This window comes from Nisaea sp., from assembly GCF_040217065.1.
In the GTDB taxonomy this organism is placed as follows: Bacteria; Pseudomonadota; Alphaproteobacteria; order Thalassobaculales; family Thalassobaculaceae; genus Nisaea.
On sequence record NZ_JAVJNX010000006.1, the window covers coordinates 1 to 57,082 of the forward strand.

Consider the following 57,082-nt stretch of genomic DNA (forward strand, 5'->3'; position numbering starts at 1 on the left):
CCCCGAACCAAAATCCCAAACAAAACCAGAGACTTCGATCCCCGCCGCCGCGCCCCACTCAGTGGTCCGCTCCGCGACGGGAGGCGCCTTATACGACCCACCCACACAAACCGTCAAACACTTATTTGCAAAAAAATGACAGGACGGCGAAATTATCGCTGCCCGCCGCAATGTCCGGCCCTGTCCCCTATAGAGTGTCGGCACAGCGGACTGCCGGCAGGCTGCGCCGGCGGCCGGCAGAAGCACCGGGCAGGCTGCGGCGGCCTCACCTGCAGGAGACGGAAGAAGGGCCGCATGCCGGTGACGCCCAATCCGGCGAAAACCAGCCTGGAGATACATTCACGCTCTAACCCATCACCTCAGGATTGAAACGGCAGGACACTGATTCAATTGCCATCCTCCTTGACTTCAACGCCGGATCGAATCAGAATCTTCCGAAATACCTTACATTTCGGGATCGCTCACATGACACAACGGGTTCGTTCCCGCTCTGCCCTCACCGCCGGCATTCTCGGTTCCGTTCTGCTGGCCGGTATCGGCGGGTTCGCCATGTTCGGCACCGTCGGCGGCCCGGACAGCGACCCGACCACCGCCGAGGCATCTGGAAAGCTTCCCGGCGCCGGCAGTTTCGCCATCCCCTCCCCCGCAGGCAGCACCCCGACGCTCGAGACCCGCGCGGTCACGGTCGCGCGCGGCGATACCCTGATGAAACTGCTGACCAAGAACGCGGTCGACACGCGCGAGGCGCATGCCGCTATCGAGGCCCTGAGCGCAGTCTACAATCCCCGCCGCATGCAGATCGGCCAGCTGTTCGAACTGTCCCTGGAGAAACCCGCGGACAATGCCGACACGCCCAGCCTGGTCGCCCTCTCCTTCAAGGCAGACCCGGTCCGCACCATCCAGGTGCGCTACACCGACGACGGCGCCTATACGGCGGACGTCAAGGAGAAGGCGCTGCAGGGCGGCGATGCCTTCGGCGCCGGCACGATTGTCTCCAGCCTCTACGAAGCGGCCGTCGATGCCGACATCCCCGTCGCCGTGCTGCATGACATGATCCGGATCTTCAGCTTCGATGTCGACTTCCAGCGCGACATCCAGCCCGGCGACCGGTTCGAGGTGCTGTATGACGAGCAACGCACCGGCGACGGCACCGTGGTGCTGACCGGCGACATCACCTATGCCGCGATGACCCTGTCCGGCAAGGAGCTCGCCTATTACCGCTACACGCCGAAAAGCGGCGTGACGGATTATTTCGACCGCAAGGGCCAGTCCGTGCGCAAGACACTGATGCGCACCCCGGTCAACGGCGCCCGGCTGTCCTCCGGCTACGGCAAGCGCAAGCACCCGATCCTCGGCTTCACCAAGATGCACCGCGGCACCGATTTCGCCGCCCCCACCGGCACCCCGATCATGGCCGCCGGCGACGGCGTGATCGACTATATCGGGCGCAACGGCGCGTACGGCAAATATGTCCGGATCCGGCACAACAGCACCTACAAGACGGCCTATGCCCACATGTCCGGCTTCAAGCGCGGCCTGACCAAGGGATCCCGGGTGAAACAGGGCGAGACCATCGGCTATATCGGCACCACCGGGCGGTCCACCGGCCCGCACCTGCATTACGAAGTGCTGGAGAACGGCCGCCAGCGCAACCCGATGAGCGTGAAACTGCCGGCGGGCGAAAAACTGCGGGGCCAGGAGCTGAAACGCTTCGCCGCGGTGCTGCCGGGACTGGAGCAGCGCATCGCCGTTGCCCGGGACGACACCACACTGGTCGCCACCACCAGCGACTGATCCCGGCCGGGGCCGGTCGCCACACACTGTTTCGACATCATGGTGAACCTGAGACGCGCCGTTCCCGCTATTCGGCGGGAATGCCGAATATGGCGACGGCGGCGCAGGTCAGGGCGAGCAGCACACGCCACGCCACAGCCCCCACAGGGCCGCCGGCCTTCACCGTGGCCAGGGCGGCGATTGCGGCCTGCAGCATATAGTAGAGGGCGAAGGCCCGGCTGGCGAGGGCGATGACGCCGTAGATGTCGGTCTCCCACAGTACCAGCGCCGAGACGAAGACCAGCACCGGATAGACCTGGTGCCCGTTCAGCCGCCGTGTGGCGCCATGGGCCAACCCCGCACCGCCGATGGCATCTGCCACGGCGGCGCTGAACTGGCTGGCGACGGCCCCGAATGTCAGCGCCAGCGGCAGCAGGGGCGAGACCAGCAGGGCCGCATCCATCACCGCCGTCTCGCCCGCACCCTCCACCGCCGCATTCATCAGCGGCGACAGCAGGGCGAAGAAGGCGACATAGATTGCTGTCGCGGCGAGCTGGGCGTAGCGCATGGTCCGGACCCGCATTTCCCGGCCGAACTCCTCGCCGAGAAAGCGCGAGGTCTCGAAGCCCTGCACCATGATCAGCATGCCGAGCAGCACCGGCACGCTGCCCCAGCTCCCGCGCGGCTCCGGCGGCGAGACCGGCGCACCGTCCCACAGCAAACCGCCGGCATAGACGGCAAGCGTCACCAGGAAGCCGCCGATGATGGCCAGCTTCAGGACGACCACACCGGATTCGACCCGGATCACCTTGCGGATACCGCCCGACCAGCCGAGCCAGCCGATCAGGGCGAGCAGCGCCGTGGCGATCGCCTTCGCCAGCACCGGATCGGCGGTGCCGGTCAGGGCCTTCATGGCGAAGGCGCCGAGCAGCGCCAGGTAATAGGCGACGGAAATCACATAGGCGAAGAACAGGATGAATGCGCTCAGCCGCTCCAGCACCGCGATGTTGCGGGGCGGCACGGCCTGTTCCAGCAGCGGCTCGACATGCAGGATGTTGTAGCGGACGGCCCCGCCGATGGCCCAGGCAAAGGCGCAGAGCCCGGCGATCCCGAAGATGGCGCCGCCACCGAGCTCGCGCCCGAGCAGCGGGGCCGAGACCAGGAAACCGCTGCCGATGATCGAGGCCAAGGGCGCCACCATGGCCCGCCAGGTCTCGGACCGGCCGATCCGGGTAAACAGGATGGCCGCGAACAGGGCCAGGGCAGCAACGACAAAACTGGTTTCGATCATGGTGGAACAGCGTACCGGTCTGTGGAATGCCCCCGAAGGATAGGCGTCAAAAGCGACCGGCGCCATGGACACAAAGGCCGCACCGGCCGGGCGCATCCTGCCTGCAGAAATGACGCCGGGACGACAGATTCGTGAAGCGTGTCGCAAATGGAAGAAGTTGTGACGCCAGACAGCCATTGAAATCGCACAGCTGCTCTTAAATCCGGGGAAACCGCGTGATCGGGCGTGGATCGGATCCAGGGAGAGGTGCGATGGCTGCAGGCATGATGGATATCCAGGCTCTGGTGCGGGGTTTCTCTGTCGAGACCACGCCCGGCTCCGCCGCGAAAGTGGACGATTTCGGCGCCTTGCTGCCGGCCGGGACCGTTGTGAACGTGACCCAGCTGCCCGGCACCGCCCTGACAGACACCATCGCCGTCTGCAAACGGCTCCGGGCCGAAGGCATGGAGCCGGTGCCCCATATCGCCGCCCGCAGCCTGTCCGGCGAGGCCGAGCTTGCCAGCTATCTTGAAGGCCTCGTCGCGGAAGCCGGCGTGCGCGAAGTGCTGGTGGTCGGCGGCGGTGTGGACCGGCCGGCCGGCGCCTATGCCGAGACCATGGATGTGCTGCGCAGCGGCCGGCTTGAAGCGGCCGGTATCCGCAAGGTCGGCGTCGCCGGCCATCCCGAAGGCTCCCCCGACATCTCCGCCGACGGCCTCGCCACCGCCCTCCGCGCCAAGAACGACTGGGCCGCGAAGACCGGGATCGAGACCTATATCGAGACCCAGTTCTGCTTCGACGCGGGCGCCATCCTGGCATGGGAGAAGAGCATCCGCACCGCCGGCAACACCTTGCCGATCCATATCGGCGTGCCCGGCCTGGCCTCGCTCAAGACCCTGCTGAAATTCGCCCAGGTCTCCGGCATCGGCCCGTCCATGCGGGTGCTGACCCGGCAGACAAGGAACATCGCCCGGCTGCTCACCGTGCAGGCCCCGGACAGGCTGCTGGTCGGCCTGACCGACGGCATCCTGGCCGACCCGGACTGCCTGATCCGGCACCTGCATTTCTATCCGTTCGGCGGCCTTGCCAAGACCGTCTCCTGGATCGATCAGGTCGCGGCCGGCCAGTTCAGCCTCAACAGCAAGGGCGGCTTCGACACCGCCCCTTTGGCCGCACAGGCGGCAGCGGCTTCCTGACCCGCCTCGTCAGCCGCCTCAAGGGAGAAACACCGGAATGACCGATACCGTCATCAGCTCGGCGACGAAGGAAATCGTCATCGGCTTCGAGCGCCCCTTCTGCGTCATCGGCGAGCGCATCAACCCGACCGGCCGCAAGCTGCTGGCCGCCGAGATGGCCGCCGGCGACTACAGCCGGGTGCGGGCGGACGCCCTGGCCCAGGTCGAGGCCGGCGCCACCATGCTGGACGTCAATGCCGGTATCCCGATGGCGGACGAGCCGGCGATCCTGGCCGAGTCCATCAAGCTGGTGCAGTCCCTGACCGACCTGCCGCTCTCCATCGACAGCTCCATCGTCGCGGCGCTGGAAGCCGGTCTCGCCGTCTATCAGGGCAAGCCGCTGGTGAATTCGGTGACCGGCGAGGAAGAGCGGCTCGAATCCGTGCTGCCGCTGGTGAAGAAATACGGCGCCGCCGTGGTCGCCATCTCGAATGACGAGACCGGCATCTCCGAGGACCCGAACGTGCGCTACGAGGTGGCCAGGAAGATCGTCGAGCATGCCGCCGATTACGGCATTCCGCGCGAGGATATCGTGGTCGATCCGCTGATCATGCCGGTCGGCGCCATCAACCTCGCCGGCCGCTCCGCCTTCGACCTGATCACCCGGCTGCGCACCGAGCTGAAGGTGAACACCACCTGCGGCGCCTCCAACGTCTCCTTCGGGCTGCCGAACCGGCACGCCATGAATGCCGCCTTCCTCTCCATGGCGATCCATGCCGGCATGACCTCGGCCATCATGAACCCGCTGCATGCCGAGGAAATGGGCGCGGTGCTCGGGGCGGACGTGATGATGGGGCATGACCCGGAATGCCGCCGCTGGATCCGGCGCTTCCGCGAGCAGCCGGCGGAAGGCGAATCTGCCGGTGCCCGCGGCAACCGCGAACGCCGCCGCAGGCGGGCCTAGAGAATACAGGGAACTGGCAACAGCACAGAAACCGCACCATGAACGCACCCGCCGAGCCTGCCCCGACCCCGGAATTCCGGCAGGACGACGTCTATGTCGTCTTCACCCCGTCCGGACGGCGCGGTTTCGTGCCGCCCGGCACCTCCGTGCTCGACGCCGCCCGCGCCCTCGGCGTCGATCTCGACTCGGTCTGCGGCGGCCGATCGATGTGCGGGCGCTGCCAGGTGCAGCTCTCCGAGGGCGAGTTCGCCAAGTTCCAGATCACCTCGCGGGCCAGCAGCATCAGCCCCAGCACCAGGTCCGAGCAGCGCTATGCCGAGAAACGCGGCCTGAAGCCGGGCCGCCGGCTCGGCTGCAACGCCCAGGTGCTGGCCAATTGCGTCATCGACATTCCGGCGGAAAGCCAGGTGCACCGGCAGGTCGTGCGCAAGCGGGCCGAGGTCCGGGACATCGAGATCCGTCCGGTCACCCATCTGCATTATGTCGAGGTGCGCGAGCCCGACCTGCACGACCAGTCGAGCGATTTCCGCCGGCTCTGCGAGAGCCTGCGCGCGCAATGGCCGAACTGGGGCATCGCCGACGATATCAGCTGCGACCATGCGGTCATGACCATGCTGCAGAAGGCCCTGCGCGCCGGCCAGTGGAAGGTCACCGTTGCCCTGCGCGAGGGCAACCGGGTGGTCGGCGTCTGGCCGGGCCTGCGGGAGAAGATCTACGGCCTCGCCGTGGATATCGGCTCCACCACCATGTCCGGCCATCTCTGCGACCTGGCCACCGGTACGGTGCTGGCCTCGGCCGGCACCATGAACCCGCAGATCCGCTTCGGCGAGGATCTGATGAGCCGGGTCTCCTATGTCATGATGAATCCCGGCGGCGACGAGGAAATGACCCGCGTCGTGCGCGAGGCGGTGAACTATCTCGCCACCCAGACAGCGGCCGAGATCGCCGCCGGCTCGGACGAGATCGTCGAGATGGTGTTCGTCGGCAACCCGATCATGCATCACCTGATGCTCGGCATCGACCCGACGGAGCTGGGCGGCGCCCCCTTCGCGCTCACCGTCGATACCGCCGTCGAGCTGACCGCGGCCGAGCTGGACCTCTATCTGCATCCCGGCGCCCGGGTCTATGCCCTGCCCTGCATCGCCGGCCATGTCGGCGCCGACACCGCCGCCGTGGTGCTGTCGGAGACCCCCTACAAGCGGGACGAGATCAGCCTGATCGTCGATGTCGGCACCAATGCGGAGATCGTGCTCGGCAACCGGGACCGGCTGCTCGCCTGCTCCAGCCCGACCGGGCCCGCCTTCGAGGGCGCCCAGATCTCCAGCGGCCAGCGCGCCGCCCCCGGCGCCATCGAGCGGGTGCGGATCGATCCCGAGACCCTGGAGCCGCGCTTCCAGATCATCGGCAGCGATCTCTGGTCGGACGCGGAGGGTTTCTCGGGCGCGGTGGAAGAGCTCGGCATCAACGGCATCTGCGGCTCCGGCATCATCGAGGCCATCGGCGAGATGTTCCTGGCCGGCATGATCACCACCGACGGCATGATCGACGGCGCGCTGGCGGAAAGAACCGGCCGCCTGTTCCAGGACGGCCGCACCTTCTCCTACCGGATCAGCGACACGGTTTCGGTGACCCAGGGCGACGTCCGCGCCATCCAGCTGGCCAAGGCGGCGCTCTATGCCGGCGCCCGGCTGCTGATGGACCGGCTCGGCGTGGAGTCCGTCGACCGGGTGGTGCTGGCCGGCGCCTTCGGCAGCCATATCGACCCGAAATACGCCATGGTCCTCGGCATGATTCCGGACTGCGCGCTGGAAAACGTCGTCTCGGTCGGCAACGCGGCCGGCACCGGCGCCCGCATCGCCCTGCTGAACGGTCAGGCGCGGAAAGAGATCGAGTGGGTGGTGCGCACCATCGAAAAGGTCGAGACCGCCGTCGAGCCGCGCTTCCAGGAACATTTCGTCGGCGCCATGGCCCTGCCGCACAAGACGGACCCGTATCCGAAACTCTCAGCGGCGGTGAAGATGCCGGTGCCGCGGGTGGCGGCGCCGGGCGAAGATGGCGGGCGGCGGAGACGGCGGCGGGGGTAGGTCCGCGCCCGGCGCCTCCCCCACACACGGTCGTCATCCCGGCCGGAGAGCCGGGACCCAGCTTTTCATAGGGCAGTGACAGCGGCGATATGGATCCCGGATCACTAATTCCTGTCAGCGAATTATGTGGTGTAACCATTAATTCTAGTTGCCCCTTTGCTTCCAGTAAAAATTTTGACATTAATTACTGATGGTTGTCATATTAAATTACCGATAGTTGTCATATTAAGCGATGGACGCTTAACTAATAACGCTGGATTATTTTTGATAATTCGGTACAGGGAGGAAGTAATGGGAGTCACAAGTGAAGGAAATATATTGTCCGTTAACGGAGAATTAGATCATGATTCTTGCCTGAGGCTTCTCGCGGCAATGCACAATACTGTAGAAAGTAAAGGCTATAGAGATATTACTCTAGATTTTTCAAACTGTACTAAATCACTTGCCTCTGAGATGTTACCTATTTGTTGTCGTTCGCAATTATTTTGGAAAAATGGTGTTGATATAACTTTAATTCTTCCGTTGGAGAAAAGAATTAAATCCATATTTCTAAATGCAAATTGGGCTCATTTTATTGATTTTCGCTCATTTGAACCTAGTAGATACCGCGGTTATACACATGCACCGGCAATCAGATTTCAAAACGGAAAGGAACAAGCCAAAGCCGTTGATAAGGTTCTCGATGTTTTGATGGCAGCGCTCTCTCATTTCAATAGAAATGAAATACGATACATAGAATGGGCGTTAAATGAAGTTTCAGATAATGTAATAAATCATGCTGAATCCGAAATTGGCGGCCTTCTTCAGGTAGTAAATTATCGACAAAGAAAGCAAATAGAAGTATCTGTTTGTGACGGAGGCTTAGGTATCCCCGCAACTCTTAGGAGAACAAATCCAGAATACCGTACGGATGTTGAAGCTTTAGATGCGGCAATTAGAGAAGGCGTTACCCGAGACCCTCAGATTGGGCAGGGAAACGGACTCTATGGTACTTGGCGTATAGCTCAGAAGAGCGGCGGATCTATGCAGATAATTTCGAAATACGCACAATTAACCTCATCAGAAAGCAAGGGACTTCATACAAAAATAAACAGTGTCCCTATAAATGGAACTTTATTATCTGCAAGAATTGGGTATGGTGATGTAATAGATTTATCTGATGCTTTAGAATTTTCTGGAGATACACATATTCCTACTGATTATATTGATTTACACTATTTGCAAGATGATAATGGCAATATAACTTTTAATATAAACGAAGAATCTGATGGATTTGGGTCTCGGTCAGCTGGGGAACCAGTTCGAAGAAAGTTAATTAATTTAGTAAATATATTGGAATCAGGCTATGTAACGGTGGATTTTTCAGAGGTTCTATTGATTTCAAGTAGTTATGCCGATGAGGTTATAGGAAAACTATTTATTGAACTTGGGCCTCTTGATTTTATGAATAAAATTCAATTAAAAAATGTCGACAGCCTTGTAAAAAATCTTATTGATAGAGCAATAAGCCAAAGAATTAAGCAGTAATATTGAACTAAAATAACTAAAAGGATACGTTATTTTACCTACCCTCACCTCTCGACTCTCGACCGTCCCGCACCTGATGTGGGTTCTCATGATGAGGATTTTTCCCAAGAATCTTTAGTGTGGAATTAAGTGACGTGCCCCCTTAATTCGGCACACGGTCGCGGGCAAGAACTTCACCGCGCCCGTCCACGACGCACAACTCGGTCTCTTTCAGGGACACGTCCAATCCGACATACTGTTCCATGGTCACGCGCCTCTCATGGCCTATTGGGGCTGCTCAAACACAGACCCCGCACTATAGACCCGGAGCGTAACCAGCCGCGATTACGGCCATGTCCCCTTAATTTCCTTAATTCCAGGGGGAAGGCTTTCCCCTTCAGATCAATCTAATTAATGTCACCTAATGTGCCAAACTCGCCGGGGGGACACATGCCTGATACACAAGACGATCAGCCGGACCGGGACGCGCCATATATGGATCCCCGTGAGTATCTGACAACTCGGCATATCGTTGAGGCTGAGTTCGAAACGCTGCCACAAATCCCTAAAGCCAATCGCGAAGGCGCTATTCACAGGATTGAAGTGGCTGTCGAAATTTTAGTGTACCAATGCAGTTTCACAGACGCGGATCTTTACCAGCTCATCAGTGACTGGAAAAAAGAAAGTGATCTTCGGAGATCCGTAAATTTAATTACCCTCAAGAACCGTCTTAGAGAGAAGTATCTGAAGGGCTTTGTCGAATACTCTACTGATCAGGACGGTTCATTCGAACCGAGCGCCGCTAATTTTGAGAGAGCCCGAGAAGCACTCGCGGAGCTGGGCAAGGGTCTAAACAGGCTTCCGCCGCTGCAGACAGAGCATCAGTTCAGTTACTTCGTCGACCGGGTCCGGGAGTTGTCCAAGCATCAAGAACGCGGACTGGAAATCCATTTTAGGTACGAGACCGGAAGAATTGATGATGCACTCTTAGATATTCTCGAAGCTTTCACGCAGTTGGAGGGCCGCGAACCATCGCACCTGGATCTCGAAAATGATCGAGGTGTGGCGAACAAAGAGAGTGTGCAGCGATCCGACAACGCCGATAAGGGTGCGTATACGCACCCTAATAAGCCAGCTCGGAGTGCCGTAGTTTCGAACGTCATGGAACGCGGTGATGAAATAGCCAAATCGGCGGCGGAATCCGTGCAAGCAATGCGGATCGTGCTGTCCGTTCTCGAGGAGCGTCGCTCGAACGACCCGGCAGAGAGCGAGCTCAAAGAGCAGCTGACACTGCTGATCGAAAAGATCGAGGAAACCCGCGCTGCAACTGAGAAAGCGGCCGAGACGGGAGCCATCGAGGATGCGGTAGTCGCGGCAGAAACGATCGAGAAGAGCAAGACAGTCTGGGATGCCGCCGTTCGTCGCATTGTGGACATCGGTCTGAACTCCGCCGGCGCGATCTCGTGTTTCGCTGTCGCCCTCGGCGCGACGGCAACGTTCGCCGCGGCCGGGTTTGCTATTCCGCCATTGGCTGCGTTGACGGTATCGGCCGGTTTCTTCGGCGTATCCGCATTGATGGATAATCTGCCAGGGCAAAAGGAATGATCTAGAGAACGAAATCGTTGCCGTATTAAAGGATTTACAGGGACAAGCGAATCAACTCGCCGGTTATTTTCGTAGCCACGCACCCCTAGCCGAGTTGAAGAGTGCCATTGCTCATTTCCCTCCCCGACCGTCACCCCGGGGCAATTAAAGGGACACCCGACTCATTCTCCCTGTGAACTCCGCAGCCACATGATCCTGAAAAAATTCGGGCGTGCGCCGCCAATTTCCTCAATTTCCTCCTCGACCCTCATCCCGGCCGAAGAGCCGGGATCCAGCTTTTAATATGAGCGTGACAGTGGTCATATGGATCCCGGATCACGTCCGGGATGACGGATTGCGGTCTGCGATTTGAGTATCCTGTCCCTTCTTTCTGCCTTCTCACTCCCCGACCCACGGAGAACCCCCATGGATTTCAACGCCCTGCCCTTCGACTCAGATGCCATGTGCGAAGGCCTCCGCCCGTGGATCGAATGCGAGAGCCCGACCCATGACGCGGCGGCGGTGGACCGGATGATTGATCTTGCGAGCTATGACCTCGCGGCCATGGGCGCCAGGATCGAGCGCATTCCCGGGCGCATGGGCCTGGGCGGCTGCGTCCGCGCCAGCTTCCCGCATCCGAAGGCGGGCGCGCCGGGCATCCTGATCGCCGGTCACATGGATACGGTGCACCCTGTCGGCACACTTGCCACACTCCCCTACCGGCGCGAGGGCGGGAGGTGCTGGGGGCCCGGCATTCAGGACATGAAGGGCGGCAACTACCTGTCGCTCGAAGCGATCCGGCAACTGGCCGCGGCGCAGATCGAGACGCCGCTGCCCGTGACCGTGCTGTTCACCCCGGACGAGGAGATCGGCACGCCCGCGACCCGGGAGCTGATCGAGGCCACGGCGCGGGCCCAGAAATACGTGCTCGTCCCCGAGCCGGCCCGGCCCGACGGCGGCGTCGTCTGGGGCCGCTATGCCATTGCGCGCTTCAACCTCCGGACCACCGGCACCCCGATCCATGCCGGCGTCGACCCGCGCCTCGGGCGCTCGGCGGTGCGGGAAATGGCCCGGCGCATCCTCGAGATCGAGGAGATGAGCACCGACAGCTGCACCTTTTCGGTGGGCTGCGTGACCTCGGACCAGCTGCACGTCAATTGCGTGCCCTCGGGCTGCGCGGCCGAGGCCCTGTCCATGGCCAAGCGGCAGCAGGATCTGGATGCGGGCGTGGAGAAGATGCTGGCGCTGAACACTCCCGACGGAGACGTGGGCTTTCACGTCGCCCGCGGCGTCACCCGCCCGGTCTGGGAGCCGAGCGCAGCCGACACGGCTTTGTTCGAGCATGCGAAAAGCCTCGCCGCGGATCTGGGCTTCGAGATCACGGCCCATATGGCGGGCGGCGGCTCGGACGGCAATTTCACCGGCGCCATGGGCATCCCGACCCTCGACTCCCTCGGCGTGCGCGGCGCCGGCCTGCATACGCTGGATGAGCATATCGAGATCGAGAGCCTGGCCGAACGGGGCAAGCTGATGGCCGGGCTGCTGGCGACGCTGCGCTGATGCCGAGGCCGCGCGGGGACGGGCCGGGCAAATGATCCGTCCCTAGAGCCGCGCGGTGCTTTCCGGATCGAACAGATGAATGGCGCTGTTGGCGGCGAGCGTGACCCGGTCCGAGTCGACGGTGAACTGGCCGCCGACGCGCACCGTCACCAGATTGCCGGTCTCCCCGTCGAGATGTCCGTGGATCAGCGTGTCTGCCCCCAGATGTTCGACCAGATCGATCTCGAGAGCGAGGCCGGTGCCGTCCCCGGTCGGGCTCAGGTCCTCGGGCCGTATGCCAAGGATCACGCGGCGGCCGGCAAGGTCCGGGCGGGCGGACGGCAGGGCGACCGCGGCGCCGGAGGCGAGCGCCAGAGAGCTGCCGTCCCCGGAGACCGTGGCGTCGAACTGGTTCATCGAGGGCGAGCCGATAAAGGTCGCGACAAAGGTCGTCGCAGGCCGTTCGTAAAGCTCGATCGGGGTCCCGATCTGCTCGGCCCGTCCGCCGTTCATCACCACCAGCCGGTCGGCCATGGTCATCGCCTCGACCTGATCGTGGGTGACATACAGGCTGGTAATGCCGAGCCGCCGCTGCAGGCGCTTGATCTCCACCCGCATCTGAACCCGCAGTTTGGCATCCAGATTGGACAGGGGCTCGTCGAACAGGAAGACCGCCGGCTCGCGCACGATCGCCCGTCCCATGGCCACGCGCTGGCGCTGGCCGCCGGACAGCTGGTTCGGCCGGCGGTCCAGCAGCGCACTCAGCTCCAGGATGTCCGCCGCCTCGCGCACCCGCCGGTCGATCTCGGCCCGCGCCATGCCGCGATTCTTCAGCCCGTAGGCCATGTTGCCCCGGACCGTCATGTGCGGATAGAGCGCGTAGTTCTGGAACACCATGGCGATGTCCCTGTCCGCCGGCTCCAGCTGGTTCACCGTGCGGCCGGCAATCTCGACCTCTCCGGCGGTGATGGTCTCGAGGCCGGCGACCATGCGCAGCAGGGTCGACTTGCCGCAGCCCGACGGGCCGACCAGAACGATGAATTCGCCGACGGACACGTCCAGGTCCATGCCATGGATGGCCTGGAAACCGTTCGGATAGGTCTTCTCGACGCCGCTGAGGCGCAACTCCGCCATGATACCCGACTCCTACTTTTCTGTTTCCACGAGGCCCTTGACGAACAGCTTCTGCATGACGACGACCACAATCACCGGCGGGACCATGGCCAGCATGGTGGTGGCCATCACCAGGTTCCAGAGCGGCAGCGACTCCGCTGCCTGCACCATCCGCTGGATGCCCATGACCACCGTGTAGAAACTCTCATCGGTGGTGATCAGCAGGGGCCACAGATACTGGTTCCAGCCATAGATGAAGAGGATCACGAACAGGGCCGCCACATTGGTCCGGGACAGCGGCAGCAGGATGTCGACGAAGAACTTCCACGGCCCGGCGCCGTCGATCCGGGCCGCCTCGGCCAGCTCCTCCGGGACCGTCAGGAAGAACTGCCGCAACAGGAAGGTCGCCGTGGCCGAGGCGATGAGCGGCAGGCTGAGACCGGCGTAGGAATTCAGCATCCCCAGATCGGCAACCACCTGGAAGGTCGGCATGATGCGGACCTCGACGGGCAGCATCAGGGTGACGAAGATGATCCAGAAACAGGTCATCCTGAAGGGGAAGTTGAAATAGACGATCGCGAAGGCGGCGATCAGCGAGATCGCGATCTTTCCCAGCGCAATCGACAGAGCCATGATGAGACTGTTCAACAGCATCACCCCGACCGGTATGCCGCCGGCGTCCTCCACGCCCGCGCCGAGCACGGTGCCGTAATTCTCGAACAGGCGATCACCCGGCCACATCGGGATGGTGCCGTCCATGATCGCCTCGATCGGATGGGTCGAGGCAACGAAGGTGATCCAGATCGGCAGCACCGTGATGGCGATGCCCAGGAGCACGACGAGGTGCGACAGCACCGTGAGGAAGGGGCGGTTCTCGACCATCAGTATTCCACCTTCCGCTCGATATAGCGGAACTGCACCACGGTGAGGCTGATGACGATGGTCATCAGGATCACCGACTGGGCCGCGGATCCGCCCAGATCGAGCCCGATAAAGCCGTCGCTGAACAACTTGTAGACCAGGATCTGCGTGGCGCCCGCGGGGCCGCCTTCGGTGGTCGCATGAATGATGCCGAAGGTATCGAAGAAGGCATAGACCACGTTCACCACCAGCAGGAAGAAGGTGGTCGGCGACAACAGCGGGAAGATGATGGTCCAGAACCTTTTCGCCGGACCCGCCCCGTCAATCGCCGCCGCCTCGATCAGCGAGCGGGGGATCGCCTGCAGGCCGGCCAGAAAGAACAGGAAATTGTAGGCCACCTGCTTCCAGGACGCGGCGATCACCACGAGGGTCATGGCGTCTCCGCCGTCGAGATAATGGTTCCATTCGTATCCGATGGAGCGCAGCAGGTAGGCATTGATGCCGACCACCGGATTGAACATGAAGAACCAGAGCACGCCGGCCACCGCGGGGGCGACGGCATAGGGCCAGATCAACAGGGTCTTGTAGGTCGAGGCCCCCTTGATGGTGCGGTCCGCCATGACCGCGAGCAGCAGCGCGATGCCCATCGAGACGGCCGCGACCGACAGGCTGAACATCGCGGTGATCCAGAACGATTCCAGATAGAGCGGATCGGCGAACAGGTCCTCGAAATTCTCGAACCAGACGAATTCAGTCGACAGGCCGAACGCATCCTCCACCAGCAGCGACTGGTACAGGGCCTGCACCGCGGGCCAGATGAAAAAGACAAAGGTGATCAGAAGCTGCGGCGCCAACAGCACGTAAGGCAGCCACAAGTTTCTGAAGGTAACGCGTTTGATCACGGAGTTATTTCCTGCAAAACGATCGGGTGGAGCCGGCCAGCCATCGCCGGCTCCACCGCATTCCCGGCATCCCGCCTAGCTGGCGGCGGGACGCCCGGTCACGTCAGTCGTTGGCTTTCTCGAACTTGCGAAGCAGCGCATTTCCTCGCGCCGCCGCGGTATCGAGGGCATCCTTCGCCGATTTGGAGCCCGCCCAGACCGCTTCCATCTCCTCGTTGATGATGTCGCGGACCTGAACGAAGTTGCCGAAGCGCAGACCTTTCGAATTTGCGGTCGGCGTGTTCAGGCTGAGCTGCTGGATCGCCGTGTCCGTGCCGGGATTCTTGTCATAGAACCCCTGATTCCGCGACAGATCGTAGGCGGCCGTGGTGATCGGAACGTATCCGGTCTCCTGGTGCCAGCGGGCCTGCACTTCCGGGGAGGCCATGTACTTGAAGAACTCGGCAACTCCCTTGTACTCGCCCTTCGGTTTGCCGGCGAGAACCCACAGCGTGGCGCCGCCGATGATCGAGTTCTGCGGGGCCTTGGCCACATCCGTGTTCAGCGGCAGCAGGGTCTGGCCGAAGTTGAACTTGGCCTGCTTCACGATGCTGCCGTAATAGGCCGAGGAGTTCATCCACATGCCGCATTCACCGTTGGTGAACATCGGCAGGCTTTCACCGCGCCGGCCGCCATACTGGAACAGATTCTTGGACTGGCTGTCCGCGATCTGCTGCAGCATGCCGGCGACATGGTCGTTGTTGAAGGTGAACTCGGTATCGAGGCCGGTGAAGCCGTTCTCCTTGGTGCCGATCTGCAGATTATGCCAGGCCGAGAAATTCTCGATCATCACCCAGGATTGCCAGCCGAAGGAGAAGCCGCATTTCATCCCGGAGGCGACCAGCTTCTCGGAGGCATCCATCACCTCGGCCCAGGTCTTCGGCGGCGTTGCGCCGGCCTTGTCGAGCGCGTCCTTGTTGTACCAGAGCACAGGGGTCGAGCTGTTGAACGGCAGGGACAGCAGCTTGTTGTCGGGCGTGGTGTAATAGCTGATCACCGCCGGCAGATAGTCCGCCTGGTCGAACGCGGTCCCCGTCTCTTCCATCATCTGGTGGACCGGATAGATCGCTCCCTTGGCGGCCATCATGGTCGCCGTTCCGACCTCGAAGACCTGGACGATGTGCGGGTGCTGTTTGGCCCGGAAGGCGGCGATCGCCCCGGTCATCGTCTCGGTGTAGTTGCCCTTGTAGACGGGGACCACCTTGTATTCGGACTGCGTGGCGTTGTAGCCCTCCGCGATTTCATTCACGAGCTCGCCATTGCGGCCGCCCATGGCATGCCACCACTGGATCTCCGTCGCGGCCCATGCTTCCGAGGCCATGAGCAGAGAGAGCGCCCCTGCTACGCCCGCGAACAGTGATTTGGATTTTGATTTTCGCATTGTCGTTTCCCCAGACAGTGGTTGTTTCAACCGGTTTTTGCCGCATCTCCCGTCAACGCCGTGCGCTGCCCGCCAGACTTCGGGCGAACAGTCAGAGGCGATCCGTATGGATGCGTTCCCTGCAGACTAATACGATGACAGTTTTATGACGAGCACGGAAACGCGTTTCATCGCCGGGGAGGCGCGCGCCACGGCTCCCCCTGTCAGCGGCACGCGCGGCAAACGAACAGGAGGATGGAAGAGCACACGTTTTCCCGTTGAGGCGGACTGGGCACCGACGGCCGGGCAGATCAGCACATGGCAGCGTCAATCAGCCGGGAATCCCCGACGATTCGGCCCTGATCCCGGCCGGAAAGTGCCGCGTCCCGGGATCGCGCCCAGGCCGTCGGGTCACGCAGTTCCTGATCCGGATGGCGGCGGCTGCGCGCAACGAAGCCCGGAAATGCCGGCCGGCCGGAGTGAAGGGAACTCGGGGATCACAGGGCGGAGATCTTCATCGCGAGATCGCGAATCAAGTCGGACGTTCCTTTGACTTACCCGCCTGCTCCAACCCACACTCTAGATTGCTTTTTTACTCAATGGCTTGCGGAGAGCCGCTCCTGGGGCACGCCTGCCATCTTAGATTTCCCAAAAAAAACAAGGCATCAGACAGACCAGCCAATCAGGCCTTTCGGTCGATGCAGTTGCAAAAAATTAATATCGCTTTAACTCACAATTGATACGTTCAAGTTTCCCGACAAGGCCATGTGCTCACAGGGGGTGGCCGAAAACACCGCTGTGCGAGGCCGGGACGGATTGCTTTCTGAACCGGGCCACAACGGACAGCGTATGTTTCAAGAGTGATGGACTCTCGGAGAGACTGAACATAATCGAGTGATAGTTCCGACTGAATTACTGCAACATCCAGCATCAGAAGGACGCTTCAATGACGAGCCAACACGATCAGCCGGGGGCCGAACCGGATCTCGACAGAGACGGATTCTTCCGGCGGATGATCTCTGACCTCGCGGAAACCCTTCAGGATGTGGTCGGTGAGCGCGACGCAAGGGGTTTCATATCCATAATCGGCGCCAAGATGGGCGACCGCCTCGACAGGCTCTATCGACATCATCTGGAGAAAGACGTTCTTTCACGGCCAGACGTCGCCAATGCACTGGTCGATCTGAAGACACGGATCGGCGGGGACTTCCACGTCGTCGAGCAGGACGACGAGAAGGTCGTGCTGAAGAACAGCAAATGCCCTTTTGGCGCTGCGGTCGAAGGCAAGCCGGCGCTTTGCATGATGACGTCCAATGTCTTTGGGCGAATTGCCGCCGAGAATCTCGGCTATGCAAGGGTCGAGATCGAGGAGTCCATTGCGTTGGGACACGCGGGTTGCTCGGTCGTCGTGTCGCTGAAACAGTCGGACGGGAAAACCGGAAACGGGATCGAGTATTTCGGGCGAGAGCGCAGTGAGTGACCTTGTTCGCCGCGGGATAGCGGAAGAGATCTCCGATCCGATTGTCGCGGTTGCACGGGACGGCAGGATCTCCTGGTCGAATGCCGCATTCAGAGACCTGACCGGCTCCGCTTCCTCAGGGGACGAAATAGGAACCTGGCTGGAACCGTCAGGATGCCATCTGGCCGATCTGCTGATCCTGGCGCGGTCAAGCACGGCTCCGATGCCATTCCGCGCCTCGGTCAAGACGAGCAGCGGCACGAAATTCCTGAAAGCCGAGCATTGGCGGCTTCAGGATGCCGGCGGGCCTGTTGTCGCATTGCGCTTCTTCTCGACCGAGCAGGACGCCTCGCGTTTCGTCACCCTGACCGAAACCATCGACCAGCTCAACCAGGAAGTGCAGAGCCGCAGGCATGCCGAAGGCGCCCTGCGCAAAGCCATCTCCGATCTTGAAATAGCAAACAATACGAAGGACCGGATACTGGCCGAAGTCAGTCACGACCTCCGGACACCGCTGAATGCGATCATCGGTTTCTCCGATGCCATGCGGCATGGGATAACTGGCCCGCTTACAGACAAGCAAAGCGATTATGTCGATTCCATCCAGCAAAGTGGCATCATCCTGCTGGATCTGGTCGAGCAGATTCTCGAGGTCGCTCAAGAAAGATCGGAAACAGATGAGGTCGTGGAGCGGCTGGTTGATCTGGACGCCTGCATCTCGCGCTGCATTGAGGCTGTCAGGACAGCCAAGCAGGACAAGAGCCTCGTGTTCCTCGTTCCTGACGACTGCCTCCTTCCCAGACTGCAGACCGAGCAGGCCACAATCACCACAATCCTGATGAACCTGCTGGACAATGCAGCCAAGTTCTCCCCGCATGGCGGACAGGTCTCAGTAGAAACAGACCGGCAGGCAGATGGCGGCCTGTCGATCCGGGTCTCGGACCAGGGCCCCGGCATCGCGGACGACGAACTCGATCGGATCGCTCTCCCGTTCTATCGGGCCCAGGCCACCACCGTTGCCAATAGCGGCGGCTATGGGCTGGGCCTTTCCGTCGTGGACAGGCGGCTGAAGGCAATAAACGGTCACTTTGAAATCCGCAGCCAGATCGGTGTCGGCACCGCCGTGACCGTGCACCTCCCGGCCAACCGCGTGCACTGGCCACAGGCCCCGGATACGGGTTCCCCGGCCCAGGAGACCAGACAGAGGCACCGTCGCCCGGATGGCAACACCGGGTGAAGAGGGCGGGCGGCGAGGCCAGGTCTTCGCCCCCCATTCGGCTTTCGTGATACCTGCTGGAGAGCCGCGACCTGCAAGATCAACGCACGGAAACCGCCATCACAAGATCACCGGTCAAATTCGGGATGATGGTGTTGTTGCCGCCACATGGAACCGTGCATTGACCCCTGAAGCGGGCCGGGACGACATTGCGTCACAAGCGGAAAGCAATCATCCGCAGACCAATATCAAAAAAGAGCTCCGGGGAGATCCACCATCATGGCGCATGCAATCATCATCCACGAGCACGGCGGTCCCGACGTGATGCGCCTTGAGGAGGTCGCTGTCGGCAACCCGGGGCCGGGCGAGGTGCGGCTGCGGCAGACCGTGGTCGGGCTGAACTATATCGACGTCTATCAGCGCTCCGGCGGCTACAAGCTCGGTCTGCCCGGCTGCATCGGCATGGAGGCCGCCGGAATCGTCGACGCCGTCGGCGCGGATGTCGAGACCGTCAAGGTCGGCGATCGGGTCGGCTATGTCATGGGCACGCCCGGCGCCTATGCCGAGCAACGGATCTACCCGGCTGAGCGGCTGATCCCCCTGCCCGACGATATCAGCGACGAACAGGCCGCGGGCTCGATGCTGAAGGGGCTGACGGTGTCCTACCTCCTGCGCCGCACCTTTCCGGTGCAGGCCGGCCAGACCGTCCTGCTGCATGCGGCGGCCGGCGGCGTCGGGACGATTGCCTGCCAGTGGCTGAAAAAGATCGGCGCCACGGTGATCGGGACCGTCGGATCCGATGAAAAAGCGGAGATTGCCAGGGCGCATGGCTGCGATCACCCGATTGTCTATACGCGGGACGACTTCCAGGCCCGGGTAATGGAGATCACCGGCGGCGAGGGTGTTCCGGTGGTCTATGACGGTGTCGGCGCCGCTGTCTACGAGGGCTCGCTCGGCGCATTGGCCCGCTTCGGCACGCTGGTGCATTTCGGCGCCGCCTCCGGGCCCGCACCCGCGGTCGAGCCGAAACTGCTGGCCGGCAAGGCGCTCTACTTCACCCGCCCGGGTCTCGCCCCGCACACGGCGACGCGCGCATTGACCCTCGATATTGCGGGTGCGTTGTTCGACAAGATCCGTGACGGCGTGAAGATCGAGATCAACCAGACCTATGCCCTGAAGGATGCCGCCGAGGCCCACCGTGCGCTTGAGGCACGGGAGACGACGGGGTCGACGATTTTGACGGTTTGATCCTGCCAACCGGGAGGAAACCCACACATGACAGACGCGGTGATGGCGGTATGGGGCGATGCGGCGCCTGAAAGCGATGCCGAATTCAGCGAGTGGTACCACCGCGAACATATTCCGGAGCGGGTCGGCATGCCGGGCTGGCGCAACGGCCGTCGCTATCGCAAGCTCGGACGGGGCAAGCACAGATATCTCGCGGCCTACGATGTCGAGCGGCTGGCCTGTTTCGACGATCCGGTCTATCGCCATGCGCTCGACCATCCGACGGAATGGACCTCCCGGATGATGCAGGAGTTCCGCAATTTCGTGCGCGCGACCAGCCGGGTGCGGTTCTGCAGCGGCGACGCTCTGGGCGCGGTCGTCGCGACCGTGCGCTACGATCCGGGCACGGGCGACCCGGAGGCGATTGCCCGCTGGCTCGCCGGCGCCGCCCTGCACGATCTGCGCACCCGCGAAGGCATCACCAGGGTGCAGCACTGGCAGGCCGATATGGGCCGCTCCCTGGCCGCAACCGGCGAGCAGGCGATCCGCAGGAGCACGGACGGGGAGGCGCCGTTCACGGCCGTGATCGAAGGCACCGACCGGGCCTTCGTCGAAGCAGCCCTGAAGGAAGCGGGGATCGTCGACGGCCTTGCCGAACGCGGCGCGAATTCCGTGGATACCGGGCTGTACGCGATGATGTTCGCGCTGCACGCCTGAGAAATCCTCTTCCCGCCATTGGAACAGGAGCGGAATCGGGGGCTCGGCCTTGAATTAGGGGGACATGGCCGTCATCGCCGCGGGAGCGGCGCCGGCAGGCAGGGACAAGAGACGGGACCGGGGCGCCTCAGGTGTCCGCCTTCGCGGAGATGCCCGTGCGCACCCTGGCCACCTGCTCGGTGCCCGAGAAGACGGCGTGATGGGCCATCTCGCTGTTCTTCAGCTGGATTTCGAGAATCCATTCCGTGTCGGACCGCCGCATCTTCTTGCTGCCGGCCCGCGGGATGACGATATTGGTTTCAATGCAGAATCGGACCAAGGCCTCGACCACAAACTTGTGCTCCAGGATATAGTTGTCATTGCGAACATTCGGACCGAATTTCGCCTCGATGGTGACCAGAATGTTGCCGTCTTCATGGGCTTCGACACCATGCACGGCACCCGGCGGCAGAAGGTCCTTGCGGACCCGCCGGAATGAGTCGACCGCACCGGTCAGTTCGGCGTCGCTGAAGATTATCGTTCGGATTTCGCGTGGCATGGGACCGGTATTTGAAGGTTAAAAGTGACTGCGGGATTAACCAACCCTAGAGCAGATGTCTTAATAGGATATGAACGGATCGCCGGGCTGCTGGATAAGAGCGATTTTTCCATGTGCGCCCGTCTCGTATGCCCGACCGTCGTACCGGCGGTCCGGAAAAATGGCCCGCGCGCCGCTGCCCGGCCGGACGGGACGGCCCCGCATCACTTCCGGAAAAGCGCCCAGGATGCGCCGACAGCCACGCCAAGCCCATGGCGGCGCGCCACCCGCCCTGATGCCTCCGGCGCTGGACCTCTCAACCGGAACCCGACTAGACTCAGCGCCGGAACGGCATTGCAGCCGCGCGGCCGATTTCGTCCGCACCAACCGGGAGTTTGACGATGAAACGTTTGCTGATCGCTCTGGGCGCGGGCGCCGCCATCCTGCTGGTGGCGGTGGTCGCCGTCGTCGTCTTCGTGTTCGGCAATCTCGACTCCCTGGTCAAGGACGTGATCGAGAGCCAGGGCTCGGAGGTCGCCGGCGTGCCGGTCACCGTCTCAGGGGTGAAGATCGAGGTGCTGGACGGCCGCGCCGCGATCAGCGGGCTGACGGTCGGCAATCCGGCGGGCTACAGGAGCGACAGCGCCATCTCGCTCGGCGGCATCAGCGTCGCGCTCGATACCGCCAGCGTCGGCGCGCCGGTGATCGTCATCACCGAGATCGCCGTGGACAAGCCGATGGTGACCTACGAGCTGGCTTCGGGCAGCAACAATATCGGCGTCATCTCGGACAATGTGAAGAAGAGCACCGGAGACGGGTCTGCCGGCAGGGCCGAGCCCGGCGAGAGCGCCGCCGCCGGCCGGAAACTCATCATCGAGACCCTGCATATCCGCGGCGGCACGGTGCGGGTGGCCGCCTCGGTGCTCGGCGACCGGCAGATCGAGGGCAGGCTGCCAGACATCACCCTGCGGGACATCGGCAAGGAGTCCGGCGGCGCGACGCCCGAGCAGGTGGCCGAGAAGGTCATGGCGGCCCTGACCAGCGCCGCCAGCCAGGCCGCGGCCACGCTCGGGGTCGGCAAATCCCTGGAGGGCCTGAAACAGAATCTCGACGCGCTGACCGGCGGCAAGCTGCCGACCGATACAGAGGGCGCCAAGAAAGCGGTCGAGGATGCCGGCAACGAGCTGAAGAAGGCCGGCGAGGGCCTGAAGAAGCTGTTCGGCAACTGATCCAGGGCACCGTAGCGGGCGGACTCCGGCCTCAGCCGGCCGCACACATCCTCTGCGCCGCCTTGGTCAGGCCGTTCGCCACCGCCGTGAACGGGTCGGACGGCACGATGCGGGCGGCGGGAACCACATCCATCAGGGTCCGGCGCATGTCGGGCAACAGGGTGGAGCCGCCGGTCAGCACGATATGGCCGACCTGCTCCGGCCGCACCCCGGCCCTGCCGAGGGTCTCCCGGGCAGCCCCGGCGACCCGCTGCTCGAGCGGCGCGAAATGACGTGCCAGGGCGGGCCGGTCCACTGTGATGGCCGGCAGATCCGCCATGTCCGGGAAGGCCAGTGCCGCCAACTCCCTGTCACTCAGGGCGATCTTCATCCCCTCCACGGCATTTGCCAGCCGGTGGCCGAGCTGGCGTTCCAGCAGCTCCAACAGGCGCGCGACCTTCTCCGGCTCCAGCGCCTGGCGCAACACCGCGCGAACATCCCGCTTCATGGCGTAGGAATAGCAAAAGTGGATTTTCTGCCAGGTCGCGAGGTCGCTGTAATAGCCCGGCGGCACCGGCAGCAGCACGTCCGAGGTCAGCGCCTTCATCTCGGTGCCATGGCCGAAGACCGGCATCACGGCCTTCAGGGACAGCCGCTTGTCGAGGTCCGTGCCGCCGATATGCACGCCGTGACTGGCCAGGATCTCGAACCCGGCGATCTCGCGGGCGGCGGCATCCGGAGAGCGGCGGGCCAGGGTGAAGTCCGACGTACCGCCGCCGATATCGGCAACCAGCACATGCTCCGCGTCCGGCATGGCCGCGTCCGCGTCGATCAGGGCGGCGACAGGCTCATAGACGAAATGCACCGGCCCGAAGCCAACCTCCTCCAGAACCTCACGCAGCAGGGCCTCCGCCCGCGCGTCCCGGGTGTCGTCCTCGTCGACGAAACGCACCGGCCGGCCGGCGACAAGCCCGGCAATCTCCCCGCCGGCGGCCTGCTCGACGCTCTTCTTCACCGAGATCAGGAAACTGGAAAGCAGGGAGCGGAATGGCCAGGAGCGGGCACCCATCCGGGTCGCGTCATCGGCAAGGCTGGTGCCCAGGATGCTTTTCAGCGCCCGCAGGTAGCGCCCTTCATGGCCTTGCAGGAAGCGCACCTCGGCGTCGTGCCCGCTGACCAGCACGCCCTCTTCCTCGTCATAGAACAGGGCGGTCGGCACGGACTGGCCGCCATGCTCGAAGGTATGGAGGTCAAGAGCATTGCCGGACGCATATCCGATGGCGGAATTGGACGTGCCGAAATCCAGCCCGGCGACAATCTTTTTCATGGGATGCGGGCTCTCTCGGAGTGGAAATACAGATTCCCGTCGCAGCGGAGCCGACCTGTTTACAGGCACTCCCCCATAGGGGGTCAAGATGAAAGTGGTATGGCCACGAAACCGTCATCCCGGTCGAAGAGCGGGATGGCGGCGGTCAAAAAACCCTACCCGTTCCGGTAGGTGTAGCTGTAGCCGTTCAGCGCGGGGGAGCCGCCGAGATGGGCGTAGAGCACCCTGGAGCCTTCCGGGAAATAACCCGTCTTCACCAGATCCATCATGCCCTGCATGGATTTACCCTCATAGACCGGGTCGGTGATCATCGCCTCTGTCCGGGCGGAGAAGCGGATGGCGTCGCTGGTCTCCTTGCTCGGCACGCCGTAGGCCGGATAGGCGTAGTCTTCCAGGATGACGATCTCGTCGTCCCGCACCGCGCGACCGAGCTCGACCAGTTCCGCCGTATTGTCGACGATCTGCCGGACCTGCTCGCGGGTCTGCACCGGGGTCGCCGAGGCGTCGATGCCGATCACCCGGTCCGCCCGGTCATCCGCCGCGAAGCCGACGATCATGCCGGCCTGGGTGGAGCCGGTGACGACGCAGACGACGATATAGTCGAAGGTGATGCCCATCTCGGCCTCCTGGGCCCGGACCTCTTCGGCGAAGCCGACATAGCCGAGACCGCCGAACTTGTGCACCGAGGCGCCGGCCGGAATGCCGTAGGGCTTGCCGCCGGAATCCCGGACCTCCTGCATGGCATCTTCCCAACTCTGCCTTATGCCGATATCGAAACCCTCGTCGACCAGCCGGCTGTCCGCCCCCATCAGCCGGGTCAGCATGATGTTGCCGACCCGGTCATAGACCGCGTCCTCGTGCGGCACCCAGCTTTCCTGCACCAGCCGGCATTTCATCCCGAGCTTGGCGGCGACGGCGGCGACCATGCGGGTATGGTTCGACTGAACGCCGCCTATGGAGACCAGCGTGTCCGCGTTCGAGGCGATGGCGTCGGGCACGATATATTCCAGCTTGCGCAGCTTGTTGCCGCCCATGGCGAGACCGGAATTGCAGTCGTCCCGCTTGGCATAGATCTCGACCTTGCCGCCGAGCGCCTCGGTCATGCGGGGCAGATGTTCGATCGGGGTCGGGCCGAAGGTGAGCGGGTAGCGCTCGAATTTCTGAAGGTTCATGGGCTGGCTCCTTGCGCTTGAAATGGTGCCGGAACGCTAGCAAAGAGCGAACGGAAGGTGCTTCCGTTCTGAAGCCATTGATTCCGTAAAGGACAGGATGATCAGATATCGATAATATTATTCTCTCAAATAATTGCGATAAAATGAGAGAAATGACCATGCCTGCCGAGCTTGACCGAACGGATCGCAACATCCTGCGCCACCTGCAGCAGAACGGGCGGCTGAGCAATGCGGAACTCGCCTCCCTGACCAACACCAGCCCGGCTACCTGCCACCGCCGCACGCAGAGGCTTTTCGCCGACGGCTACATCTCCTCGGTCCGGGCCCAGATCGCGCCGGAGAAGGTCGAGCGCGGCACCCTGGTCATGGTTGGCGTGGTGCTGGACCGCTCGACGCCGGAAAGCTTCGGCGAATTCGAGGCGGCGGTGAGCAAGCTGCCCTTTATCCTCGACTGCCATCTGGTGGCCGGGGATTTCGACTATTTCCTGAAGATCCGGGTCAGCGACATTGCCGATTTCAACGTCATGCACGGCTCCAAACTGATCGCCCTGCCCGGTGTGCGGCAGACACGGACCTTCTTCGTGATGAAGGAAGTGACCGACAACGCGCCGCTGCTGTTCTGAACACCACGGCATCTTCACTCACTTAGGTCGTCATCCCGGGTCAGGCCCGGGATGACGATGATGGGAGAGTGTCACAGGAATATCCGGCACAAGAATTTGGTCCCTCCGCCACCCCATGCATAATGATCTCTCCGGCCCCTCCACTCGCCAAAGTGCCCCTATGCTGCCAGACCGTTCCACCATCCTGCCCGAGCCCGATCTGCCGAACGGCGCGGACCTGCTTGCAGACGGCGCGAAGCTGGCTGGCGCTTGGAGCGTCGGACAATCCGCCTTTCTGAAAGAAGCCGGCGTCTCCTCGGAGCATGACTACAAGCTGCGCCGGATGGCCGAGGGCGGCATCATGCAGCATGCCCAGCTCGGCTATCGCGATCCGGTGAAAAGCATCCGGGCCTATCGGGAGATCTGGGAGGCCTGCCGCCTGCGCGGGATCAGGGTCGACCGCTACGGGCTCTGCCTCGACTGGTCGATGGCCCTGCCGAAAGCCGTCCGCGAGAAAGCGACGCGCGGCACCGGCATGATTTTGCGCGGGGTCGAGGATTTCGTGGAACTGGCCAACGCAGCACCGGTCGCGCCGCATTTCGGTGATTTCGTGCTCGGCTTTCCGGCGGCGCTGGAGAACACACAGGCCGCGCTGGCGGCGGGCAGCACCACGGTCGGCAATCTCGGGCAGTATTTCACCTTCCGCATTCCGGGCCATGACGACGATATCGCCGCCACCCGCGAGACCGTGCGCGCCCTCGGGCTGATCGCCGCCCAGCCGGTGCCGGTGCTGGTGCATTCCAACATCGATGACGGGTTCGGCGCGCATCTGACGGACCTTGCCTCCTGCCTCGGCCTGATCCTGATCGAGCGGGAGATCGGCCGGCTGGCCGGGGTGCCGGTTGTGCATTGCTACGGCCATCATTTCTCCGACCCGCTGGCCCGTCTCGCCTTCCAGCGCGCCCTCGCTCTCTCCGGCCCCGCCGCGCCGGGCTCGATGATCTACGGCAACACGACAAGCTACCGGGGCACCCCGGCGGAGAATGCCGCCAGCCTCTCCAACTATCTGCTGATCGACGCACTGGGCCAGGCAACCGGGCCGACGGGCCACGCCATCAACCCGGTTCCCGTCACCGAGAACGAACGTATCCCGGAAATCGACGAGGTGATCGAGGCTCAGCTCCATGCCGGGCGCCTGAAGGAACATGCGCTGGACTGGGTTCCCCTTGTAGCGGAAGAGGAAGCCGACGCCATTGCCGCCAAAATACTGGAGGGCGGACGCGCCTTCGCGAAGGCCGTACTGAAGGGCCTCGCTGAAGCGGGTATCGATACAAGCGATGTGTTCGAGCTGCTGCTGGCCCTCCGCCGGATCGGCGCGCGCAAGCTCGAAGCCGCCTTCGGCCCGGGCATGCCCGACCCCGACATGATCGGCGGCCGCGCACCGCTGGTGCCCGCGACCATCGTCTCCGAAATCGCGGAGATGGCCGGGGCGGCGCTGGCGGAGATGTCGGTAGGCGTGCGCACATCATTATCCGGCAGCGGCCTGAAAGTGCTGGTGGCGGCGGGGGACGTGCATGAGCACGGCAAGATGGTGGTCGAGGAACTGGTCCGCCAGCTCGGCCTCACCGCACTCGACGGCGGCGTCTCCACCGACCCGGAAATCCTCGCTGCCCGCGCCGCGGAGACACGGCCCGACGCCATCGCCATCAGCACCTATAACGGCGTCGCGCTGGGCTATTGCCGGACGCTGAAAGAGGCCCTGTCGGAACAGGGCCTGGATATCCCGGTGCTGATGGGCGGACGGCTGAACCAGATCCCGGACGCCTCCAACTCCAGCCTCCCGGTCGATGTCGGCGCGGAGCTTGAGGAAGAAGGCGCCCTGCTCTGCCGCTCGGCAGCAGAGCTCGGTCCGGCGCTGATCGGGCTCCTCCGTCCCCTCTAGCCAGAGCGGACTTCGGCGAGGAAGCCGTTGACCGCCCGGGTCAGTTCCCCCGCCTGACCGCCGAGATTGTTCGCCTTATCCTTCACCCCGACGGAGACCGTCCGGGTTTCCGCGGAGGCGGAGACGACCTCGCCGATATTGATGGTGACGTCCTGCACGTTGGACGACGTGGATTCGACGCTGCGTGCAATCTCGTTCGTCGCGGCCGACTGCTCCTCCGCAGCGGCGGCAATGGTTCCCGCCACCTGGTCGATATCGTTCACGGTGCCAGCCAGCGCCTCGATCGCCTCGACGGTGCTGCGTACGGCTTCCTGCACCTTCTGGATCTGGCCGCCGATCTCGTCCGTCGCCTTGCCCGTCTGGGAGGCGAGAGACTTGACCTCGTTGGCGACCACGGCGAAGCCTTTGCCCGCCTCACCGGCGCGCGCAGCCTCGATTGTGGCGTTCAGCGCCAGCAGGTTGGTCTGCTCGGCAATGTCTGTAATCAGCCCGACGACCTCGCCGATCTTGTCCGCAGCCTCAGACAGCTCCCTGACCTTGTTGGAGGTTTCTTCCGCCCGCTGAGCGCCGTCACGCGACATCCGGCTGGTATTCTGCAACTGCTCGGTGATCTCCCGGATCGACGCTGCGAGTTCCTCGGCGGCGGCGGACACGGTCTGCACGCTGCTTTCGCTCTCCTTGGCCGCGCTTTCGACTGTATTTGCACGCGAGGAAGCATTTTCGGCAACCTGCATCAGCGTATCGGCGGTCGTACCGAAATCGGCGGCGGAGCCCGCCACCGCGTCGACGATACCCTTCACCTGGTCCTCGAACTTTTGCGCCAGAGCGAGCATTGCGGCGTGGCGCTCCTGCTCGGCACGGGCCTTGTTCGCCTCTTCCTCTTCCTTCAGCCGTTCAGCCTCAACCAGGCCGTCCCGGCACTCGGCCATGGCACGGGCCATGACGCCGATATCGTCGGCGCGATTCTGGTAAGGGATGTTGATCGAGAAGTCCTTCTGGCTCAGGCGTCGCAGGACTTCGATCGCGCTTTTTAGCGGCGCCGAGATCAGTCGATTGACGATAAACAGCAGGACCAGAAGAACTATGGCGCTGACCGCGGCCATCACACCCGCCGAGATGTAGGCGTTATTGATGGACTTGTCGAAGCGAGCCCGGTCGACAGCCACCAGCACAGTACCGATCACATTGCCGGCAAAGTCGGTCACCGGCTGCGCCGCCAGGGCAGAAGAGTGGCCCGCGACCGCGATATTCAGGTCGAATGCCTCACGTTTCGTTCCCGCCTCGAGCAGGGCCGGATCGAACACAATATCCTCCGGGAACGTGGAGGCCAGCTTCTGCATGCCGTCTTTTCGGGAAACGTAAAGCGCCGCGTGTACGCCGTGCTTTTCCCGGAAGGCGTCAAAAAAGCTCTGCCCGAAGGAAAGCCCGAACTCGACTGAGCCGATATGGCCGTCGGCATCTGTGATCGGTGCAACCCCGCGCATGCCCAGCCCGGCGACCCCGACTTCCAGACCGTTGGTCGAAACCTTCTCGTTATTGACCTTCAACACCGTGTTTCGGAAACCGGACAGATCGTCGCCGAACTTCTCCGGGTTATGGACCCGCAGGAAAGACGTCGCCGGCGGCAGGTGAAACTGGAATTGGCGCACACCATAGTCCGCCTTCAGTTCCTTGAAGCCTGGAACGAAGATCCCTGCGAGCTTTTCGCGATCGCCGGCGCGCATCGCTTCAATCACATTGGATTGCAGGGCGACCAGCCGGGCCATCGAAAGAGCACGCAGCCCTTCCTGCTCGATTTCCAGGGTCAGTGTCGTTGTGTTGGCTGTCAGCCGATTCTTCAGTGCCGTATTCGTCAGCTCAAGAGAATTGTTGAGGCCGGACACTGTGGCGATCGCAATCGCGATCAACAAACCCGCCGCAACCAGCAGCGCGAGTTTGGTTTTTACCTGGAGCTTCCGAAACATTGCGCATTCCAAAAATTATCCTTCGCAGAAGCATGAATTTAAAAGACCGAAATTAATTAACCATTAAACCAAAATCGAACCTGAACATCTTCCCATAGTGCTGGATCCCCTCGAGAACGCCCTGCCTCCCGCAGCCTCAGCTATGCGACCAGTTATCCGGATCGTCCGACTCGTTCGGCGAAAGTCCGATGATGTCACCGGCCGTGCTGACCCCGAGTCCCAGAACCGTTCTGTTGGCGTAACAGAAGTAACTGACAACCTGGTTCACCTCGAGAATGCGCCCGTCATCGAGCCCGGCGGCGCGCAGGGCCTCGATTTCGGCCTCGTTGATCATGGCCGGGTCGCGGGTCAGTTTCTCGGCATAGCGGCACATTTCAAGCTCCGCGCCCTCGAAGGCCTGCTCCGGCGCATCGGCCTCGAACGCGGCCCGGATGGCGTCGGCGCGGGCATCGTCTGCCAGCAGGCGCTTCATGCCCTGGAAATGATGCTCGACGCAGTAGCCGCACTGGTTGATCTGGCTGACATAGACGCCGAGCGCCTCCAGCATCCATTTCGGCACCTTGTTGCCCGTATGGTGCAACACGTACTTGTAGAGATGCATGTGTCCTTCCATGGAATGGGGGCGCAGGCTGTGGGCCATCATGATGTTGTCGACATTATCGTCCGGTCCCTTGACCCGGTCATACAGCGTCTTCAGACGGCCGGTTGCCTCCGCATAGGGCACTGTCGCGATCCAGGTCATGAGGTTTCCTCCGGGTTGCCTGCTTGTTGCTTGAGGGCAGCTTCGGCCCAGGAGGCAACACGGTCAAGCCGTGCCAACCGGCAATCTCACACGCCTTTGAGGTGGCATCTCCAGCAAGAGCCCCCATGTGTTTCGGAAAATTGTTGGGGGACCGTGATGAAGACCGTTTCGCTTGCCGACTGGCGCCGCCGGGTTGCCGAGCTTTATACCGATATCCGCAGAGCCGAGGATCCGGAGACCGCCTGGGCTCTCTGGCGCGACACAAGAAACGACCTGTTCTGCGGCCATGACCAGTCCCCCATCGGGGACGACCGCAGGGCGAACTACGGCGCCATCCCGCTGTTTGATTACGATCCCGAAATGCGCTTCGAGGTCGATCTGGAAGCGCCGGAAAGCGATACCGTTCTGGCCGGCGAAATTGGCAATGACGGGCATATCTCCCTGCGGCCCGCCGCCCGTACGCAAGGGCTTGCCTCGAAGCTTGGCGCCGAGCTGACCGTCTACTGGATCGAGGGCTATGGCGGCGGCACCTTCCTGCCCTTCACTGACGCCACCAGCGGGAGCGAGACCTATGGCGGCGGCCGCTACCTGCTGGACAGCATCAAGAGCGCCGATCTGGGCCAGACGCCGGACGGCAAGCTGATCCTCGATTTCAACTTCGCCTATCACCCATCCTGCTATCACTCGCCGGACTGGGTCTGCCCGCTGGCCCCACCGGGAAACCGCCTGCCGGAGCCTGTCCGGGCGGGCGAGCGAGTAGGCTAAACCGTCCAGCCACAGCATGGACAACGGCAGGCCCTTCTTGCGTTCGTTGGGGCGGACCGTGCCGTCCCGGCATGACAACCGCTGGGCGGAATTCACCTTGCCAAGCCTCCCGCGCCATTGTGCAGTTCAGGAAAACCGGTGGGGGTGATGTCGATGGCGGCGATGACGGCGGTGGTACTGGGCGCGAGCGGCATGCTTGGCGGCGCGATCTGCCGGCGCCTGATCGAGGATGGGCACAAGGTCGTCGGGGTCAGCCGCAGGAAACCACGCGAGCCGCTGCCGATCCCCTACCTGTCGATCGACCTGCTCGATCCGGCGGATTGCCGGGCCAAGGCGGCGGAACTCTCCGACGTGACGCACATCTTCTATGCCGGACGCGCCCCGCACGGCGAAGGCGGCAACGAGTCCGTGGAAGACAATCTCGCCATGCTGGTCAATGCGGTCGAGGCCGTCTCCGCCGCCGCACCGGGCCTGCGCCACGTCAATCTGATGCATGGCACCAAATATTACGGCAATCATCTCGGCCCCTACAAGACACCCGCCGAGGAGGACGATCCGCGGCCCGGCGTGCCCAACTTCTACTACGACCAGCAGGACTGGATATCCGCGCTCGACGTGCCGTGGAGCTGGAGCGTCGTGCGGCCGCCGCTGGTCTTCGATTTTACACCCGGCAAGCCGCGCAACCTGGTCTCGGTGGTCGCCGCCTATGCCGAGATCATGCGGGAACTCGGCCGCCCCTTCAGTTTTCCCGGGACCGAGGTCGCCTATGACTGCCTCGCCGAATGCGCGCTCGCCTCTCACGTCGCCCGGGCCGCCGTCTGGATGGCCGGCGAGCCGGCAGCCGCCAACCAGGCCTTCAACATCACCAACGGCGATATCTTCCGCTGGAGCACCCTATGGCCGCGTTTCGCCGCCTATTTCGGTCTCGAAGTCGGCCCGCCGCTTGGCATTTCCCTGGCGGAGACCATGCCGGCACACGCCCCGGTCTGGGACCACATTGTCGCCAAGCACGATATTGCCCCGACGCCCTATAGCGACATCGCCCTCTGGGACTATGGCGATTATGTCTTCGCGCCGACCTACGACATCATCGCGGACACGACCAAGGCGCGGCGCGCGGGCTTCCATGATGTGGTCAAGTCGGACCGGATGTTCACCGATCTGTTCGACCGCTATCGCGCGGCGCGCCTGATCCCCTGATACGGCGCACATCCAAAAACGGGAGGCATGCATGACCGACGCGGATCTCGCCCGCTTCACCGACATCGCGGCGATCAAGCGGCTGAAGGCGCGATATTGCCGGTATATCGACACCAAGCAGTGGGACCGGCTCGCCGGCCTGTTCGCGCCCGGAACCACCTTCGAGGGATTCGGATCGGCGCCCACCGGTGCCGACGCGCGCGCCTTCGTCACCGGCATTTCCACGCGGATGAAGGATGCGGTCTCGGTCCACCATGTGCACAGCCCGGAGATTGCCTTCTTCGGCCCGGACCGGGCCCGCGGCATCTGGGCGATGATGGATCTCGTCGAACTCGGCCCCGATATGCCCCTGAAAGAATTTCCAGGCGCCCGCGGCTATTGCGGCTACGGTCACTACGAAGAGGAATATCTCTGGGCCGACGGGGTCTGGCGGTTCAGCTTCCTGCGCCTGACCCGGCTGCGCCTCGATCCGATGGCGCCGGACCATCCACTGATCCGGCATGACCTGCTGGCCCATGCGCCGGACTGGCTGGACGGCTGAAACGCCCCGGCCTTCAGGCGTTGCCGCCATTGGCGATCAGCGCCTTCAGTTTCGCGCCGTCATATTCCGCCTCGAGTTTGTCAGCTGCCGCCTGCGCCTCGGTGGCGAGATCCTCACCGCATTCCACCGGATCAGCCCGGCGCCAGCCGTCGAGATAGGCGCCCTCGTCTTCCGAGCCATCCCGCATCGCGGCCATGTCGATGGCATGGACGAAGCGCACGGGCAGCTCGACCTTGGCCTGCTCGCGCTTGCGACCCCGGCCGCGTTCGGCGATGACCTGGGCCGGGATGTCGCGCCAGTAGACGGTGATGAGATGCGCCATGTCTCCGCTCCGTTCAGTGCCCGGTCCGGGCGATTTCGATGAATGTCTGCAGCTCGCCATAGCCGCGATAGCGGTATTCGAAGGCGAGACCGAGCCGTTCGGCGGCCTGCTCCGCCTTGGCTTTCAGCCGCGGGTCTTCGGTCTGGGCGATATAGACCAGCGCCGTGTAGTTGCCGAAATACAGGTCGAGCAATTCGGGAAATCGATCCAGCCCGAGCCCCTTGACGATCAGCCGGTCGAAATGCCGGACCAGGTAATCCGTCAGGAAGAAGCAGGCCGGGTCCGCATCGGTGAGTGCGGTGAACGCGTCGGTGCCCATGAAGAACTGGTAGCAGTGCGGCCCGGCGATGCGCTCGACGCCGAATTCGGCGATCACCTTGTCGATCTCGCCGCCGGAACCGCAATCTCCATAGGCGACGAACACCCGTTCATAGCCCTTTGCCGCCTGCAGCTTGCGGCGCAGGCCGGGGGCGATCTTTTCGGGACGATTGTGCCAGATGGCGGGCAGGCAGGTAATCTCGAGCGCGTCCCAGCCAGTGCTCTCTTTCAGAGCGACCAGCTCCCGGCCGAGAGCACCGCAGGCAATCACGAGGGCCCGCGGTCTCTCCGGAGATGTCGAGGCGGCCATCGCCGCCCCGCTCAACTGACGCCCATGGCCGCCGAGTTGGAGCGCTCGCGCTCGGCGATCATCTTCTTCGCGGTCTCGACGGCAACCGCAGCATCGCGGCAATAGGCATCGGCGCCGACGCTGTCGGCAAAGGCCTCGTTCAGCGGCGCACCGCCGACCAGAACGATATAATCGTCGCGGATGCCCTTTTCCTTCATGGTGTCGATGACGACCTTCATGTAGGGCATGGTCGTGGTCAGCAGGGCCGACATGCCGAGGATGTCCGGCTTGTGCTCCTCGATCGCGGCCAGATAGTTCTCGACCGGGTTATTGATCCCGATATCGATCACCTCGAAACCGGCACCTTCCATCATCATGGACACCAGATTCTTTCCGATATCGTGGATATCGCCCTTTACCGTGCCGATCACCATCTTGCCCATGCGCGGTGCGCCGGTTGCGATCAGGAGCGGGCGCAGGATGGTCATCCCGGCCTTCATGGAGTTGGCCGCCATCAGCACTTCCGGCACGAACAGGATGCCGTCGCGGAAATCGATGCCGACGATGCGCATGCCCTCGACCAGAGCCTCGGTCAGGACGCGATAGGGAGTCCAGCCACGCCCGAGCAGGATGTTGACACCCTCTTCGACTTCGTCTTTCAGACCGTCATAGAGATCGTCATGCATCTGCTGCACTAGCTCTTCGTCGTCCAGTTCGGACAGAACGATATCGTCTTCCTCGGCCATGTCGCCTCCACAAGAAAAGCGCATTAAGTCTCTTTGCTAGCACAAGATTTACGCGGGACAGGTCAGACGTCCATGCCCGCGGGCGACATCAACTGTCGGCGGCACGACGCAAGTTCGACAATCAAAAGACGCAAGTTCGACAATCAAAAACTGGCACAATTCATCGTAAGGTTGTATTTTGACCAAAACAATTCCCCGCGATGAAGAATGAGGCCGCCATGCTGCTCGTCACAACCGTCGACGGCCCCGGTACCGCAGAGGTCGGCACGGTTGCCCGCTACCGGGCAACTGCCTTCAACCAGCCCGATCCCGGCGCGGAGGACCTGGCGCGGATCAACTGGGAGGTCAAGTGCGATGGCGTCCGCGTTTCCCGGTCTCTGGCCGCGGGTCCGGCCCTGGATGTGCCGATCGCGCCGGAATTCGCCGGCCGCACCCTCCTGGTCATGCCCTTCGCCAACAGCCCGACCGAAAAGGTTTCCGTGCGAACCGCGGTTGCGGGACAGGAACAGCAGATTACCGAGCCGGCATCCGTCGCCGTCAGCGTCGACGGCCGGCGCTACTCGGCGCAGATCAATGACGGCCCGAGCTTCTTCGTCGGCAGCGACGTCCGCTACCAGAGCCGCCGGGGCCTGATGAACACCGCGCCCGGGCCGGATATCTACAGTCCGGAACATTACCGGGAGCAGTTCGGTTTCTGGGCGGATGTCATCACCCCGACCGCGATTTGCGAGAGCAACGGCAGTTTTCACTGCCTGAACACCTACGACCGGGCCGCCTTCACCTTCGGCTTCTTCCAGGATGCGGCGCATGAGCCGGACGACAATTTCGTCCTGTTGCTGCGCCGCTTCCTGCTGCTGGAGGCAGCCAGGTTCTACTTCCCGGACCTGACATTGCTGAACGGTCACGTCGCCCAGAAGACACCCGGCGGTCCGGTACAGCTGGAAGACAGCAGCAGCAGCGAGGGACTGATGAACTATCTGAACCCCGACCCGGATGCCGTCGGCCAGCAGGAAGCAGAGGTCGCCGCCAAATTCGTGCACTGGGCCGGGAACAGTCCGGAAAACCGCGCCACCCAGGTCGCCTTCACCGTCGAACAACAGCGGCTGAAATACGCGCAATATGCCCAGCGCTACGATCTCGACGGGGCGGAGGATTCGATCTGCATCGTCGTTGCCGATATCCGCCACCAGGGCCGGGCGCAAAGCAGCGTGATCGAACAGGCCCTGACGGCCGCCGATCCCCTGGACGCCCTGCTCGAGATCGGCAGCAAGACCTATGCCGCGCGGATCGAGACCCTGCGCCGGGAGATCGGCAAGATGACGGCGGCCGGCACTCTCGGCCACCACAGCTACAGTCTGGTGAACCGGGATTTCGTCCTCGACTAGTGTCAGGCCACCGCGTCCAGCCGGATCTCCCCGTCCTGCAGGAAGCAGCTCTTGGTGAGCTGGGAGAGATCGACCGGGTTGGGCAGCCGGACATCGGACAGATCGGGCAGCGGCTTTGATCCCGGATCATAGGCCCGGTCGATCTGCGAGATCAGGACCATGACATGGCCGGCCTTTTGCGCGAATGCCTTCAGTGCGGCCACCTGATCCGCGAGCTCGGGATTCTGGCGCCTCTGATCCAGCAGCTGCAGATAATCGACCACGGCGATGCTGTGCGGTTGCGCGGCATCCATCGCGGCGATGATATGCGCGGCGCAAATGCCGTCCGAAGTGTCCAGCGTCACACTTGAGGAAAGTGTACCGGGTTCGACACCGATCGCGCGGACACGGTCGATGACATCCGCATCGGTGTAGTCCAGCGTGAAGAAGAAACCGTGCCGCCCGACCTGCGCCGCTGCGGCCAGCAATTCGAGCCCGAGCAGGGTCTTGCCATGGCCCGGGCGGGCGCCGAGCAGGACAAGATCGCCGGGCGCCAGCTGCGCCAGCATGGCACCGGCCGGCCTTTCGACGGAGGCCTTGGCGGCAAGCTGGCCCCAGCTCTTGAAGCCTTCAGCGACCGCGATGCGGTCAAGCGCCTGGTTGAGCGGGATGCCGGCCGCGCGGGACAGCAGGCGGGCCTGGCGCTTGAGACGGAAAACAGGATGAGAGAATCTCATCGGAAACCTCCTGATGCGAGCGTCGGTCGCAATCCCTCCTTATGCGCAGGCTCGAACAGCGGGTTCGAAAAGATCAAAGCCCAACATGTCGTATGCTTTCCCGGCGGAGGGGGGAGGCTCGGGCGTGCCTGTGCGGCGAGTCTATGCAGCGCCGGGCAAAAGTTCAAGCGCGGTTCAGACCTCTTCACGCAGCGTATGGGCATGATTGAGCGGACCGTGGCCGTGGCCATAACCCGGCGCGCTCAGGATCGCCTTGCGGACATAGTCCCGCGCCCTGTCGACCGCCGCCACCACGTCAAGGCCCTGCGCCAGCCCCGCGGCGATCGCCGAGGCCGTGGTGCAGCCGGTGCCGTGGGTGTGGACGGTGTCGATCCGTTCCGAGCGAAATGCGACCGGCTCCGCATCCGCGGATACCAGGATATCGACCAGCTCGTCGCCCTCCATGTGCCCGCCCTTCATCAACACGTGTTTCGGGCCAAGCTTGAGCAGGAGCGCACCGACCCGGAGCATGTCGTCCCGGCCTGCGATTTTCTGGCCCGTCAGCAGTTCGGCCTCCGGAATGTTCGGGGTCAGGATGGTCGCCCGCGCCACCATCCTGCGCTTCATGGCCTCCAGCGCCTGCGGCTCCAGCAGTGGATGGCCGCCCTTGGCGACCATCACCGGATCGACCACAAGCGGCGTATCGGGCGCCAGTTCCTGCAGTGCCTCATGCACGGTCTCGATCACCGGGATCGAATGCAGCATGCCGGTCTTGATGCAATCCGCGCCGAGATCCTTCAGCACGACCTCGATCTGCTTCCGGATGAATTCCTCATGCACGTCGTAGACGTCGTGCACACCCTCTGTGTTCTGCGCCGTCAGGGCGGTAATCGCGGTCATGGCGAAACCGCCGAGCGCGGTCACGGCCTTGATGTCGGCCTGGATGCCCGCGCCTCCGCCGGAATCGGACCCGGCACAGATCAGGACCCGGCCGCGCATCGGATGCAGCTCTCCGGACCCGGTTGCCTCAGCCTGCGACACGTTCAATCTCCCGTGCGATATCATTGACCACATCCGCGACGAGCTTCTCGTCGGCCCCTTCGGCCATGACCCGGATCAGCGGTTCGGTGCCGGACTTGCGGATCAGGACCCGGCCGCTGCCGGCAAGACGCGCCTCGCCGTCCCGGATGGCCGCCTGGACCGAGTCGAGCTGCAGCGGCGGCTCTCCGGTATAGCGGACATTCTTCAGCATCTGCGGCAGGGGTGTGAAAACCGCGGCAACCGCGCTCATCGGCTTGCCGGAGGAAATCAGCACCGCCAGCACCTGCAGCGCGGCGATAATCCCGTCACCGGTCGTCGCGTGATCGCTCATGATCATGTGGCCGGACTGCTCGCCGCCGAGATTGAAGCCGCCGGACTGCATATGCTCGAGCACATAGCGGTCGCCCACCTTGGTCCGGTGCATGGCGACGCCGATGCTTTCGAGATGTTTCTCCAGCCCGAGATTGCTCATCACGGTGCTGACCAGAGCCTTGCCGCGCAGCAGACCGGCGTCGGCCCAGGAGGTCGCGATCAGTCCCATGATCTGGTCGCCGTCGATGATCCGGCCCTGCTCGTCCGCCATGATCAGCCGGTCCGCGTCCCCGTCCAGCGCTATACCGAGATGGGCGCCGTTTTCCGTCACCGCCGCACACATGGCACTCGGGGCCGTCGCCCCGCAGCCGGCATTGATGTTCGTGCCGTTCGGGGAGACCCCGATCTCGATCACCTCGGCGCCGAGCTCGAACAGCACCCGCGGTGCGACCTTGTAGGCGGCCCCGTTGGCGCAATCCACCACCAGCTTCAGGCCATCCAGCCGCATGCCTTTCGGAAAGGTGTTCTTGGCGATCTCGATATAGCGGCCCTGGGCGTCCTCGAGGCGGCGCACCTTGCCGAGTCGGTCCGCCGGTGCCCGGTCGGAGGCGCCAAGGCTGTCGATCCGGGTTTCGATCTCGTGCTCGACCTCGTCCGACAGCTTGGAACCGTCCGGGCCGAACAGCTTGATGCCATTGTCCTGATAGGGATTGTGCGAGGCGGAAAGCATGACGCCGAGATCCGCGCGCAGGGAGCGGGTCAGGCTTGCCACGGCCGGGGTGGGCAGCGGGCCGAGCAGCACCACATCCATACCGATCGAGGTGAACCCCGCCACCATGGCCGGCTCCAGCATGTAGCCGGACAATCGTGTGTCCTTGCCGATCACCGCCAGTGGCCGGTGTCCGGGCTTCGGACGCCCGTTGCTGTGCACGAAGTGACGGCCGGCCGCCATGGCCACGCGCAACGCCGTTTCGGCGGTCATCGGCTCGGCATTGGCCGTGCCCCTGATGCCGTCGGTTCCGAAGAGATCTCTGGTCATGCAATTCCACGCAGTTTCGCGGTGACGGGAGCGATAGGGCAGCTTACCGCCGACCGGCGATACCCGCCCAGACTTTTAGTGCCTGCACGGTCTCGGCAACATCGTGCACCCGGAGGATCTGCACACCCTGCTCGACGCCGGCAAGGGCGACGGCGAGAGAGCCGGGCACCCGCTGCTTCGCCGGCTCGTCCCGGCTGAGATCGCCGATCATGCGCTTGCGGGACGCGCCGAGCAGGATCCTACAGCCGAAGCCATGCAGCAGGCCGAGCCGGGCCAGCACTTCCAGGTTCTGATCCGTGTCCTTGGCGAACCCGATGCCGGGATCGACGATGATGCGGTCCCGGGGAATGCCGGCTTGCTCGGCGTCAAGCACGCGGGTTTCCAGCTCTTCCAGCACCTGCAGCGGCGTGAAGTCATACCGCGCTTCGCCCTGCATGGTCTGCGGCTCGCCGCGCATATGCATCAGCATGGCCGGAACCCCGGAGTCCGCGACAATGCGGCGGCTTTCCGGGTCGGCAAGACCGGTCACGTCATTGACGATCTCCGCCCCGGCATCGAGGGCTGCCCGCATCACGTCCGGGCGCCGCGTGTCGATGCTGATCACCGGGCGCTTCGCGCCGGCCCGGCGGCGAATGGCTTCGATCACCGGCACGACCCTGCGGAGCTCCTCGGAGACCGGCACCGGGGCGGCGCCGGGGCGGGTGGATTCCCCGCCGATATCGAGAATGTCCGCGCCCTGCATCAGCAATGCGAAGGCATGCTCCACGGCAGCATCCGTCGCCGCGAAGTCGCCGCCATCGGAAAAACTGTCCGGCGTTACATTGACGATGCCCATGACCAGAGGACGGTCCGCCGGCAAACCGGCCAGCACGGGTCGCGGCGCGCTGATCAGGCCGATCTGGCGATCGAAGGTCTCGCCGAGACCCTCGCCTGCTGCCCAGACCGCGGCTGTATCGATCGCTGCAGGCCCCAACAGGTGAATGGAGGCGCCGGAACGGGCAATGATCTCGACGGCGGTGAATGCGGCAGGACCACCGGCCAGGGGGCGGGCCAGCCCGGCCGACAGCAACCGGTCGGCCGTCTCGCCCCGGACGATACCCGCGGGAGCAAGGCGGATGTCTGCTCCGGATGGCAAAAGGCCGCGCATCAGCGCGGCCTCTTTCAGAATGTCGGTCATGAAGCTACTCGCCGGGTTGCGGGTCGGGCTCCAGCCCACCACCGGTCTTGCCGGTGCCTTCGGCGCCACCGGTCGGTACCGACGAACGGCGACCGGCACCCGGTTTCGGGCCGTCTTCCTTGTTGTTCTTCACAACGCTTTCGCCAGCCAGCAGCGCCTTGATTTCGTCGCCGGAGAGGGTTTCGTATTCGAGCAGTCCCTTGGCCAGCGTTTCCAGCTCATGCCGGTTCTCTTCCAGAATGCGGCGGGCATCCCTGTAGGCCCCGTCCACGATCCGGCGGATTTCCTCGTCGATCACCTTGGCCGTCGCGTCGGAAACATTCTTCTGCTGGGTCACGGAATGACCGAGGAAGACTTCCTGCTGGTCCTGGGAATAGGCCAGGAAGCCGAGCTTGTCGCTGAGACCCCATTCGGTGACCATGCGGCGGGCCATGTCGGACACCATGCGGATATCCGAGGACGCACCGGTGGTCACCCGGTCCTCGCCGAAGATGATCTCTTCCGCCAGCCGGCCGCCGCAGGCAACGCGCAGATCGGCATAGAGCTTGGCACGAGAGAGCGAGATCCGGTCGCCTTCCGGCAGACGCATGACCATGCCGAGGGCACGGCCGCGCGGGATGATGGTTGCCTTGTGGATCGGGTCGCTGTCCGGACAATGCAGCGCGACCACGGCATGGCCGGCTTCATGATAGGCGGTCAGCGCCTTTTCCTCGTCGGTCATGACCATGGAGCGGCGCTCCGCACCCATCATGACCTTGTCCTTGGCTTCCTCGAACTCGGCCATGCCAACCACGCGCTTGCCCTTGCGGGCGGCGAGCAGGGCGCCTTCGTTCACCAGGTTCGCGAGATCGGCGCCGGAGAAGCCCGGGGTGCCGCGGGCGATAACCTTGGCATCGACGTCCGGACCCAGCGGCACCTTGCGCATATGCACTTTCAGGATGCGCTCACGGCCCAGGATATCCGGGTTCGGCACAACGACCTGACGGTCGAAGCGGCCGGGACGCAGCAGCGCCGGGTCAAGCACGTCCGGGCGGTTGGTGGCGGCGATCAGGATCACACCCTCATTCGCCTCGAAACCGTCCATCTCGACCAGCAACTGGTTCAGAGTCTGCTCACGCTCGTCATTGCCGCCGCCAAGACCGGCGCCGCGATGACGACCGACAGCGTCGATTTCGTCGATGAAGATGATGCAGGGTGCGTTCTTCTTGCCCTGTTCGAACATGTCGCGGACACGGCTGGCGCCGACGCCGACGAACATCTCGACGAAGTCGGAGCCGGAAATGGTGAAGAAGGGCACATTGGCTTCGCCGGCAATCGCGCGAGCAAGCAGCGTCTTACCGGTACCCGGAGGGCCCACCAGCAGGCAGCCCTTGGGGATCTTGCCGCCGAGACGCTGGAAGCGCTGCGGGTCCTTCAGGAACTCGACGATCTCCTCAAGCTCGGTCTTGGCTTCGTCGATACCGGCGACATCGTCGAAGGTGACGCGTCCGACCTTCTCGGTCAGCAGCCGGGCACGGCTCTTGCCGAAGCCCATGGCCTTGCCGCCGCCGCCCTGCATCTGGCGCATGAAGAAGATCCACACGCCGATGAACAGCAGCATCGGGAACCAGGAGATCAGTATACCGAGCAGACCCGACATGCCCTCTTCCGGCGGCGCCGCGGAAATCCGCACGCCCCCTTCCTTGAGCCGGTCCACAAGTCCCGGATCGTTCGGGGCGTAGGTCGCGAAGGTGCGGCCGTCGTTGAAATGACCCTTGATCGTATTGCCCTGGATCACGACGTCCGTCACCCGACCGGTTTCCACCGCGCCGAGGAAATCCGAGAAAGCGAAGTTCGGATAAGTGCCGGGTTTGTTCGAGCTCTGGAACAGATTGAACAGCGCCACAAGCAGGACGCCTACGATGATCCAGAGTGCGAGATTCTTGCCGAAATTGTTCACGCCGATTGTGCCTCGGTAGGGTTCCTATTCAGCCGGACGCTCATTCTTAGTCGTTCGTCGCGGCCCTGTCATCCCTGCTGACCCGGAAAGCCTCAGCTACCCATGGTACGGCGGGACGAAATTCAATTCGGAACAGGTCGGCTTCCAAGGGCCGCTGACTTGTCCATGCTTCCGAAAGGTGGGGGGCAAACAGACGCCCGTCAAGGTCGGTCAACGCAGGAAGCGACGTGCGGACGCCGATTGGCAGCACCACGGAGGGTTTCCTGGCGGCGCCGGAGAGCGCTAACCGGCGCTCACCTTTGCCCGTCAGCATGTGGATCCAGACCGGCTGCGTGCCCGACCATTCCACGTCAAATCTGCCGTCCCACCGTTTTTCGACCGGACCGCGGAGCAATTCGACCCCTGTCCCCCGTTGGGTTTCCCTGGCGATCCAGAGCGTATCGCCGCTGCCGCGCCAGACAAGGCAACCGCCGAGCGTGGTCCGGTTGCCCCGGCCGCCATCCAGCCACGCCAGAAAGCGGTCCAGCCCGTCAGCCCGCGGCGGGTAGTCGAGTCCGCCGATCGATTGCAGCAAACCGGACATCAGTTTGCCCCGCAGCGGCAGCGGCATTTCCCGCACTGCGGAAAGCCTGAGCGCGGCGAATCCGCGCGGGTCCAGGTTGCCGGCGCCCAGAAGGAACGACACCAGCCGGGTTTCGCTCCAGTCGCGCAACCGGCCGAACGCCCGCCCAAGGCGGCCGAGCGTGCCCGCATCCAGACCGGCATCGGCCAACCGGTCCGCCTGCTGCCGGACCCGAACCCGCTCGAAGCGCCGGTCCCGATTGCTAGGGTCCTCGATCCAGGCCTGCGCTTCGACGAGACACTGGGCGCGGAGCCGTGCCGGCGGCACCGGGAGCAGCGGGCGCAGCACAGGGATGGTGCCGCGCATCTGCCGGGGCCTGATTCCCGCCAGCCCGTCGGCACCGCTGCCCCGCGCAAGGCGCATCACCATGGTTTCGGCCTGATCCTGCATATGGTGCGCGAGAAACAGGCCCCGTGCGCCCAGGGCCGTCGCCCGGCCCGTCAGCAGCCTGAAGCGCACCGACCGGGCCGCCGCCTGCAGGCCGGTAGCCGGTTTCCCGCCATGCCAGGTCAGGATCTCGTGTTCGATTCCGCGCGCTCCCAGCCAGCGCGACACCTGACCGGCTTCCGCCGCGGAGTCAGGCCGCAATGCATGGTCGACCGTCGCGGCGACCAGGCGATGCCCATGGGCCCGGCACCAGCGCGCCAGAAGGAGGCAAAGCGCCATGCTGTCCGCACCACCGGAAACGCCGACGACAAAGATGGAGGGGGGGGCGGCGGCAAGCGCCGGGTCGGCGCTCCCGAGAAGCGCCTCGAAATCACAGTCCGAAACCGGCGCGATAGCGGACAGACGCTCCCTCCCGCGATCAGAGGCGTGGATCAGCAGCCGATCCGCTGCCGTTCCGTCTCCGCCCGGCGTTTGATATTGGCGGAGGCGTTCGGGAAGTCGGCCTTCAACTGGTCGAAGGTCACGCAGGCGTCCTGCTTCCGGTCCATCCGGGCAAGCGAGAAACCGAGTTTCAGCAGGTTGTCGGCAGTCTTGGAGCTGCCCGGATATTCCGTGTAACCCGTTGCGAAAGTCTTGGCCGCACTGGCGAAATCCTTGCGCACATAATAGGTCTCACCGAGCCAGTAGATTGCGTTACCGGCCAGCGGATTCTTCGGATGACGCTCAAGGAATGCACTCAACGCCTGCTCGGCAGAGACGAAGTCCTGCTTCTGCAGATAGGCAAAGGCGTGCTTGTACTGCTCTTCCGGTGTGCCGTCGGGAAGGATTGGCTGGGTTTCCGCCGGCGGAGCACTGGCGACGGCCGCGGGGGCGGATGTTGCAGCAGGCGGCTTGCCGGAATCGGCAGGCGGCACAGTCCCGGCATCGAGGGCCTTGATTTCGGACTGCTTCAGGTAACCGAAAACGCCCTGGCCCTGACCGGCTTCAGGCGTCTCCGCAGGCGTCGGGCTGGCCGAGGCCATATTATCTGTATTGGAAGTGCTCTGACCGGCATCGCTCTGCGCCGGAACACCGCCACGCTCCAGGGATTGCAGCCTGAAATCGATATCGCGGACGAGCCGGTCAAGACGGCCGGAATTCTGCTCGACCTTGAACTCGACCTCCTCGATCTTTCCGGTAAGGGAGCGGATCAGGGTTTCGAGCTGCTGCAGCCGGACTTCGACCCGGGCGGCATGGCTGGTGTCGAAGCTCGCGCCCTGATTGCCCGACGCAGTCGCTGTCCCGGAGGTGATCGGTGCCGGCATGACCGGTGTCGCCGTGATCCCGGTGCCGGTGCCGGTGCCGGTGCCGCGATAAAGCTGACGCTGCAGGTCCTGCATGTCGCGCTCCATCCGGTCGAGACGGTTCATCAGGTTCTGGACATCCTGTGCAACAGCGGGCACTGCCGTCGCCGAGATGACCATGAGGGCCGCGACAGCAATCGCGCGTGCACCGCCAAATACGAACCGGCTCGTCATTTTTTAAACTCCCAGTCTCACAATCGCCGCGACAACCTAGTTTGGCCCGCCAATCGAGCAGGATTAAGGCACGGGCGGCCAGTGGAACAGAGTGAACTCCGCCTCCACAAAAGACAACGCGCCGGTCTGGTTAACCAGACCGGCGCGGTCTAACTCAGGCGGAAAGGCCGAGGCCTTAGTTGATGGTGGTCACACCGCGACGGTTCTGGGCCCATGCTTCTTCATTGCTGCCGAAAGCGACCGGGCGTTCCTTACCGTAGCTGATCGTGCTGACGCGGCCGGCATCGATGCCAAGCGCAATCAGGTAATCCTTCGCCGCACTGGCACGGCGCTCGCCGAGGGCCAGGTTGTATTCCCGGGTGCCGCGCTCATCACAGTGGCCTTCGATCGTTACGGTCGCGCTCGGATATTTGCGCAGCCAGAAAGCCTGACGCTCGAGCGTCGTCCGGGCATCAGCGGTCAGGTCGTACTTGTCGAACCCGAAGAACACGCGGTCGCCGACTTCTGCGACGAACTCTTCGCGCGAACCCGGAGCCGGGGCCGTGCTAACGGCACCAGTTGATGCCGACGAGGTCGAGGGCTGGTTCGCAGCCGGAACAGTCGACCCTGCGCCGCCCGACTGAGACGCCGTCTCCTGGTCGGTCGAGCACGCGGCAACAAGCAGAGCCGCGGCCACGATAGAAAGAAACTTCATTGTCATTCTAAACACCCCCACAGAAGTGAGCCTTCGATCCAAGTTTTCGGTCGTGCCCCATAGACTCTAACCGGACGCGCCAATCCTTTGAGCTATCTAACAGATTTCTCAGGAAGGCGATACCCGCTCGTTACAGGATCAAGCTCGTCGCACGAAATATATTTACGTGTCTCTAAGGAATCAAGGGCGACCACGCGGGATCGGAAGCATCCACTGGCGTTACAATCTCGCGCTCGTTATATCCTGTGAGGTCAATGGAGTAGAGTTTGGTCTTGCCGCCACGGCCCGAAGAGTCCGATGGGAACTGTTTGAAATATATCAGAACCCGCCCGTTTGGAGCCCAGGTTGGCGACTCCACGAGGTAGCCCTGGGCGAGCAACCGCTCCCCGGTTCCGTCCGGCCGCATGACCCCGATATAGAACTGACCGCCAACGATTTTGGTGAAGGCGATGAGGTCTCCGCGCGGAGACCAGACCGGCGTGGCGTAACGCCCCTTGCCAAAACTGATACGCTGCACATTGTCACCGTTCGCATCCATCACATAGATCTGCTGGCTGCCGCCACGGTCGGAGTTGAAGGTGATCTGGCCACCATCCGGCGCGAAAGTGGGCGAGGTATCGATCGACGGGCTGTCTGTCAGGCGACGCACCCGCCGGGTGGCGAGGTCCATCGTATAGATGTCGGTGATGCCATTGCGGGCAAGACTCATGATCACCCGGTTGCCGTCGGGTGAAAAACGCGGCGCGAAGGTCATGCCGGGGAAATCGCCGAGCACTTCCTGCTGACCCGTCTCGATGTTGAAGATATAGACCCGCGGCTTGTCGTTGTAGTAGGCGAGGTAAGTGATCTCCTGCAGGGTCGGCGAGAAGCGCGGGGTCAGCACGAGATCCTTGCCGTCGGTCAGGAAACGGTGATTTGCACCGTCCTGGTCCATGATGGCCAGCCGCTTGGTCCGGCGGTCCGGCGGGCCGCTTTCGGCGATATAGACGACGCGGGTATCGAAATAACCGGATTCACCGGTCATCCGCTGGTAGATCGCGTCGGATATGATGTGGGCGACGCGACGCCAGTTCGCCGGCACCGTGGTATAGGCATTGGCCACCATCTGCTGTTCGGCGAAGACGTCCCAGAGCCGGAACTCGACCTTCACCGCGCCACTCGCCTCGAAACTCACGGCGCCATGAATCAGGGCCTGCGCATTGATCAGCCGCCAGTCGCCGAAGCGCGGCAGCGCGCTCAGCGATACATTGCGCTGGATGAATGCCGCACTGTTGATCGGCGCAAACAGCCCGGAACGCTCGAGATTGGCGGCGATCACGGCGGCAATGTCGCGGCCGATCTGCGCGCTTTCGGCATTGTTGCCGGTGAATTCGGAGACCGCCACGGGAAGGGGATCAACCTTGCCCTGGGTAATGTCGATCCGCAGCTCGGCCCGGACGGGGCTTGCGGCGAAGAGCAACAACAGCAGAGCCGGTATGATCCACCGGCAAAGCAGTGCGGCAGTCGTGAATTCGATAGCACGGAACGGTCCAGCGAACGTCATGATCGGCCTCTCAAATCGGTCGTGATCGCAATTCTTCACAGCAGATCCCTCGGATTGAATCTCATGGTGATGGTTTTCCATGACTCATACTTTTCGGGTGGCAACGGAAGCTTGCCACAGCTCAGCACTGCGCGCCGGGCGCTTTCGGCGGCACTGCGGAAGAAACCGTCCCGGGACAGCCGGGCCTGATCGACAATGCGCGCCTCGCGCACGGTGCCGTCGGCACCCATCTGCAAGGCGATCTCTATGACAAGGTCTTCAGCGTCCTTGGCCCCGGCCGGCACGTTCCAGCATTGCGCGATCTGCCGGCGCACCGCGTCGATCTCACTGATCGAGACCTTGTTTTCCGGGTCGAACGCCTTGTCGGACCGGCTGCGGGCAGGAGCCTGCAACTTGGCCAGGACATCCTTCAGGGGATCGGCCTTCTCCTTCGGGTTTTCTTCCTTCGGCTGGACCTGCGGTTCGGGCTCGGTCTTCTCAAGCGTCTTCAGCAGGCGCGAGAAATCGAGCTTCTTGTCGTCCTTCTTCGGTTTCTTCTCAGCCTCTTTCGGCTCCGGCTCCGGCGTGCGCGGCTTCGGCCGCGGCTTCGGGGCCGGGCTCGGGGCCTGCGCGACCTTCTCCGGTTCCGGCGCTTTCTCGGGCGCCGGTTTCGGGATCGGCGCAGGCTCGGGCTTCGGCTCTTCAGCGACCGGTTTCGGCGCCGGCTCTGGAACAGGCTCGGGCTCGGGCGCGGGGGCCGGCGGAGGCGGGGGTGGCGGAGCGGCGGCTTCCGGCGGCGGTGGCGGCGGCGGCTTCGGGGCTTCCGGCTCGGGCTCAGCCGCCTTGGGTGCCGGCTCTTCGGCTTTCTCCGGCTCGACCGCTGTCGTCGGCGTGTTGGTCACTTCGGAAACATTCACCACATCGACGATGACCAGCTGCTCCGGCAGAATGTCGTCATTCCGGAGTTCAGGCAGACCGAACCACGCAAACGCGAAGATCGCGACATGCAGGCCGGTGGATATGGCGAGCCCGGTGCGCATGGTGTCAGCGCGTCCCCTTGCTGTTCGGAATTTCGGCCAGAAGCGCGACCTTCTTGAAGCCGGCGGCGCTGATCAACCCCATGACCTCCATCACCGTGCCGTACTGGATCGTCTTGTCCCCACGCACGAAGATCCGCACATTCGGGCGCTGGCCTGTGACCGCGTTCAGCCGCGGCACCAGGTTTTCCCGAGGCACTTCGGTCTCCTGCAGAAAGATCACACCCTCGGCATTCACCGAGACCACCAGCGGTTCAACCTCGTCGGTCAGCTGCGCCGCCTCGGTTTTCGGCAGGTCCACAGGCACGCCCACCGTCAGCAGCGGCGCGGTCACCATGAAAACGATCAGCAGCACCAGCATGACATCGACCAGCGGCGTCACGTTGATTTCGCTGAGCGGACGATACCGCCCGCGCGCCCCGCGGCCGCCGCGCCCGGTTCCGATCATGGAAGCGGCCATGGCTCAGCCCCCCTCGTCAAGCTGGCGGGACAGGATGGAGGCGAATTCGCTGGAGAAGGTTTCAAGCCGTCCGGCGAACCGGCCGAGATCGGTGGAGATCTTGTTGTAGGCGATCACCGCCGGGATGGCGGCGATCAGGCCGAGAGCCGTCGCGAACAGGGCTTCGGCAATGCCCGGCGCCACCACCGCGAGGGAGGTGTTCTTGGTCGCCGCGATGGACTGGAAGCTGTTCATGATCCCCCAGACGGTCCCGAACAGCCCGACGAACGGGGCGACGGAGCCGACAGAGGCGAGGAAGGTCATATGTTTTTCAAGGCGGTCCATCTCGCGGGAAATGGAGAGCTGCATCACCTGCTCGATGCGCTGGCGCAGGCTGGCCCGGATCTCCGAGCCTTTCGTGGTCAGCCCCTTGGCCGCCGATCGGCGCCATTCCCGCATCGCCGCGGCGAACACGCCGGTCATCGGATCCGCCGGTTGCGATCCGATCCGGTCATACAGATCCTCGAGCGAGCCGCCGGACCAGAAGGCCTCTTCGAAGTGCTCGGCCGCCTTCGCAAGCCGCCGCATCTTCAGGCACTTGTCGACGATGATCGCCCAGCTCCAGACCGAGGCGCCGATCAGGACCAGCATCACGGTCTTCACGATCCAGTCCGCGGTCAGGAACAACCCCCAGATGCTCATGTCCGTGGCGGCGGTCCCGCCAAGTGTCACGGTATCGACTATTGTCTGATCCATTTAGCTACTCTTCTCCGACGTCTGTCCTGTGGCCCAAGCAGTGGTCATCGCGTTTCCGCCCCCTCCTGCTCGTCCAGTTTCGATTTGACCGATTTCGGCACCCGTACGGGCCGCCCCTTCCGGTCCAGGCAGGCAATGGTGCTGTCCACTTTCACCAGGTGACCGTCCGCCCCGGCCTTCGCAATGGTCTGTTCGACCTCGAAGGAGGCGCCCCTGATGCCGGCGATCCGGGTCCGGATCTCCAGAGCATCGTCGAGCCGGGCGGGCAGGCGAAAATCGATGACGCTGCGACGCACCACGAAATTAACGCCTTCAGCGTCGGCAAGTTCCGACTGGGAGACCCCGATATCGCGGAGATATTCGGTGCGGCCGCGTTCGGCAAAACGCAGATAGTTGGCGTGATAGACGACTCCGCCGGCATCCGTGTCCTCGTAATAGACACGGGCATGCAGGACATGGCTGCCGTCCGGCGCGCGCCCCGTCACCGACGGCTGGATCAGCCGCTCAGACATCCGCGTCCCCGGAATCGTTGTCGAGAAGGGTCATCTGCGCGGCTTCGGCCGGCGTCCGGTTCGGCACGGCCAGGCCGAGATAACGGTAGCCGGACTCCGAGAGAAGCCGGCCGCGCGGGGTACGCTGCAGCAGTCCCTGCTGCAGCAGGTAGGGCTCGATCACTTCCTCGATCACATCGCGCTGTTCGGCAAGCGCCGCGGCAAGGGTTTCCGCCCCGACCGGACCACCGCCGTAATTGTCCGCGATGCAGCGCAGATAGCGTCGGTCCATGGCATCGAGCCCGCGCTTGTCGATATCGAGCCGGTTGAGCGCCGCGTCCGCCGCCTGCTGGTCAATTTCATCCACCCCGGCCACAGTCGCGAAATCCCGGACCCGGCGCAGCAGACGCCCGGCAACGCGCGGCGTTCCGCGCGAGCGGCTGGCGACTTCCGCCGCGCCTTCGGGCAGCAGGTTCATGCCGAGCAGGGAGGCGCCGCGCATGACGATGCTCTGCAGCTCCTCGGGCGTGTAGAATTGCAGCCTGAGCGGAATGCCGAACCGTTCGCGCAGAGGCGTCGTGATCAGGCCTGACCGCGTCGTCGCCGCCACCAGCGTGAACGGCGGCAGATCGATCCGGATTGAGCGCGCCGCCGGGCCTTCGCCGATGATGAGATCAAGCTGAAAATCCTCCATGGCCGGATAGAGCACTTCCTCTACGGCAGGATTAAGGCGATGTATCTCATCGATAAAGAGAACATCCCTTGCCTGGAGGTTGGTCAGCAGGGCGGCGAGATCGCCCGCCTTGGCGATCACCGGCCCCGATGTCGCGCGGAAATTCACCCCAAGCTCGCGGGCGACGATCTGGGCCAGCGTGGTCTTGCCGAGACCGGGCGGACCAAAGAACAGCGTATGGTCCATCGCCTCTTCGCGCGCCTTGGCCGCCTCGATGAAAACCTTCAGGTTTTCCCGGCTCTGTTTCTGGCCGACAAAGTCGTCAAGCGTGACCGGACGCAGCGCCCGCTCGGGCGTGTCCTCGGTCGACCGCTCGCCATCGACGAGACGGCCCTCTGCGCCATCGTCATCTTCCCATGCACTCACGAGGCCAGCTCCTTGAGCCCGCCGGTGATCAGCTGGTTCAGGTCCGCATCCGCTCCGGCCGCCTTGGCCGCGGCATGCACCGCACCATAGGCAACGCCGCGCTCATAGCCGAGATTCACCAGGGCGGAGATTGCTTCCGCGATCGCCTTGGATTCAGGCGCCGGCGCCGCCTTCCCGCCTGCCGCGGACACCGGCGACGCCGTATTCACGCCGAGCGAGATGTTCACCGCCTTGTCCTTCAGCTCGTTGACGATCCGGCCGGCGAGCTTCGGGCCGACGCCATCCGCCCGGGTCAGCATCTTGGCGTCGCCGGCAGCGACCGACCGGAGAATCTCGTCCGGCGCCAGCGCCGACAGGATGGAGAGCGCCGCCTTGGCGCCGACACCCTGGACCGTCTGCAGAAGACGGAAGGTTTCCTGCTCGGCCTTGTCGGCGAAACCGTAGAGATGAATGTGATCCTCGCGGACATGGGTCTCGACAAGAACCGAGACGCCGGCGCCTGTATCGCCCAGCTTCGACAGCGTCCGGCTGGAAGCAAAGATCAGGTAGCCGACCCCGCCGACATCCAGCACCGCATTGCCGTCGCCGATCGCATCGAGAATGCCCCGCAATTTCGCGATCACTGGCCCAACTCCTTGCGCAGGGCCGCCTGGATGGCGCGCTCATATCCGCCGGATGCGGATTGCTGCTTGATCCGCGACACGCCCACAGTCTCGCCGTAGGCGTGCCGGCTCTGGGCGAAATGCGCATGGCAGATCGCAACCGCCAGCGCATCCGCCGCATCGGCAGAGTCGAAAACGGCATCGGGCAGAAGCTTGCTTACCATGATCTGAACCTGGTCCTTGTTGGCATGCCCGGCGCCGACCACGGTTTTCTTCACCCGGTTCGGCGCATATTCGGTGACCCGCAGCCCCTGCTTGGCCGGCGCCAGAAGCACAGCGCCGCGGGCCAGTCCGAGTTTCAGGGTTGATTCGGGGTTCTTGTTGACGAACGTCTCCTCGACCGCTGTCTCGCCGGGGCCGTAGCGATCGAGAATACCCAGCACGCCATCATGCAATTCGAGGAGACGTTCCGCGATGGACCGGGAGGCAGTGGATCGTAGGGTCCCGTTGGCGACATGGCGGAGCCGGTTGCCGTCAACGTCGATCACACCCCACCCGGTAAAGCGGAGTCCCGGGTCGAGACCGAGAAGCCTCATCGCAGCTGCATCTCCCCAATCACCTGTTGGCCGGCGACAGGCCGCCCGGTCAGGCGGCCGCCGTCAATTTCCGCATGATCTCGTCCGGGATCTCGAAATTCGCCGAGACGGACTGGACATCGTCAAGATCTTCCAGGGCCGCCAGCAGTTTCATGATGGTCTCGGCATGAGACTCGTCCACCGGCACGGTGTTTTGCGGTTTCCAGGAGAACTCGGCCTCTTCCGGCGCCCCGAATTTCTCGGAGAGCGCTTCGCGAACGGCGCTCAGATCATCCGGTGCGCAGGTGATGACGTGACCATCCTCGGAGGACTCGACATTCTCCGCGCCCGCTTCAAGGGCGGCCTCGAACATGGCATCGGCATCCGCCTTGTCTGCCGGATAGGAAATCTGGCCGACCCGGTCGAACATGAAACTGACCGAATTGGTCTCCCCGAGGGTCCCGCCATACTTGGAAAAGGTGGACCGGACCTCGGACGCCGTCCGGTTGCGGTTGTCGGTCAGCGCCTCGACGATCATGGCGACACCGCCGGAAGCATAACCCTCGTAGCGGATGTCCTCGAAATTGTCGTCCGCGCCGCCGCCTTCGGCTTTTTTCAGCACCCGGTCGATATTGTCCTTCGGCATGTTGGCCTCGCGGGCCGCCTGAATGGCCGACCGCAGCCGCGGGTTAGCGCTCACATCGGTACTCGCCTTCGCCGCGACCGCGATCTCCCGGATCAGGCGCGTGAACAGCTTGGCGCGCTTTTTATCCTGCGCGCCCTTGCGGTACATGATGTTCTTAAATTGGGAATGCCCTGCCATTTCCTTACAGTCCTCGTGGGGTCCAGGCTCATTCGATATGCCGGCGAAAGCACTGCTGCGCCTCCGACCGGCCCGGAGGCCGGATCAATCGGCGAATCGGGCCGCAAGTCAAGAGCGGCAGAGAAACTTATTTGCCCTCGCACCGCAGTTTTCCGCCGATCACGATCGAAGCCAGTTTAGTAAAAACCGGCTATTTCTATACCAGATATTGTAGGAAGACGCATCAGGAGAGGCGGATTTCCGGGATATCGGGCGAAAACGCACATTGCGAATATCCACACCATGCACTGCGACCCTGAATGGATAATCCGGCAATCCGGCTATAGCCTTCCCCATCGGAAGTCGACTAAACTCCCTGTAGTGACAATATATTACAAAGATTCTACGGATTTCCGTATACCGGAACCGGGGAAGTCGTGGTGAATGTCTCAGAGTCCGACCAACGAAGCACGCTTTCAGCGCCTCTCGGTGATGATCGTCGAAGACAGCCAGCCCATGCGGGAAGTGCTGCGGGCGATGCTGCAGTCAGTTGGCGTCAAGAACATCATCGATGCGCGCGACGGCCAGCACGCCATCCGCAAGCTCAGCGAATATCAGGTTGATCTGATCATCACCGACTGGGTGATGGAGGAGATGGACGGCATAGAGTTGACCCGCTGGATCCGGAACGATCCCGCGAGTCCCGACGAGTTCCTGCCCATCATCATGGTCAGTGGCCACACGGAAGCGAACAGGATCGAAATGGCGCGCGATGCCGGCGTGACCGAATTCATGGCAAAGCCCCTGACCGGCGTCGGCCTGATCCAGCGCCTTGTCGCCGTGGTCGAGTATCCGCGCCCCTTCGTCCGCACAGATAAATATTTCGGACCCGATCGCCGCCGGAAGGTGCAGTCTTTCGACGGAGAAGAACGACGGGCCGCCGAACTGCGCGACCGGGACGCACGCAGCGCCTGACAAAACTGGACAAACCGGAGAAACCGGCTCACGAGAGGAACGAAATGGCCCAACCCCCGAAAGGTACCTACGAGGTCATTCATCAGCCCAACAAGCTGAAGGATCTGGTCGGTGGCCCCGCCCGCATGGACGACAAGCTGATCGCGAATGCCGAGGCGGCACTGGCGGACGCCGTGTCCAAGATCGATCTCTCGGAAACCGCCAAGGATAGCATCGTCAAACTGGACGAAGCCGTCGAAAAACTGCGCATGGACGGGGCTGAGCCGGCTGGTCCGGAACGCACGATCTATACAGTGATGCATGACCTGCGCTCCCAGGGCACCAGCTTCGGCTATCCCATGGTCGAGAAGATCGCGACATCAATGAACCGTTATCTGGAGCTGGGCGAGCCCGGGCAACGCGGCCACAATGACGCCGACGCCATCAAGGCCCATGTGGACGCCCTGAAAGCGGTGGTCGCGACCAAGATGAAGGGCGAAGCCGGGGATATCGGCAAGCAGATCGTCGCCGGACTCTACAAGATTTCCCGCACCAAGACCAAATAGCCCAGCCCTCCTCAAGACAGGGACTATTCCAGGCAGAGCTTTTCCATCTCGGCGCGCATCCGCTCCGGGATCGGAACCGGCGTCTGCGTTTCACGGTCGACATAGACGTGCACGAAGTGTCCGAGCGCGGCGATCTCGCCGTCGCCTTCGCGAAACAGCCCGGTCGCATAGGTGACGCTCGACCGGCCAAGCCGCTCCACCCGGATGCCCGCATCGATCCGGTCCGGGAACGCCAGTGACTTCCTGAACTGGCACCGGGTCTCCACCACCAGCCCGACAATCGGGCTGGTGTGGATATCCAGCCCCGCCTCCCGGATCAGGTGCGTGTTCACGGCCGTATCGAAGTAGGAATAATACTGGACGTTGTTGACGTGCCCGTAGACGTCATTGTCCATCCAGCGGGTCGGGATCTCCAGCCACCAGCGGAACCGGTCGCGGGTCTCTGCTACCCCCTCGATGCTCACCGTAGCGCCCCGAAGAATTCAGCCAGCACGTCGAGCACTTCGTCGGGCTGCTCGATCATCATCATGTGGCCCGCGCGCAGCAGCACAACCGTGCGTGCATCCGGCAACGCGTCCACCAGCGGCCGGGCCAGCTTGGCCGGGGTCATCTTGTCGTCGGAGCCTGAGAGCACTAGCGCCGGGCACGTAACCGCCGCTGCTGCCTTTAACGCCCCGTCATAGGCATCGCAGGCGGCCAGGTCTGTCGCCAGCACCGCATAGTCGCCCGCTTCCAGCAGCCGCATGCTGGCGCCGCAGACCCAGGCGCCGGGCGCCCTGTGACCGCCAATCTGGGCGCGCTTGCCGACGCCCCAGCCGACCATGGTCTCAAGCGCCATGTGATTGCCCGTGCGGGCGGCATTCAGCAGATCCGGATGCACCTTCATTTCCGGCACGGAGCCGAGCAGCGCGAGCGCCTTCGCGCGCGCGCCCAGACGGGAAGCAACCTCAAGCGCGATGAGCGCGCCCATGGAATGCCCCATGACCACCACATCACCGGCCCCGACCGCATCCAGCCCGGCCAGGCACCAGTCGGCAAAGGCGGGGATACTCTCCGGCACCGTCCCGGCGCTGCGGCTGTGCCCGGGCAGATCGACAGCCAGCACGGAAAAGCCGTGATGCGCGAAGTAGCGCGCCTGCATCGACCAGACCGTATGATCCATTCCAGCCCCGTGCAGCATCAGGATCGTTGTCTTGCCGCCGTCAAACGGACGCCCGCCGGTCGCGGCGAACGCCTCATGCCCCTCTACGGTGAACTTCATCTGCCTACCCCGCCTTGCGCGTCGTTGCGGCGCGCAGCGCCTGCTTCAGGTCGCCGATCAGATCGTCCACGTCCTCCAGTCCGACCGAAAGCCGGACCAGATCCTCGGACAGCCCCGCCGCCTTCATCATCTCAACGTCCATCTGCTGGTGCGTGGTGCTGGCCGGGTGAATGACCAGCGATTTCGCATCTCCGACATTCGCCAGGTGCGACCAGACGCCGAGCCGGTCGATGAATGTTTTCCCGGCCTCGCGGCCGCCCTTGATCCCGAAAGCGATCATCGAGCCGGCGCCTTTTGGCATGATCCGCGCCGCCAGTTCCTTGTCCGGATGGCTGTCCAGCTCCGGATAGAGCACCCATTCCACCGCCTCGGAGGCTTCCAGGAAGGCCGCGACCTTGCGAGCATTGGCGACATGCCGGTCCATGCGCAGCGGCAGGGTCTCGATGCCCTGCATCAGATGAAAGGCATTGGTCGGCGACATGCAGGCGCCGAAATCGCGCAGGCCCTCGGCCCGGGCCCGCATGCAGAAGGCCTGCGGGCCGAACTCCTCGGCGAAATCGAGGCCGTGATAGCCGGCATAGGGCTCGGTCAGGGTCGGGAACTTGCCGGACGCCTCCCAGTCGAAGCGGCCGCCATCGACCAGCACGCCGCCGATGGCCACGCCATGCCCGCCAAGCCACTTGGTCGCCGAATGCATGATGAGGTCGGCGCCGTGATCGAACGGCCGGCAGAGATAGGGTGTGGTGAAGGTGGCATCAATCATCAGCGGCAGGCCGGCCTCGTGCGCGACCTCGGCCAGCGCGGCGATATCCAGCACCTCGAGCCCCGGATTGCCGATGGTCTCGGCAAAGACCAGACGGGTCTCCGGCCGGATCGCCTTGCGGAAACCGTCAATGTCGCGCGGATGCACCTTGGTGGTCTCGATCCCGAAGCGCGGCAGGGTATGGCTGAAAAGATTGTGACTGCCGCCATAGAGTGCGCTGGAAGCAACGATGTGCGAGCCCGTGCCCATCAGCGTCACGATGGCGAGATGCAGGGCCGCGTGACCGCTGGCCGTCGCCACCGCGCCGACGCCGCCCTCAAGCGCCGCCATGCGCTCTTCCAGCACCGCGACGGTCGGATTGGAGATCCGCGAATAGATATGCCCGGCCCGCTCCAGGTTGAACAGCGAGGCCGCGTGCTCGGAGTCCCGGAACACATATGACGTGGTCTGGTAGATCGGCACCGCCCGGGCGCCGGTATCGCTGTCCGGCTGCTGCCCGGCATGCAGCGCGAGTGTATCGAAACCGAAAAGATTTCCGTCTGAAGTCATGTGCTGCCCCTCCATCCTGCGCTTGGTCAGGTTCGGCGCGATCTTTCACGGATGGAGGGTTTGAAGCAAGTGCGATGGCACGCCTCGAGGATTTTCTGGTGCCCCGCTCCGTCCCCGCGGAGCCTTCCGAACCGATGGCTCGGAATCGAAGGACCGCGCCAAGGCGCGGCCCTTCATTTAGTCTTTTTTTAGAGTTTGAGCACCCTGTTCAACTTGCCCGGGGCAGACGGTAATGCCCCCACCAAAAATGTCAAGCTGGAGTCAGCGAAGCGTCAAAAATGTGACAGGAATTGGTTCGTATGAACGCCTCGATTATGCTGGAAGCACCTCAGGAAAGCTGCAGCAGCATATGATGCAGCGACACACTAGTTCCTTGAAAAACCAGGCCATCCGGCTCCGTCCCCCAGATTGCGA

54 protein-coding genes (1 of these 54 cut by a window edge) are annotated in these 57,082 nt (G+C 63.4%); 20 read left to right on the top strand and 34 right to left on the bottom strand.

Features of this window, described 5'->3' with window-relative positions; genetic code table 11:
- Positions 1-465 precede the first annotated feature (465 nt).
- Positions 466-1,794 (top strand): M23 family metallopeptidase, encoded by a 1,329-nt coding sequence (locus RH950_RS08230; protein ID WP_350055570.1) that lies wholly within the window; start codon positions 466-468, stop codon positions 1,792-1,794.
- 67 nt (positions 1,795-1,861) lie between these two features.
- On the opposite strand, the gene RH950_RS08235 is transcribed toward RH950_RS08230, so the two are convergent.
- Entirely contained in the window at positions 1,862-3,160 is a 1,299-nt protein-coding gene (locus RH950_RS08235) for an Aq_097 family APC-type transporter (RefSeq protein WP_350055572.1), read from the bottom strand.
- A 155-nt stretch (positions 3,161-3,315) separates the two neighbouring features.
- On the opposite strand from RH950_RS08235, the gene RH950_RS08240 reads away from it, so the two are divergent.
- The 6 genes from RH950_RS08240 (at position 3,316) to RH950_RS08265 (ending at position 11,916) form a co-directional block, all read left to right on the top strand.
- Entirely contained in the window at positions 3,316-4,239 is a 924-nt protein-coding gene (locus RH950_RS08240) for a methylenetetrahydrofolate reductase (protein ID WP_350055574.1), read from the top strand.
- Between the two features lie 37 nt (positions 4,240-4,276).
- Positions 4,277-5,182: a methyltetrahydrofolate cobalamin methyltransferase gene (locus tag RH950_RS08245; RefSeq protein ID WP_350055576.1), complete on the top strand. Its 906-nt coding sequence runs from the start codon at positions 4,277-4,279 to the stop codon at positions 5,180-5,182.
- 38 nt (positions 5,183-5,220) lie between these two features.
- Positions 5,221-7,266, top strand: a complete 2,046-nt coding sequence (locus tag RH950_RS08250; protein WP_350055578.1) for an ASKHA domain-containing protein — start codon at positions 5,221-5,223, stop codon at positions 7,264-7,266.
- Between the two features lie 291 nt (positions 7,267-7,557).
- Positions 7,558-8,793 (top strand): STAS-like domain-containing protein, encoded by a 1,236-nt coding sequence (locus tag RH950_RS08255; RefSeq protein WP_350055580.1) that lies wholly within the window; start codon positions 7,558-7,560, stop codon positions 8,791-8,793.
- Positions 8,794-9,222: 429 nt separating this feature from the next.
- A complete protein-coding gene (locus tag RH950_RS08260; protein WP_350055582.1) occupies positions 9,223-10,377 on the top strand; it encodes a hypothetical protein in 1,155 nt (384 codons plus the stop codon).
- Positions 10,378-10,782: 405 nt separating this feature from the next.
- Positions 10,783-11,916 (top strand): M20/M25/M40 family metallo-hydrolase, encoded by a 1,134-nt coding sequence (locus RH950_RS08265; RefSeq protein ID WP_350055584.1) that lies wholly within the window; start codon positions 10,783-10,785, stop codon positions 11,914-11,916.
- Between the two features lie 42 nt (positions 11,917-11,958).
- On the opposite strand, the gene RH950_RS08270 is transcribed toward RH950_RS08265, so the two are convergent.
- From RH950_RS08270 to ugpB, 4 genes are all read right to left on the bottom strand, one after another.
- The gene (locus tag RH950_RS08270) at positions 11,959-13,029 is read right to left on the bottom strand and encodes a sn-glycerol-3-phosphate import ATP-binding protein UgpC (protein ID WP_350055586.1); all 1,071 of its coding nucleotides are present in this window, start codon (positions 13,027-13,029) and stop codon (positions 11,959-11,961) included.
- Positions 13,030-13,041: 12 nt separating this feature from the next.
- Positions 13,042-13,890 (bottom strand): sn-glycerol-3-phosphate ABC transporter permease UgpE, encoded by an 849-nt coding sequence (ugpE, locus tag RH950_RS08275; RefSeq protein ID WP_350055588.1) that lies wholly within the window; start codon positions 13,888-13,890, stop codon positions 13,042-13,044.
- The gene (ugpA, locus tag RH950_RS08280) at positions 13,890-14,771 is read right to left on the bottom strand and encodes a sn-glycerol-3-phosphate ABC transporter permease UgpA (protein ID WP_350055590.1); all 882 of its coding nucleotides are present in this window, start codon (positions 14,769-14,771) and stop codon (positions 13,890-13,892) included. The genes ugpE and ugpA overlap by 1 nt, the downstream gene beginning before the upstream one ends.
- A gap of 103 nt (positions 14,772-14,874) precedes the next feature.
- On the bottom strand, positions 14,875-16,191 hold the full coding sequence (ugpB, locus tag RH950_RS08285) for a sn-glycerol-3-phosphate ABC transporter substrate-binding protein UgpB (protein ID WP_350055592.1): 1,317 nt from the start codon (positions 16,189-16,191) through the stop codon (positions 14,875-14,877).
- Between the two features lie 925 nt (positions 16,192-17,116).
- On the opposite strand from ugpB, the gene RH950_RS08290 reads away from it, so the two are divergent.
- The 4 genes from RH950_RS08290 (at position 17,117) to RH950_RS08305 (ending at position 20,789) form a co-directional block, all read left to right on the top strand.
- Positions 17,117-17,650: a methanogen output domain 1-containing protein gene (locus RH950_RS08290; RefSeq protein WP_350055594.1), complete on the top strand. Its 534-nt coding sequence runs from the start codon at positions 17,117-17,119 to the stop codon at positions 17,648-17,650.
- A complete protein-coding gene (locus RH950_RS08295; RefSeq protein WP_350055596.1) occupies positions 17,643-18,866 on the top strand; it encodes a PAS domain-containing sensor histidine kinase in 1,224 nt (407 codons plus the stop codon). Before RH950_RS08290 ends, RH950_RS08295 begins: the two co-directional genes overlap by 8 nt.
- A 258-nt stretch (positions 18,867-19,124) precedes the next feature.
- On the top strand, positions 19,125-20,093 hold the full coding sequence (locus RH950_RS08300; RefSeq protein ID WP_350055598.1) for a quinone oxidoreductase family protein: 969 nt from the start codon (positions 19,125-19,127) through the stop codon (positions 20,091-20,093).
- Between the two features lie 27 nt (positions 20,094-20,120).
- The gene (locus RH950_RS08305) at positions 20,121-20,789 is read left to right on the top strand and encodes a hypothetical protein (protein ID WP_350055599.1); all 669 of its coding nucleotides are present in this window, start codon (positions 20,121-20,123) and stop codon (positions 20,787-20,789) included.
- A gap of 127 nt (positions 20,790-20,916) precedes the next feature.
- Here RH950_RS08305 and RH950_RS08310 read toward each other — a convergent pair whose 3' ends face one another.
- Entirely contained in the window at positions 20,917-21,327 is a 411-nt protein-coding gene (locus tag RH950_RS08310) for a hypothetical protein (protein WP_350055601.1), read from the bottom strand.
- 380 nt (positions 21,328-21,707) lie between these two features.
- Here RH950_RS08310 and RH950_RS08315 point away from each other — a divergent pair, with 380 nt between their 5' ends.
- Positions 21,708-22,535, top strand: coding sequence for an AsmA family protein (locus RH950_RS08315; RefSeq protein ID WP_350055603.1), 828 nt, complete (start codon positions 21,708-21,710; stop codon positions 22,533-22,535).
- A 31-nt stretch (positions 22,536-22,566) separates the two neighbouring features.
- Here the strand turns inward: RH950_RS08315 and RH950_RS08320 are convergent, their stop codons facing one another.
- Together RH950_RS08320 and RH950_RS08325 are read right to left on the bottom strand one after the other, a co-directional pair.
- Positions 22,567-23,841, bottom strand: a complete 1,275-nt coding sequence (locus RH950_RS08320) for an Hsp70 family protein (RefSeq protein WP_350055605.1) — start codon at positions 23,839-23,841, stop codon at positions 22,567-22,569.
- A 155-nt stretch (positions 23,842-23,996) separates the two neighbouring features.
- A complete protein-coding gene (locus RH950_RS08325) occupies positions 23,997-25,013 on the bottom strand; it encodes a 1-aminocyclopropane-1-carboxylate deaminase (protein WP_350055607.1) in 1,017 nt (338 codons plus the stop codon).
- A gap of 158 nt (positions 25,014-25,171) precedes the next feature.
- Between RH950_RS08325 and RH950_RS08330 the strand changes: the two genes are divergently transcribed.
- Together RH950_RS08330 and RH950_RS08335 are read left to right on the top strand one after the other, a co-directional pair.
- Complete coding sequence (locus RH950_RS08330) at positions 25,172-25,636, top strand: Lrp/AsnC family transcriptional regulator (RefSeq protein WP_502889747.1); 465 nt, start codon at positions 25,172-25,174, stop codon at positions 25,634-25,636.
- Between the two features lie 160 nt (positions 25,637-25,796).
- Complete coding sequence (locus RH950_RS08335) at positions 25,797-27,557, top strand: cobalamin-dependent protein (protein ID WP_350055611.1); 1,761 nt, start codon at positions 25,797-25,799, stop codon at positions 27,555-27,557.
- Here RH950_RS08335 and RH950_RS08340 read toward each other — a convergent pair.
- Entirely contained in the window at positions 27,554-29,521 is a 1,968-nt protein-coding gene (locus tag RH950_RS08340) for a methyl-accepting chemotaxis protein (RefSeq protein ID WP_350055613.1), read from the bottom strand. The two genes, RH950_RS08335 and RH950_RS08340, sit on opposite strands and share 4 nt — an antisense overlap.
- 136 nt (positions 29,522-29,657) lie before the next feature.
- Complete coding sequence (locus RH950_RS08345) at positions 29,658-30,263, bottom strand: carboxymuconolactone decarboxylase family protein (RefSeq protein ID WP_350055615.1); 606 nt, start codon at positions 30,261-30,263, stop codon at positions 29,658-29,660.
- 156 nt (positions 30,264-30,419) lie between these two features.
- Here RH950_RS08345 and RH950_RS08350 point away from each other — a divergent pair, with 156 nt between their 5' ends.
- The 3 genes from RH950_RS08350 (at position 30,420) to RH950_RS08360 (ending at position 32,769) form a co-directional block, all read left to right on the top strand.
- On the top strand, positions 30,420-31,028 hold the full coding sequence (locus RH950_RS08350; protein ID WP_350055617.1) for a DUF1684 domain-containing protein: 609 nt from the start codon (positions 30,420-30,422) through the stop codon (positions 31,026-31,028).
- Between the two features lie 147 nt (positions 31,029-31,175).
- On the top strand, positions 31,176-32,228 hold the full coding sequence (locus RH950_RS08355) for an SDR family oxidoreductase (protein ID WP_350055860.1): 1,053 nt from the start codon (positions 31,176-31,178) through the stop codon (positions 32,226-32,228).
- Between the two features lie 31 nt (positions 32,229-32,259).
- Positions 32,260-32,769 (top strand): nuclear transport factor 2 family protein, encoded by a 510-nt coding sequence (locus tag RH950_RS08360; protein WP_350055619.1) that lies wholly within the window; start codon positions 32,260-32,262, stop codon positions 32,767-32,769.
- A gap of 13 nt (positions 32,770-32,782) precedes the next feature.
- Here the strand turns inward: RH950_RS08360 and RH950_RS08365 are convergent, their stop codons facing one another.
- Genes RH950_RS08365 through RH950_RS08375 form a run of 3 tightly spaced genes read right to left on the bottom strand, consistent with a single transcriptional unit; the run spans position 32,783 to position 34,444 of the window.
- Complete coding sequence (locus RH950_RS08365) at positions 32,783-33,091, bottom strand: virulence factor (protein WP_350055621.1); 309 nt, start codon at positions 33,089-33,091, stop codon at positions 32,783-32,785.
- Between the two features lie 13 nt (positions 33,092-33,104).
- On the bottom strand, positions 33,105-33,719 hold the full coding sequence (locus RH950_RS08370; RefSeq protein ID WP_350055623.1) for a DUF1638 domain-containing protein: 615 nt from the start codon (positions 33,717-33,719) through the stop codon (positions 33,105-33,107).
- An 11-nt stretch (positions 33,720-33,730) separates the two neighbouring features.
- A complete protein-coding gene (locus tag RH950_RS08375; protein WP_350055625.1) occupies positions 33,731-34,444 on the bottom strand; it encodes a cobalamin B12-binding domain-containing protein in 714 nt (237 codons plus the stop codon).
- A 218-nt stretch (positions 34,445-34,662) separates the two neighbouring features.
- Between RH950_RS08375 and RH950_RS08380 the strand changes: the two genes are divergently transcribed.
- Complete coding sequence (locus RH950_RS08380; RefSeq protein ID WP_350055627.1) at positions 34,663-35,829, top strand: hypothetical protein; 1,167 nt, start codon at positions 34,663-34,665, stop codon at positions 35,827-35,829.
- A 2-nt stretch (positions 35,830-35,831) separates the two neighbouring features.
- Here the strand turns inward: RH950_RS08380 and RH950_RS08385 are convergent, their stop codons facing one another.
- From RH950_RS08385 to RH950_RS08465, 17 genes are all read right to left on the bottom strand, one after another.
- A complete protein-coding gene (locus tag RH950_RS08385) occupies positions 35,832-36,545 on the bottom strand; it encodes a DNA helicase (protein WP_350055629.1) in 714 nt (237 codons plus the stop codon).
- Positions 36,546-36,719: 174 nt separating this feature from the next.
- Positions 36,720-37,523, bottom strand: coding sequence for a bifunctional hydroxymethylpyrimidine kinase/phosphomethylpyrimidine kinase (thiD, locus tag RH950_RS08390; RefSeq protein ID WP_350055862.1), 804 nt, complete (start codon positions 37,521-37,523; stop codon positions 36,720-36,722).
- Between the two features lie 28 nt (positions 37,524-37,551).
- Positions 37,552-38,916, bottom strand: a complete 1,365-nt coding sequence (gene glmM, locus RH950_RS08395) for a phosphoglucosamine mutase (protein ID WP_350055631.1) — start codon at positions 38,914-38,916, stop codon at positions 37,552-37,554.
- A gap of 43 nt (positions 38,917-38,959) precedes the next feature.
- On the bottom strand, positions 38,960-40,093 hold the full coding sequence (folP, locus tag RH950_RS08400; protein WP_350055633.1) for a dihydropteroate synthase: 1,134 nt from the start codon (positions 40,091-40,093) through the stop codon (positions 38,960-38,962).
- A gap of 4 nt (positions 40,094-40,097) precedes the next feature.
- Positions 40,098-42,032: an ATP-dependent zinc metalloprotease FtsH gene (gene ftsH / locus RH950_RS08405; protein WP_350055635.1), complete on the bottom strand. Its 1,935-nt coding sequence runs from the start codon at positions 42,030-42,032 to the stop codon at positions 40,098-40,100.
- Between the two features lie 46 nt (positions 42,033-42,078).
- On the bottom strand, positions 42,079-43,569 hold the full coding sequence (gene tilS, locus RH950_RS08410; RefSeq protein WP_350055864.1) for a tRNA lysidine(34) synthetase TilS: 1,491 nt from the start codon (positions 43,567-43,569) through the stop codon (positions 42,079-42,081).
- Positions 43,473-44,558 carry a tol-pal system protein YbgF gene (ybgF, locus tag RH950_RS08415; protein ID WP_350055637.1) on the bottom strand — a complete coding sequence of 362 codons (1,086 nt, stop codon included), beginning with the start codon at positions 44,556-44,558 and terminating at the stop codon, positions 43,473-43,475. Before ybgF ends, tilS begins: the two co-directional genes overlap by 97 nt.
- A 175-nt stretch (positions 44,559-44,733) precedes the next feature.
- Positions 44,734-45,258, bottom strand: a complete 525-nt coding sequence (gene pal / locus RH950_RS08420; protein ID WP_350055639.1) for a peptidoglycan-associated lipoprotein Pal — start codon at positions 45,256-45,258, stop codon at positions 44,734-44,736.
- A gap of 166 nt (positions 45,259-45,424) precedes the next feature.
- Positions 45,425-46,795 carry a Tol-Pal system beta propeller repeat protein TolB gene (tolB, locus tag RH950_RS08425; protein WP_350055641.1) on the bottom strand — a complete coding sequence of 457 codons (1,371 nt, stop codon included), beginning with the start codon at positions 46,793-46,795 and terminating at the stop codon, positions 45,425-45,427.
- A 35-nt stretch (positions 46,796-46,830) separates the two neighbouring features.
- A complete protein-coding gene (gene tolA / locus RH950_RS08430; protein WP_350055643.1) occupies positions 46,831-47,814 on the bottom strand; it encodes a cell envelope integrity protein TolA in 984 nt (327 codons plus the stop codon).
- Positions 47,815-47,818: 4 nt separating this feature from the next.
- Positions 47,819-48,271: a protein TolR gene (tolR, locus tag RH950_RS08435; RefSeq protein ID WP_350055645.1), complete on the bottom strand. Its 453-nt coding sequence runs from the start codon at positions 48,269-48,271 to the stop codon at positions 47,819-47,821.
- 3 nt (positions 48,272-48,274) lie between these two features.
- Positions 48,275-49,006, bottom strand: coding sequence for a protein TolQ (gene tolQ / locus RH950_RS08440; RefSeq protein ID WP_350055647.1), 732 nt, complete (start codon positions 49,004-49,006; stop codon positions 48,275-48,277).
- A 44-nt stretch (positions 49,007-49,050) separates the two neighbouring features.
- Positions 49,051-49,518, bottom strand: coding sequence for a tol-pal system-associated acyl-CoA thioesterase (gene ybgC / locus RH950_RS08445; protein WP_350055649.1), 468 nt, complete (start codon positions 49,516-49,518; stop codon positions 49,051-49,053).
- The gene (ruvB, locus tag RH950_RS08450; protein WP_350055651.1) at positions 49,511-50,596 is read right to left on the bottom strand and encodes a Holliday junction branch migration DNA helicase RuvB; all 1,086 of its coding nucleotides are present in this window, start codon (positions 50,594-50,596) and stop codon (positions 49,511-49,513) included. The genes ybgC and ruvB overlap by 8 nt, the downstream gene beginning before the upstream one ends.
- Positions 50,593-51,219, bottom strand: a complete 627-nt coding sequence (ruvA, locus tag RH950_RS08455; protein WP_350055653.1) for a Holliday junction branch migration protein RuvA — start codon at positions 51,217-51,219, stop codon at positions 50,593-50,595. The genes ruvB and ruvA overlap by 4 nt, the downstream gene beginning before the upstream one ends.
- Positions 51,216-51,794 carry a crossover junction endodeoxyribonuclease RuvC gene (ruvC, locus tag RH950_RS08460; RefSeq protein WP_350055655.1) on the bottom strand — a complete coding sequence of 193 codons (579 nt, stop codon included), beginning with the start codon at positions 51,792-51,794 and terminating at the stop codon, positions 51,216-51,218. Before ruvC ends, ruvA begins: the two co-directional genes overlap by 4 nt.
- Before the next feature lie 49 nt (positions 51,795-51,843).
- Positions 51,844-52,596 carry a YebC/PmpR family DNA-binding transcriptional regulator gene (locus RH950_RS08465; RefSeq protein ID WP_350055657.1) on the bottom strand — a complete coding sequence of 251 codons (753 nt, stop codon included), beginning with the start codon at positions 52,594-52,596 and terminating at the stop codon, positions 51,844-51,846.
- 423 nt (positions 52,597-53,019) lie between these two features.
- Here RH950_RS08465 and RH950_RS08470 point away from each other — a divergent pair, with 423 nt between their 5' ends.
- Positions 53,020-53,550, top strand: coding sequence for a response regulator (locus RH950_RS08470; RefSeq protein ID WP_350055659.1), 531 nt, complete (start codon positions 53,020-53,022; stop codon positions 53,548-53,550).
- A 44-nt stretch (positions 53,551-53,594) separates the two neighbouring features.
- A complete protein-coding gene (locus RH950_RS08475) occupies positions 53,595-54,095 on the top strand; it encodes a hypothetical protein (RefSeq protein ID WP_350055661.1) in 501 nt (166 codons plus the stop codon).
- A gap of 23 nt (positions 54,096-54,118) precedes the next feature.
- Here RH950_RS08475 and RH950_RS08480 read toward each other — a convergent pair whose 3' ends face one another.
- From RH950_RS08480 to RH950_RS08495, 4 genes are all read right to left on the bottom strand, one after another.
- The gene (locus RH950_RS08480) at positions 54,119-54,559 is read right to left on the bottom strand and encodes an acyl-CoA thioesterase (protein ID WP_350055663.1); all 441 of its coding nucleotides are present in this window, start codon (positions 54,557-54,559) and stop codon (positions 54,119-54,121) included.
- Complete coding sequence (locus RH950_RS08485; protein WP_350055665.1) at positions 54,556-55,356, bottom strand: alpha/beta fold hydrolase; 801 nt, start codon at positions 55,354-55,356, stop codon at positions 54,556-54,558. Before RH950_RS08485 ends, RH950_RS08480 begins: the two co-directional genes overlap by 4 nt.
- A 4-nt stretch (positions 55,357-55,360) precedes the next feature.
- Positions 55,361-56,668 carry an O-acetylhomoserine aminocarboxypropyltransferase gene (locus tag RH950_RS08490; RefSeq protein ID WP_350055667.1) on the bottom strand — a complete coding sequence of 436 codons (1,308 nt, stop codon included), beginning with the start codon at positions 56,666-56,668 and terminating at the stop codon, positions 55,361-55,363.
- 328 nt (positions 56,669-56,996) lie between these two features.
- Positions 56,997-57,082, bottom strand: the final stretch of a protein-coding gene (locus tag RH950_RS08495) for a GNAT family N-acetyltransferase (RefSeq protein ID WP_350055668.1). It continues 439 nt past the right edge of the window; the window shows 86 of its 525 coding nt (coding positions 440-525); its start codon lies off the right edge, out of view; its stop codon occupies positions 56,997-56,999.

Coding starts and splice junctions, on each gene's coding strand:
- RH950_RS08230 (WP_350055570.1), top strand. CDS start 466: ATGACACAACGGGTTCGTTCCCGCTCTGCCCTCACCGCCGGCATTCTC.
- RH950_RS08235 (WP_350055572.1), bottom strand. CDS start 3,160: ATGCGCCCGGCCGGTGCGGCCTTTGTGTCCATGGCGCCGGTCGCTTTT.
- RH950_RS08240 (WP_350055574.1), top strand. CDS start 3,316: ATGGCTGCAGGCATGATGGATATCCAGGCTCTGGTGCGGGGTTTCTCT.
- RH950_RS08245 (WP_350055576.1), top strand. CDS start 4,277: ATGACCGATACCGTCATCAGCTCGGCGACGAAGGAAATCGTCATCGGC.
- RH950_RS08250 (WP_350055578.1), top strand. CDS start 5,221: ATGAACGCACCCGCCGAGCCTGCCCCGACCCCGGAATTCCGGCAGGAC.
- RH950_RS08255 (WP_350055580.1), top strand. CDS start 7,558: ATGGGAGTCACAAGTGAAGGAAATATATTGTCCGTTAACGGAGAATTA.
- RH950_RS08260 (WP_350055582.1), top strand. CDS start 9,223: ATGCCTGATACACAAGACGATCAGCCGGACCGGGACGCGCCATATATG.
- RH950_RS08265 (WP_350055584.1), top strand. CDS start 10,783: ATGGATTTCAACGCCCTGCCCTTCGACTCAGATGCCATGTGCGAAGGC.
- RH950_RS08270 (WP_350055586.1), bottom strand. CDS start 13,029: ATGGCGGAGTTGCGCCTCAGCGGCGTCGAGAAGACCTATCCGAACGGT.
- ugpE (WP_350055588.1), bottom strand. CDS start 13,890: ATGGTCGAGAACCGCCCCTTCCTCACGGTGCTGTCGCACCTCGTCGTG.
- ugpB (WP_350055592.1), bottom strand. CDS start 16,191: ATGCGAAAATCAAAATCCAAATCACTGTTCGCGGGCGTAGCAGGGGCG.
- RH950_RS08290 (WP_350055594.1), top strand. CDS start 17,117: ATGACGAGCCAACACGATCAGCCGGGGGCCGAACCGGATCTCGACAGA.
- RH950_RS08300 (WP_350055598.1), top strand. CDS start 19,125: ATGGCGCATGCAATCATCATCCACGAGCACGGCGGTCCCGACGTGATG.
- RH950_RS08305 (WP_350055599.1), top strand. CDS start 20,121: ATGACAGACGCGGTGATGGCGGTATGGGGCGATGCGGCGCCTGAAAGC.
- RH950_RS08310 (WP_350055601.1), bottom strand. CDS start 21,327: ATGCCACGCGAAATCCGAACGATAATCTTCAGCGACGCCGAACTGACC.
- RH950_RS08315 (WP_350055603.1), top strand. CDS start 21,708: ATGAAACGTTTGCTGATCGCTCTGGGCGCGGGCGCCGCCATCCTGCTG.
- RH950_RS08320 (WP_350055605.1), bottom strand. CDS start 23,841: ATGAAAAAGATTGTCGCCGGGCTGGATTTCGGCACGTCCAATTCCGCC.
- RH950_RS08325 (WP_350055607.1), bottom strand. CDS start 25,013: ATGAACCTTCAGAAATTCGAGCGCTACCCGCTCACCTTCGGCCCGACC.
- RH950_RS08330 (WP_502889747.1), top strand. CDS start 25,172: ATGCCTGCCGAGCTTGACCGAACGGATCGCAACATCCTGCGCCACCTG.
- RH950_RS08335 (WP_350055611.1), top strand. CDS start 25,797: ATGCTGCCAGACCGTTCCACCATCCTGCCCGAGCCCGATCTGCCGAAC.
- RH950_RS08340 (WP_350055613.1), bottom strand. CDS start 29,521: ATGTTTCGGAAGCTCCAGGTAAAAACCAAACTCGCGCTGCTGGTTGCG.
- RH950_RS08345 (WP_350055615.1), bottom strand. CDS start 30,263: ATGACCTGGATCGCGACAGTGCCCTATGCGGAGGCAACCGGCCGTCTG.
- RH950_RS08350 (WP_350055617.1), top strand. CDS start 30,420: ATGAAGACCGTTTCGCTTGCCGACTGGCGCCGCCGGGTTGCCGAGCTT.
- RH950_RS08355 (WP_350055860.1), top strand. CDS start 31,176: ATGTCGATGGCGGCGATGACGGCGGTGGTACTGGGCGCGAGCGGCATG.
- RH950_RS08360 (WP_350055619.1), top strand. CDS start 32,260: ATGACCGACGCGGATCTCGCCCGCTTCACCGACATCGCGGCGATCAAG.
- RH950_RS08365 (WP_350055621.1), bottom strand. CDS start 33,091: ATGGCGCATCTCATCACCGTCTACTGGCGCGACATCCCGGCCCAGGTC.
- RH950_RS08370 (WP_350055623.1), bottom strand. CDS start 33,719: ATGGCCGCCTCGACATCTCCGGAGAGACCGCGGGCCCTCGTGATTGCC.
- RH950_RS08375 (WP_350055625.1), bottom strand. CDS start 34,444: ATGGCCGAGGAAGACGATATCGTTCTGTCCGAACTGGACGACGAAGAG.
- RH950_RS08380 (WP_350055627.1), top strand. CDS start 34,663: ATGCTGCTCGTCACAACCGTCGACGGCCCCGGTACCGCAGAGGTCGGC.
- RH950_RS08385 (WP_350055629.1), bottom strand. CDS start 36,545: ATGAGATTCTCTCATCCTGTTTTCCGTCTCAAGCGCCAGGCCCGCCTG.
- thiD (WP_350055862.1), bottom strand. CDS start 37,523: ATGCGCGGCCGGGTCCTGATCTGTGCCGGGTCCGATTCCGGCGGAGGC.
- glmM (WP_350055631.1), bottom strand. CDS start 38,916: ATGACCAGAGATCTCTTCGGAACCGACGGCATCAGGGGCACGGCCAAT.
- folP (WP_350055633.1), bottom strand. CDS start 40,093: ATGACCGACATTCTGAAAGAGGCCGCGCTGATGCGCGGCCTTTTGCCA.
- ybgF (WP_350055637.1), bottom strand. CDS start 44,558: ATGACGAGCCGGTTCGTATTTGGCGGTGCACGCGCGATTGCTGTCGCG.
- pal (WP_350055639.1), bottom strand. CDS start 45,258: ATGACAATGAAGTTTCTTTCTATCGTGGCCGCGGCTCTGCTTGTTGCC.
- tolB (WP_350055641.1), bottom strand. CDS start 46,795: ATGACGTTCGCTGGACCGTTCCGTGCTATCGAATTCACGACTGCCGCA.
- tolA (WP_350055643.1), bottom strand. CDS start 47,814: ATGCGCACCGGGCTCGCCATATCCACCGGCCTGCATGTCGCGATCTTC.
- tolR (WP_350055645.1), bottom strand. CDS start 48,271: ATGGCCGCTTCCATGATCGGAACCGGGCGCGGCGGCCGCGGGGCGCGC.
- tolQ (WP_350055647.1), bottom strand. CDS start 49,006: ATGGATCAGACAATAGTCGATACCGTGACACTTGGCGGGACCGCCGCC.
- ybgC (WP_350055649.1), bottom strand. CDS start 49,518: ATGTCTGAGCGGCTGATCCAGCCGTCGGTGACGGGGCGCGCGCCGGAC.
- ruvC (WP_350055655.1), bottom strand. CDS start 51,794: ATGAGGCTTCTCGGTCTCGACCCGGGACTCCGCTTTACCGGGTGGGGT.
- RH950_RS08465 (WP_350055657.1), bottom strand. CDS start 52,596: ATGGCAGGGCATTCCCAATTTAAGAACATCATGTACCGCAAGGGCGCG.
- RH950_RS08470 (WP_350055659.1), top strand. CDS start 53,020: ATGTCTCAGAGTCCGACCAACGAAGCACGCTTTCAGCGCCTCTCGGTG.
- RH950_RS08475 (WP_350055661.1), top strand. CDS start 53,595: ATGGCCCAACCCCCGAAAGGTACCTACGAGGTCATTCATCAGCCCAAC.
- RH950_RS08485 (WP_350055665.1), bottom strand. CDS start 55,356: ATGAAGTTCACCGTAGAGGGGCATGAGGCGTTCGCCGCGACCGGCGGG.
- RH950_RS08490 (WP_350055667.1), bottom strand. CDS start 56,668: ATGACTTCAGACGGAAATCTTTTCGGTTTCGATACACTCGCGCTGCAT.